The organism is Kitasatospora misakiensis (genome assembly GCF_042656005.1).
Taxonomy (GTDB): domain Bacteria; phylum Actinomycetota; class Actinomycetes; order Streptomycetales; family Streptomycetaceae; genus Kitasatospora; species Kitasatospora misakiensis.
The window spans coordinates 1-57,671 of sequence record NZ_JBHSOF010000029.1 but is presented as its reverse complement, the minus strand read 5'-3'; the positions used below and the strand labels follow the sequence as shown (position 1 = coordinate 57,671).

General features: G+C 74.2%; 41 protein-coding genes and 1 rRNA gene (1 of these 42 running past the window's edge). 11 read left to right on the top strand and 31 right to left on the bottom strand.

The features are described 5' to 3' along the window. The 4 genes in view from ACFP3U_RS21705 to ACFP3U_RS21690 are tightly spaced (at most 15 nt apart) and all read right to left on the bottom strand, a layout consistent with a single transcriptional unit that may run on beyond the window. Positions 1-1,011, bottom strand: the 5' portion of a protein-coding gene (locus tag ACFP3U_RS21705) for an IucA/IucC family protein (protein ID WP_380227248.1). It extends 816 nt beyond the left edge of the window; 1,011 of the gene's 1,827 nt are visible here — the first part of the coding sequence; the start codon lies at positions 1,009-1,011; its stop codon lies beyond the left edge, outside the window. Further along, entirely contained in the window at positions 989-2,437 is a 1,449-nt protein-coding gene (locus tag ACFP3U_RS21700) for a lysine N(6)-hydroxylase/L-ornithine N(5)-oxygenase family protein (RefSeq protein WP_380227247.1), read from the bottom strand. The genes ACFP3U_RS21705 and ACFP3U_RS21700 overlap by 23 nt, the downstream gene beginning before the upstream one ends. Before the next feature lie 15 nt (positions 2,438-2,452). After that, complete coding sequence (locus ACFP3U_RS21695; RefSeq protein WP_380227278.1) at positions 2,453-3,250, bottom strand: GNAT family N-acetyltransferase; 798 nt, start codon at positions 3,248-3,250, stop codon at positions 2,453-2,455. Further along, positions 3,142-4,980: an IucA/IucC family protein gene (locus ACFP3U_RS21690; RefSeq protein WP_380227246.1), complete on the bottom strand. Its 1,839-nt coding sequence runs from the start codon at positions 4,978-4,980 to the stop codon at positions 3,142-3,144. The genes ACFP3U_RS21695 and ACFP3U_RS21690 overlap by 109 nt, the downstream gene beginning before the upstream one ends. A 330-nt stretch (positions 4,981-5,310) precedes the next feature. Between ACFP3U_RS21690 and ACFP3U_RS21685 the strand changes: the two genes are divergently transcribed. Then, complete coding sequence (locus tag ACFP3U_RS21685; RefSeq protein ID WP_380227245.1) at positions 5,311-6,507, top strand: trypsin-like serine peptidase; 1,197 nt, start codon at positions 5,311-5,313, stop codon at positions 6,505-6,507. Positions 6,508-6,605: 98 nt separating this feature from the next. Here ACFP3U_RS21685 and hflX read toward each other — a convergent pair whose 3' ends face one another. The 5 genes from hflX to miaA all read right to left on the bottom strand — a co-directional run bounded on the left by hflX (position 6,606) and on the right by miaA (position 13,650). Next, complete coding sequence (gene hflX, locus ACFP3U_RS21680; RefSeq protein ID WP_380227244.1) at positions 6,606-8,114, bottom strand: GTPase HflX; 1,509 nt, start codon at positions 8,112-8,114, stop codon at positions 6,606-6,608. A gap of 210 nt (positions 8,115-8,324) precedes the next feature. Next, positions 8,325-10,664 (bottom strand): RelA/SpoT family protein, encoded by a 2,340-nt coding sequence (locus ACFP3U_RS21675; protein ID WP_380227243.1) that lies wholly within the window; start codon positions 10,662-10,664, stop codon positions 8,325-8,327. A 218-nt stretch (positions 10,665-10,882) separates the two neighbouring features. After that, a complete protein-coding gene (gene dapF, locus ACFP3U_RS21670; protein ID WP_380227242.1) occupies positions 10,883-11,794 on the bottom strand; it encodes a diaminopimelate epimerase in 912 nt (303 codons plus the stop codon). Positions 11,795-11,905: 111 nt separating this feature from the next. Then, the gene (locus ACFP3U_RS21665; RefSeq protein WP_380227240.1) at positions 11,906-12,448 is read right to left on the bottom strand and encodes a hypothetical protein; all 543 of its coding nucleotides are present in this window, start codon (positions 12,446-12,448) and stop codon (positions 11,906-11,908) included. A gap of 257 nt (positions 12,449-12,705) precedes the next feature. Continuing rightward, positions 12,706-13,650, bottom strand: a complete 945-nt coding sequence (gene miaA, locus ACFP3U_RS21660; RefSeq protein ID WP_380227239.1) for a tRNA (adenosine(37)-N6)-dimethylallyltransferase MiaA — start codon at positions 13,648-13,650, stop codon at positions 12,706-12,708. 137 nt (positions 13,651-13,787) lie between these two features. On the opposite strand from miaA, the gene ACFP3U_RS21655 reads away from it, so the two are divergent. Next, positions 13,788-14,147, top strand: coding sequence for an antitoxin (locus tag ACFP3U_RS21655; protein ID WP_380227238.1), 360 nt, complete (start codon positions 13,788-13,790; stop codon positions 14,145-14,147). Between the two features lie 20 nt (positions 14,148-14,167). Here ACFP3U_RS21655 and ACFP3U_RS21650 read toward each other — a convergent pair whose 3' ends face one another. Continuing rightward, a complete protein-coding gene (locus tag ACFP3U_RS21650; RefSeq protein ID WP_380227237.1) occupies positions 14,168-14,866 on the bottom strand; it encodes a class III extradiol dioxygenase subunit B-like domain-containing protein in 699 nt (232 codons plus the stop codon). Positions 14,867-14,956: 90 nt separating this feature from the next. Next, the gene (miaB, locus tag ACFP3U_RS21645; RefSeq protein ID WP_380227236.1) at positions 14,957-16,495 is read right to left on the bottom strand and encodes a tRNA (N6-isopentenyl adenosine(37)-C2)-methylthiotransferase MiaB; all 1,539 of its coding nucleotides are present in this window, start codon (positions 16,493-16,495) and stop codon (positions 14,957-14,959) included. Positions 16,496-16,636: 141 nt separating this feature from the next. On the opposite strand from miaB, the gene ACFP3U_RS21640 reads away from it, so the two are divergent. Then, entirely contained in the window at positions 16,637-17,644 is a 1,008-nt protein-coding gene (locus ACFP3U_RS21640) for a TAXI family TRAP transporter solute-binding subunit (protein WP_380227235.1), read from the top strand. Here the strand turns inward: ACFP3U_RS21640 and ACFP3U_RS21635 are convergent. Both ACFP3U_RS21635 and ACFP3U_RS21630 read right to left on the bottom strand, forming a co-directional pair. Then, complete coding sequence (locus tag ACFP3U_RS21635) at positions 17,623-19,110, bottom strand: sensor histidine kinase (RefSeq protein ID WP_380227234.1); 1,488 nt, start codon at positions 19,108-19,110, stop codon at positions 17,623-17,625. The two genes, ACFP3U_RS21640 and ACFP3U_RS21635, sit on opposite strands and share 22 nt — an antisense overlap. Before the next feature lie 6 nt (positions 19,111-19,116). Next, the gene (locus ACFP3U_RS21630; protein WP_380227233.1) at positions 19,117-19,872 is read right to left on the bottom strand and encodes a response regulator transcription factor; all 756 of its coding nucleotides are present in this window, start codon (positions 19,870-19,872) and stop codon (positions 19,117-19,119) included. Positions 19,873-20,287: 415 nt separating this feature from the next. Here ACFP3U_RS21630 and ACFP3U_RS21625 point away from each other — a divergent pair, with 415 nt between their 5' ends. The 5 genes from ACFP3U_RS21625 (at position 20,288) to ACFP3U_RS21605 (ending at position 25,750) form a co-directional block, all read left to right on the top strand. Continuing rightward, on the top strand, positions 20,288-21,061 hold the full coding sequence (locus tag ACFP3U_RS21625) for an amino acid ABC transporter ATP-binding protein (RefSeq protein ID WP_380227232.1): 774 nt from the start codon (positions 20,288-20,290) through the stop codon (positions 21,059-21,061). Between the two features lie 204 nt (positions 21,062-21,265). After that, complete coding sequence (locus tag ACFP3U_RS21620; RefSeq protein WP_380227231.1) at positions 21,266-22,174, top strand: glutamate ABC transporter substrate-binding protein; 909 nt, start codon at positions 21,266-21,268, stop codon at positions 22,172-22,174. A gap of 71 nt (positions 22,175-22,245) precedes the next feature. Beyond that, positions 22,246-22,899: an amino acid ABC transporter permease gene (locus tag ACFP3U_RS21615; protein ID WP_380227230.1), complete on the top strand. Its 654-nt coding sequence runs from the start codon at positions 22,246-22,248 to the stop codon at positions 22,897-22,899. Further along, positions 22,896-23,747: an amino acid ABC transporter permease gene (locus ACFP3U_RS21610; RefSeq protein WP_380227229.1), complete on the top strand. Its 852-nt coding sequence runs from the start codon at positions 22,896-22,898 to the stop codon at positions 23,745-23,747. The genes ACFP3U_RS21615 and ACFP3U_RS21610 overlap by 4 nt, the downstream gene beginning before the upstream one ends. A 134-nt stretch (positions 23,748-23,881) precedes the next feature. Next, complete coding sequence (locus tag ACFP3U_RS21605; protein ID WP_380227227.1) at positions 23,882-25,750, top strand: FAD-dependent monooxygenase; 1,869 nt, start codon at positions 23,882-23,884, stop codon at positions 25,748-25,750. On the opposite strand, the gene rny is transcribed toward ACFP3U_RS21605, so the two are convergent. From rny to ACFP3U_RS21570, 7 genes are all read right to left on the bottom strand, one after another. Next, positions 25,707-27,158 carry a ribonuclease Y gene (gene rny, locus ACFP3U_RS21600; RefSeq protein ID WP_380227226.1) on the bottom strand — a complete coding sequence of 484 codons (1,452 nt, stop codon included), beginning with the start codon at positions 27,156-27,158 and terminating at the stop codon, positions 25,707-25,709. The two genes, ACFP3U_RS21605 and rny, sit on opposite strands and share 44 nt — an antisense overlap. Positions 27,159-27,411: 253 nt before the next feature. Beyond that, a complete protein-coding gene (locus ACFP3U_RS21595) occupies positions 27,412-28,455 on the bottom strand; it encodes a regulatory protein RecX (protein ID WP_380227225.1) in 1,044 nt (347 codons plus the stop codon). Positions 28,456-28,459: 4 nt separating this feature from the next. Further along, positions 28,460-29,578 (bottom strand): recombinase RecA, encoded by a 1,119-nt coding sequence (gene recA, locus ACFP3U_RS21590; RefSeq protein WP_380227224.1) that lies wholly within the window; start codon positions 29,576-29,578, stop codon positions 28,460-28,462. Positions 29,579-29,755: 177 nt separating this feature from the next. Then, positions 29,756-31,066, bottom strand: coding sequence for an AI-2E family transporter (locus tag ACFP3U_RS21585; RefSeq protein ID WP_380227223.1), 1,311 nt, complete (start codon positions 31,064-31,066; stop codon positions 29,756-29,758). A 93-nt stretch (positions 31,067-31,159) separates the two neighbouring features. After that, positions 31,160-31,354, bottom strand: coding sequence for a DUF3046 domain-containing protein (locus tag ACFP3U_RS21580; protein ID WP_380227222.1), 195 nt, complete (start codon positions 31,352-31,354; stop codon positions 31,160-31,162). Positions 31,355-31,396: 42 nt separating this feature from the next. Continuing rightward, on the bottom strand, positions 31,397-31,948 hold the full coding sequence (locus tag ACFP3U_RS21575) for a GNAT family N-acetyltransferase (protein ID WP_380227221.1): 552 nt from the start codon (positions 31,946-31,948) through the stop codon (positions 31,397-31,399). Between the two features lie 88 nt (positions 31,949-32,036). Then, positions 32,037-33,662 (bottom strand): S8 family serine peptidase, encoded by a 1,626-nt coding sequence (locus ACFP3U_RS21570; RefSeq protein WP_380227220.1) that lies wholly within the window; start codon positions 33,660-33,662, stop codon positions 32,037-32,039. A 203-nt stretch (positions 33,663-33,865) separates the two neighbouring features. Here ACFP3U_RS21570 and ACFP3U_RS21565 point away from each other — a divergent pair, with 203 nt between their 5' ends. Further along, positions 33,866-38,602, top strand: coding sequence for an ATP-dependent helicase (locus ACFP3U_RS21565; RefSeq protein WP_380227219.1), 4,737 nt, complete (start codon positions 33,866-33,868; stop codon positions 38,600-38,602). Between the two features lie 159 nt (positions 38,603-38,761). On the opposite strand, the gene ACFP3U_RS21560 is transcribed toward ACFP3U_RS21565, so the two are convergent. The 9 genes from ACFP3U_RS21560 to ACFP3U_RS21520 all read right to left on the bottom strand — a co-directional run bounded on the left by ACFP3U_RS21560 (position 38,762) and on the right by ACFP3U_RS21520 (position 52,418). Beyond that, the gene (locus ACFP3U_RS21560) at positions 38,762-38,983 is read right to left on the bottom strand and encodes a hypothetical protein (RefSeq protein WP_380227217.1); all 222 of its coding nucleotides are present in this window, start codon (positions 38,981-38,983) and stop codon (positions 38,762-38,764) included. 124 nt (positions 38,984-39,107) lie between these two features. Continuing rightward, the gene (locus ACFP3U_RS21555; RefSeq protein WP_350551437.1) at positions 39,108-39,476 is read right to left on the bottom strand and encodes a helix-turn-helix domain-containing protein; all 369 of its coding nucleotides are present in this window, start codon (positions 39,474-39,476) and stop codon (positions 39,108-39,110) included. A gap of 383 nt (positions 39,477-39,859) precedes the next feature. Next, complete coding sequence (locus ACFP3U_RS21550) at positions 39,860-40,465, bottom strand: CinA family protein (RefSeq protein WP_380227216.1); 606 nt, start codon at positions 40,463-40,465, stop codon at positions 39,860-39,862. A 115-nt stretch (positions 40,466-40,580) separates the two neighbouring features. Beyond that, positions 40,581-41,219, bottom strand: coding sequence for a CDP-diacylglycerol--glycerol-3-phosphate 3-phosphatidyltransferase (gene pgsA, locus ACFP3U_RS21545; protein WP_380227215.1), 639 nt, complete (start codon positions 41,217-41,219; stop codon positions 40,581-40,583). Further along, positions 41,216-42,688, bottom strand: a complete 1,473-nt coding sequence (rimO, locus tag ACFP3U_RS21540; protein WP_380227214.1) for a 30S ribosomal protein S12 methylthiotransferase RimO — start codon at positions 42,686-42,688, stop codon at positions 41,216-41,218. Before rimO ends, pgsA begins: the two co-directional genes overlap by 4 nt. 96 nt (positions 42,689-42,784) lie before the next feature. Next, complete coding sequence (locus ACFP3U_RS21535) at positions 42,785-43,657, bottom strand: helix-turn-helix domain-containing protein (RefSeq protein WP_380227213.1); 873 nt, start codon at positions 43,655-43,657, stop codon at positions 42,785-42,787. 316 nt (positions 43,658-43,973) lie between these two features. Next, positions 43,974-46,670: a DNA translocase FtsK gene (locus ACFP3U_RS21530; RefSeq protein WP_380227212.1), complete on the bottom strand. Its 2,697-nt coding sequence runs from the start codon at positions 46,668-46,670 to the stop codon at positions 43,974-43,976. A 181-nt stretch (positions 46,671-46,851) separates the two neighbouring features. Next, positions 46,852-47,487, bottom strand: a complete 636-nt coding sequence (locus ACFP3U_RS21525) for a response regulator (protein ID WP_380227211.1) — start codon at positions 47,485-47,487, stop codon at positions 46,852-46,854. Positions 47,488-47,834: 347 nt separating this feature from the next. Continuing rightward, entirely contained in the window at positions 47,835-52,418 is a 4,584-nt protein-coding gene (locus tag ACFP3U_RS21520; protein WP_380227277.1) for a HAMP domain-containing protein, read from the bottom strand. A 574-nt stretch (positions 52,419-52,992) separates the two neighbouring features. Between ACFP3U_RS21520 and ACFP3U_RS21515 the strand changes: the two genes are divergently transcribed. Together ACFP3U_RS21515 and ACFP3U_RS21510 are read left to right on the top strand one after the other, a co-directional pair. Then, positions 52,993-55,554: a SpoIIE family protein phosphatase gene (locus tag ACFP3U_RS21515; RefSeq protein WP_380227210.1), complete on the top strand. Its 2,562-nt coding sequence runs from the start codon at positions 52,993-52,995 to the stop codon at positions 55,552-55,554. Between the two features lie 274 nt (positions 55,555-55,828). Continuing rightward, positions 55,829-56,392 carry an acetate uptake transporter gene (locus ACFP3U_RS21510; RefSeq protein WP_380227209.1) on the top strand — a complete coding sequence of 188 codons (564 nt, stop codon included), beginning with the start codon at positions 55,829-55,831 and terminating at the stop codon, positions 56,390-56,392. Positions 56,393-56,485: 93 nt separating this feature from the next. Here the strand turns inward: ACFP3U_RS21510 and ACFP3U_RS21505 are convergent, their stop codons facing one another. Together ACFP3U_RS21505 and rrf are read right to left on the bottom strand one after the other, a co-directional pair. Beyond that, complete coding sequence (locus ACFP3U_RS21505; protein ID WP_380227208.1) at positions 56,486-57,322, bottom strand: phosphatase PAP2 family protein; 837 nt, start codon at positions 57,320-57,322, stop codon at positions 56,486-56,488. Between the two features lie 94 nt (positions 57,323-57,416). Continuing rightward, positions 57,417-57,533, bottom strand: a 5S ribosomal RNA gene (rrf, locus tag ACFP3U_RS21500). Between the last annotated feature and the right edge of the window lie 138 nt (positions 57,534-57,671).

Sequence of the window (57,671 nt, the reverse complement as noted above, 5' to 3'; positions counted from 1 at the left end):
GATCTCGCCGAGCAGCACCACCCGGCACTCCTCGCGCAGGAACGGGTCGGCGTCGCGCAGCCCGTGGATCCAGGCGGTGACGGCGGGCGCGGCCAGCGTGCGCTCGGTGGGCAGGCCGCGCCAGACCAGGGTGTTGAGGATGGCCAGCGGCAGCTTGACGGTGCAGCGCTCGGGGCGGCTCTCGTTGAAGAACGAGCGGATCGACTGCTGGGGCAGCCGCAGGTCGCCGTCGGTGCCGAGCGGGACGATCTCGCCGGAGGCGATCCACGGCGCGAACAGCGGCACCACGGTCTCGTCCCACTGCCAGGGGTGGACCGGCAGCAGCAGGTAGTCCTCGGCGGCGGCGCCGAGCGGGGCGCGGAGCGCGGCCGAGTCGTCCAGCTCCCGGCGGTACAGCCCCTCGGGGTCGGCGAGGCCGGGGACGCCCCGGTACTCGGCGAGCCGGCGGTGCACGGCGATCCAGGGCAGCGGGCGCGGGGTGCGGGCCTCGGGGGCCCAGCGCGCGGCGTCGGCGGCGGAGAAGCCGATCCGGCCCTTGTTGGGGACGATCCACGGGTGGCCGCCCTGCCGGCCCTCCAGCTCGGTGTGGCCGAGGTCGGCGAGTTCGGCGGCGGTGAGGCCGGTGGCCAGCAGGTGGGCGTCGGCGGTCAGGGTGGCGGTGAGCTCGCGCAGCAGGTGGCCGGTGGTGTCGCCGCGCAGTCCGAGGGTGTGCCGGGCGTGGACGAGGAAGCGCAGCGGGTCGAGGCCCTCGGGGTCGTCGCAGGTGACGGAGTCGGGATCGACGAGCCAGCTCTCGTAGGCGCCGCGCCGCGCGGTGAAGCGGTACTCGGCCCCGGGCAGGGCGAGGAGGTGGCCGCCGGGCTCGCCGGTCTCGACGGGGGTGACGAGTTCCTCGTAGGCGAACTCGCCGAGCATCTTGGCCAGCAGTGCGCGGCCGGCCCGCTGCCAGTGGCCGGCGGTGAGCTGCGGCGGCAGGTACAGCGGCGGTTCAGCGGCCGGCGGTTGCGGCACGGGTCGACTCCTGGGGTCGGGGAAGGGCGGGAACGGGGGCGGAGGCGGGAGCGGCCCCGGACGTGGGCGCGGCGGGCGTCGCGGCGGCCGTCGGGGCGGCCGTCGGGGCGGGCGGTGCGAAGCCGGTCCAGGCGGTGCGGGCGGGCAGCCGGTGGACGGTCCGCCCGGTCACCGCGTTGAGGATCACCGCGGCCCGGTGGGCGCCGAGCCCGAGGTCGGGGGTGCCCACCCCGTGGGTGTGCAGCTCGCCGTTCTGCACGTACAGCCCGCCGGTGAGCTCCGGCCGGGTGGCCACCCGGTGGTCGAGGTCGACCCGGTACCGGCCGGCCTGGTCCCAGTCGACCAGGTGGGCGAGCGGTTCCAGGGCGGCCGGCCGGGCCGCCCGGTAGCCGGTGGCGAGCACCACGGCGTCGGTGCGCAGGACGTGCCCGGTGCCGGAGTCGGTGTGCCGGCAGTCGAGTTCGAGCCCGCCGCAGGGGCCGGGCCGGGCGTCCGTGACGGCGGTGCCGGGCGTGATCTCGACCGGCGCGCCGCCGACCGGCCGGCCGACGGTGCGCTCGTACAGGTGGTCGTGGATCTCGGCGAGGGTCTCGGCGGAGGCGGCCTTGTGCAGCTGCCACTGGGCCTCGACCAGGGTGTCGCGGACGTTTTCGGGCAGGCCGTGGAAGTACCGGGTGTAGTCGGGGGTGAAGTGCTCCAGGCCGAGCTTGGAGTACTCCATCGGCGCGAGCGCCCGGGTGCGGGTGAGCCAGCGCAGCCGGACGCCGTCGCCGTCGTGGCGGCGCAGCAGGTCGAGGAAGATCTCGGCGCCGGACTGCCCGCTGCCGACCACGGTGATGTCCCGGGCGCCGGCCAGGCCGTCGCGCCGGTCGAGGTAGTCGGCGGAGTGGAAGACCCGCGGGTGGCCGTCGAGGCCGGTGAAGGCCGCGGGCCGGACGGGCCGGGTGCCGACGCCGAGCACGATGTTGCGCGCCTCGACGGTGCGCTCCCGCCCGGTGGCGCTCTCGCGCAGCTCGGCGCGGTAGCGGTCGCCGGTCCAGTGCAGGGCGGTGACCTCGGTGCCGAAGCGGCAGTTGGCGAGCCGTTCGGCGGCCCAGCGGCAGTAGTGGTCGTACTCGCGCCGGGTGAGCTGGAAGCGCTCGGTGAAGTAGAACGGGAACAGCCGCTCCTCCTCGCGCAGGTGGTTGAGGAAGGACCAGGGGCTGGTCGGGTCGACCAGGGACACCAGGTCGGCGAGGAACGGCACCTGCATCCGCGCGCCCTCGACGAGCATCCCGGGGTGCCAGCGGAACTCCGGGCGCCGGTCGCAGAAGAGGGTGCGCAGTCCGGGGACGGGCTCGGCGAGCGCGGCGAGCGAGAGGTTGAACGGGCCGATGCCGACGCCGAGCAGGTCGTAGGGCCCGGGCGGGGGTGCTGGGGTGTCCATGAGGCGGGTGCAGTCCTAGGCGGGGTGCGGGGTGCGGTCGCGGACCATCAGGGCGGCCCGCTTGTCGGGCAGGTCGAGTTCGGCGGCGAGCCGGAACCCGGCCCGCCGGAAGGCGCGGACGGAGCGCCGGTTGCGCAGGTCGGGTTCGGCGACCACCCGCTCGCAGTGCGGGCGCTCCCGCAGCAGGCGGTCGGCCAGGGCGGCGAGCAGGGTGGCGCCGAGGCCCCGGCCGCGGCTGTCGGCGGGTCCGAGCAGCAGGTGGACGCCGGTGTCGTGGGGCCGGGCCGGGTAGTGCGCGGCGAGCGGGTCGAGGTCGGCGCGGTAGACCTCCCAGTAGCTCATCGGGGTGTCGTCGAGCAGGCCGAGGCAGGGCAGGCTGCGGCCGTCGCCGTCGAGCTGGGTGCGCAGGTGCCGCTCGGTGACGGCGGCCGGGCCGGCGAGTTCCCAGAACGCGGCGACCTCGGGGTCGTTCATCCAGCGGGTGAGCAGGCCGAGGTCGGCGGGGAGCCGGACCGGGCGGAGCCGGAACTCCCCGGCGGCGGTGGCCATGGCACCCCACCCGGCCGGGTCGTCGGACTCGTCCAGGACCACGCGACGGTCCCCGGGCTCGTCCCGGACCACGCGACGGCCCCCGGGCTCGTCCCGGACCACGCGACGGCCCCCTGGCTCGTCCCCCACCACGCCGCCGCCCCCCGTCGGCCCGTTCACGCGCCGGCCACCGGGTTGGGGAGGTCGACGTAGACGGACTGGGTGGCGACCGGGCCGACCAGCTCGTCCAGCCCCTGGATCCGGGTGAGCAGATTGGCCTTGCAGGGCAGGGTCGGGGCGTCGAGCAGCAGGCCGGGCAGCGTGGAGCCGGTGGCACTCGCGGCCGGTCCGGCCAGGAAGCGCCGGAGTGCGGCCAGCAGCACGGCCTCGTCGGCGAGCCGCTGCGAGCCGAGGGCCCCGACCAGGCCGAGCACGTGGTTGATGCCCAGGTAGTAGGCGAAGTGGTGGTCGATCACCGGGTCGTCGAGGAAGGTGTCGCTGCGCGCGCCGAGGCCGGGCAGCCGGGCGGTGAGCCGGTCGGCGGCGCTGTGCCGGTAGTAGTAGCCCTGGTTGTCGCGGTAGCGGCCGCCGTTCGGCCAGCCGTCGGCGTCGAGCAGCACGAGGCTGTTCTGCTGGTGGGCCTCCAGGGCGATGCCGGCCCGGCCGTCCAGCCAGAGGACGGGCAGCACCACGGCGTCCAGGTAGCGCAGGAACCATTCGGCCGCCACGGTGGGCAGCGGCCGGCCGGTGCGGGCGGCGAGCGCGCGCAGCAGGTCGCCGAGCCGGGACGGGACGGTGTCGGGCTCCTCGGCGCCGCCCGCCGGGTGCGGCCGTTCGGCGACCAGCCCGGCCACGCAGTAGGCGCGGTCGCCGGGGGCGAAGGGCTGGGCGCGCAGCACGGTGTCCAGGCCGCCGGGGTCGCCGAGCCCGGGGTGGTCGACGCCGATCCAGGCGGGGTCGCGGACGATGTCGAAGCCGGGGTGGGCGGCCCGCCACTCGGCGCCGAGGCCGCTCTCCAGCAGCCGGTGCATCTCCAGGCCCCGGTGGAGCTCCTTGCGGAGGTTCTCCCGGCGGGAGTTGGTGATCCGCAGGCCGAGCGAGAGCTTGAGCATCCAGGGGGTGCCGGGCCGGTAGACGGTGCGCACCGAGGAGGTCGGGTACCAGGCGGCGCCGGCCGGGCCGAGGTCGCGCAGCCGGCCGTCGGCGAGCAGGGCGGCGACGGCCGGGCGGTGGGCCAGTTCGCGGGCCTGCCAGGGGTGCAGCGGCAGGGCGGCGGTGCCGGGCGGCAGCAGGGCGGGGTCGCCGAGGAGCTGGGCGGTGATCCGGTCGGCGCTCTCGGTGAGGGCGGAGCCCGCGGCGAGCAGCTCGCGGTCTACGGCGTACCAGTGCAGTTGGAAGGAGCCGTGCAGTTCGGGCGAGTAGGCGGCGCTCTGGGCGGGGCCGAGGCCGTCGCGGCTCTTCGGGGTGGGGTGCAGCGGGTGTCCGAGCAGCAGGGACTGCTCGGCGGCGAGGAACTCGGAGCGCTCGGGCCCGCCGGGCACCGGGGCGGTGGCGGCGCGGTGGTGGGTGAGGATGTCGGCGGTGCGGACCACCGAGTCGGCGACCCGGGCGGCGAGGTCGGCGATCTGCCCGGGGTCGGGCCGGGCGGCGGCCGCGGCGGCGAGCAGGGCGGCGGCGGTGACGGCGTCCACCGGGGCGTCGCCGAGGTCCCCCGCCGTGCCGGCCGCGAGGGTGGCCGGGCCGAACCGGTGCCAGCCGGCCGGCGACCAGTGCCGGACGGGGGCGGAGAGCCGGGCGGCACCGCCGAGGACGGCGATCCGCAGCTGCCCGTCCGGGCCGGGCGCGGCGCCGGTCTCCCGGGCCCAGCAGCGCAACAGGGCCTCCAGGGCGGCCTGTTCGGCGGCGACGGCCGGGTCCGGGTGGAGCAGCCGGTCGGTCTGGACCGGGCTCGCGGCGGCGGGGCCGGGGCGGCGGGCGGGGACGGCGGGCGGGGCTCCGGTGAGGGCGGTGCTCAATGCTGCTCCTTGGTGCGCGTGGAGTGCCGACGCGCGTGGGGTGGAGATAACTGGCGGGCGCTCGCACCGTCGCGTCAGGTAAGGGTTAGCTATCCCTGACGGGTGATCACAAGGACAGCTCACTCGTCCGGGTGAAGATCGGTGAATGTTCACCGTCCGGGAGGGAACGCGGGCCCCCTGTGCCAACGATCCGGCCGCCCGCACGTCACAGATCGGTGACCGCCGCGGCCGGCCGCAACCGGGGGCCGCCCGGTGCCGTCCTGGTGGCCAGTGGCAGACTCCAGGACGGCGGTCCGCCGCCCACACCGAACTACCAGGGGGACAGCACCCATGCCAGCGATCCACCGGTCAGCCGCGGCCGCGGTCCTCGCCGCGGGGACCCTGCTCGCCGTCACCGCCTGCGGCCCCGACGGGCCTTCGGGCGGCGGGGGGACCGCCGCCCCGCCGCCCTCGCCGGGCGTCTCCGCCTCCGCCTCCGCCTCGGGGGGCGGCAGCGGCAGCGGCGCGATCGGCGGCATCACCCTGCCCACCGGCCTCCCGACCGGCCTGCTGGATGGCCTGCCGAAGAGCTGGGACGACCTGACGAAGTGGAAGTTCGAGGACTGGGACAACTGGGCGTCCAAGCACGTCTTCAACAACCCGATCGTCAAGGACTTCTGGAACCCGGACAAGATGGGCGACTCCAAGCCGGCCGACCCGGCGCCGCCCACCGCCAAGCCCGCGGACGACGCCGGGGTCACCGACCCCGAGCCGCCCGTGGTCAAGGCCGTGCCGGTGCCGCGTCCGTACACCAAGCAGCCGTCGGGGAAGGTCTTCTTCTCCGCCGAGGGCGGGCGCGGCAACTGCTCGGCCACCGTGGTCCAGGACCCGGCGCACCCGGGCAAGAGCAACCTGGTCTGGACGGCCGGCCACTGCGTCCACCCGGGCAAGGGCGGCAGCTACTTCAAGGACCTCGTGTTCGTCCCCGCCTACAACAACTCGGGCGCGTCCAGCGGCGGCAAGAAGGCGCCGCTGGCCGAGCTGGCGCCGCTCGGCACCTGGTGGGCCAAGGACGTGGTCACCTCGCCGCAGTGGCTGGTCGAGGGCGGCGAGACGGGTGACGCCGCGAACCAGTACGACTTCGCGATCATGCGGGTGAGCAACCAGAACGACACCGGCAAGTCGCTGGAGGAGACGGTCGGCGGAGCCGTCCCGGTCTGGTTCGACGCCCCGCGCGACAAGCTCTCCGTCACGGCCGTCGGCTATCCGCTGTACAAGCCGTTCGACGGCCAGGAGCTGTACAAGTGCGAGGGTGGGAAGCCGACCCGGCTCTCCTTCGACCCGAAGCGCCCCTCGATGCTCACCGTCGGGTGCAACATGACCCAGGGCTCCAGCGGCGGCGGCTGGTTCGCGCCGATGCCGGACGGCAAGCTCGCGCTGGTCTCCAACACCTCGATCGGCACCCAGGACCACACCTCGCTGAGCGGGCCGTACCTGCAGACGGTCGCCAAGCAGGCGCTGGACTGGATCGCCAACAAGAAGAAGTAGCCGACGGGAACAACCAGGGCGTGTGAACGGCCCCGGCCCCCTCTCCTCGCGGGAGGGGACCGGGGCCGTTCGCGTGCGGTGCGGCCGGGCCGGGCGGCTCAGCCGCGGGGCGTCAGCGCCACCGCGAAGTACTCCAGCTCGGCGGCCAGCTCGGCCGGCACCTTGGCGTGCAGCAGGGTGCCCTCACCGGTGTGCTCGGTGCCGAGCAGCTCGCCCTCGGCGTGCACCCGGGACACCAGCGCGCCCTGGGTGTACGGGACGAGCGCGTGCACCTCGACGGCCGGACGCGGCAGCTCGTCGTCGATGAGCTTGAGCAGCTCCTCGATGCCCGCGCCGGTGCGGGCCGACACCACGATGGCGTGCGGCTCGCGGCGCAGCAGGCGCTGCAGCACGTGCGGGTCGGCCGCGTCGGCCTTGTTGATCACCACGATCTCCGGCACGTTCTGCGCGTCGACCGAGACGACGACCTCGCGGACGGCGGCCAGCTGCGTCTCCGGCTCGGGGTGCGAACCGTCGACCACGTGCAGGATGAGGTCCGCGTCGGCGACCTCCTCCATGGTGGAGCGGAACGCCTCGACCAGGTGGTGCGGCAGGTGCCGGACGAAGCCGACGGTGTCGGCCAGGGTGTAGACCCGGCCGCTCGGGGTCTGCGCCCGGCGCACGGTCGGGTCGAGGGTGGCGAACAGCGAGTTCTCCACCAGCACGCCCGCGCCGGTGAGCCGGTTGAGCAGGGAGGACTTGCCGGCGTTGGTGTAGCCGGCGATGGCCACGGACGGCACCTGGTGGCGCTTGCGCTCCTGGCGCTTGGTGTCGCGGCCCTTCTTCATGTCGGCGATCTCCTTGCGGAGCTTCGCCATCTTCTCGCGGATCCGGCGCCGGTCGGTCTCGATCTTGGTCTCACCGGGACCACGGGTGGCCATGCCGCCGCCGGACGAGCCGGAGCCGCCACCACCCATCTGCCGGGAGAGCGACTGACCCCAGCCGCGCAGGCGCGGCAGCATGTACTGCATCTGCGCCAGCGAGACCTGCGCCTTGCCCTCGCGGGACTTGGCGTGCTGGGCGAAGATGTCCAGGATCAGGGCCGTCCGGTCGACGACCTTGACCTTGACCACGTCCTCCAGCTGGATCAGCTGGCCCGGGGTGAGCTCACCGTCGCAGACCACGGTGTCGGCGCCGGTGGCGGCGACGATGTCGCGCAGCTCCTTCGCCTTGCCGGAGCCGATGTAGGTGGCCGCGTCGGGCTTGTCACGGCGCTGGATGACGCCGTCCAGCACCTCGGAACCGGCCGTCTCGGCCAGCGCGGCGAGCTCGGCCATCGAGTTCTCCGCCTCCTCCAGCGTGCCGTCGGTCCAGACACCGACGAGCACCACGCGCTCCAGGCGGAGCTGGCGGTACTCGACCTCGGTGACGTCCTCGAGCTCGGTGGAGAGGCCGGCGACGCGGCGCAGCGCGGCGCGCTCGCTGCGGTCGTACTGGTCGCCGTCGTAGTGGTGGTCGAGGTCCTCGTCGATGGCCGCGAGGTCCTCGTCCATGAGGGCTTCCGCCCGCAGTCCGTCCAGGCGGCGCGGGGCGTCGGCGTGGTCGCGGGTGTCGAACGTGGAGGTCATTCTGTCCTTAGGCTGCTGGAACGGGTGGCCTGTGCGCGACCGTACGGACGGTCGTGCCGGGAGTCTGCCCAGCTGCCGCCCCGTCTACCGCTCGGGCGAGGTGTGAGCTACCCCTCGGGGCCGCGGGTCGGGCAGAGACTCCTCTGCCCCCTGAACGCCGCGGTCCGGCCGTGAATTCCCCATGATGTTCGCACGCCGGGCGCGTGCGGGTCATCCCCATTTCCCTCCGGCGGCGCCGGGTCGTCCGCGGGCGGGTCGGCCGGGGCCGACCGGGGCGGGCTGGGCGGCCGGAGCCCGGCCCGGGCCGCCGCCCGCCGGGGCGTGCGGGCGCTCCACGTCGTATACCCCGGAGACCCGCAGCATGGCCCGCTGCACGGCGGCCAGCACGGCCGGGTCCGGCAGCTCGACGGTGTAGGTGTGCCGGACCCGCAGCTCCTGGGGCGGCTCGACCTCCGCCGAGACGATGCCGACGCCCTCCGCCGAGATCGCCGCGGTGAGGTCGGCGAGCAGCCGGGGCCGGTTGAGCGCCTCGGCCCGCAGGGTGGCCCGGAAGCCGGTCGGCGGGGCTCCCCCGGGCCGCCAGCTGACCTCCAGCGCGCCGCGTCCGTCGGCCCGCATCCGCTCCCCCGCCGGGCAGCCGGACCGGTGCACGGCGACCGCGCCGGCGCGGATCGGGTAGCCGACGATCTCGTCCGGCGGCACCGGGGTGCAGCAGCGAGCCAGCCGGACGGGCGCGCCGGGGCGGTCGGCCGCGGTGACCGGGGCGGCGGGCCGTCCGGCGGCGACCGGGTGGGCGGGCGGCGCGGGCTGGCCGGCCGAGGGGCCGGTGCGGACGACCGGGCGGCGCGCCGGGTGGTCGGCCAGCCAGCGCTCGATGGCGAGCCGGGCGGCCGGGGTGCGGGCGTGCGCGAGCCACTCGGGGGCCGGGCCGGACGGCTCGGCCCGGCGCCGACCACCCGGCGCCGCCCCTTCGACGCCGCCGGGCCCGTCGGAACCGCCGGGCCCGTCCGAGCCGTCGGTGAGGATGGCCACCCGGTCGCCGTCCTGGAGCACGGTGGAGAGCGCCGCCAGCCGGCCGTTCACCCGCGCCCCGATACATCGGTGCCCGGTCTCCTCGCCCAGCAGGTAGGCGGCGTCCACGCAGGTCGCGCCGGCCCGGAGCTGAAGCGTTTCACCGAGCTCGGTGACCACGGTGATCTCGCGGTCCCCGGCGAGGTCGGCGGTGAGCGCGGACCAGAAGGCGTCCGGGTCCGGGGTCTCCTGCTGCCACTCCAGCAGGCGGGAGAGCCAGCCGGGCCGGGCCGGGTCGGTGCGGTCCAGCTCGTCCGCGGCCTGCTCGCCGCCGCGCGCCCCGGGCTGGCGGGGGTCGCCGAGCGCCACCACCCCGGTCTCGGCGACGGCGTGCATCCGCCGGGTGCGTACCAGCACCTCGACCACCTCGCCGCCGGCCAGCGCCACCGCGGTGTGCAGCGACTGGTAGAGGTTGAACTTGGGCGCGGCCACGAAGTCCTTGAACTCGCCCGGCAGCGGCGTCCAGCAGGTGTGCAGCTCGCCGAGCACGGCGTAGCAGTCGGCGTTCTCCTCGACCACCACCAGCAGCCGCCCGAAGTCGGCCGGCTGCGGCTCCTGCGGCCGGCCGTCCCGCCCGGGGGCGGCGTCCCGCTTGAGCAGCACCCGGTGCAGCGAGACGCAGTGCCGGGGGCGGACGGTGACCTCCGCGGCGATCCCGGCCTCGGCGAGCTGGCGGCCCAGGGCCCCGGCGAACGGCGCCAGCAGGGTGTCCGGCCCGTCCTCGTGCCGGGCCAGCAGGGCGCGGCTGCGGGCGTGCTCCTCCGGGTGCAGGGTGGCGAAGACGATGTCCTCCAGCTCCGCCTTGAGCACCTGGATGCCGAGCCGCTCGGCCAGCGGGATCAGCACGTCCCGGGTGACCTTGGCGATCCGCACCTGGCTGGCCGGCTTCATGTGCCGGATGGTGCGCATGTTGTGCAGCCGGTCGGCGAGCTTGATGACCATCACCCGGACGTCGTCCCCGGTGGCGACGAGCATCTTGCGGAAGGTCTCCGCCTCGGCCGCCGCGCCGAAGTCGACCTTCTCCAGTTTGGTCACCCCGTCGACCAGGTAGGCGACTTCGGGACCGAACCCCTCGGCCACCTGACTCAGCGTCAGGTCGGTGTCCTCCACCGTGTCGTGGAGCAGCGAGGCGACCAAGGTGGTGGTGCCGGCGCCGAGTTGGGCCAGGATCATGGTGACGGCCAGCGGGTGGGTGATGTAGGGCTCGCCGCTCTTCCGCTTCTGGCCGCGGTGGCTCTCCTCGGCCAGCCGGTAGGCCCGGCCGAGCAGGCCGAGGTCGGCCTGCGGATGGTGCCGACGGTGGGCCTGGACCAGCGGTTCGAGGGCGTCCGGCACCGGCGGACGGCCGGTGGCCAGCAGCGCGGCCCGGCCGGCGCGGCCGAGCGCGACCCGGCCCAGTCCGCCGAGCGGGCGTCTGGGCCCGGCCTGCCGTGCGGACGTCGGCTGCCCCGCCAGGGGCTGACCGGCTTCGATGGTCATCGGCACCTCCGGCAGCAGTACCGGGGGCGTGGGCCGACCCGGTGGTCCATGCTACCGAGCAGAGCACGTTCCGCGACGCCCCGCTTCCCGTCCGTCATCGCTGTCACTCGAACGGGGGGATTCGATCCCGTACGAATTGGGCAAACGCGATCGGCGACGGCCGGTCAGCACCGCACCGCGGCCCGGTACCTCACGACGGCCCAGGACAGTCCGGGCGGTCACACGCCGCGGATCAGCTCCGACCAGGCCGGGTCCAGCTCGCCGCGGGCCACGATGACGGCGGGTCCGGTCTTCTCCACCCGGCCGTCCGGGTGCTCAGTGATCGTCAGCCGGCCGCCCAGCACGTCGACCGTGTACGTCACGGCCTCGCCGGTGACCGCCGGGTCCACGCCGTCCCGCCGGGCGGCGGCCACGGCGACCGCGCAGGCGCCGGTGCCGCAGGAGCGGGTCTCGCCCGAACCGCGCTCGTGCACCCGCATCGCGACGTGCCGCGGCCCCCGGTCCACCACGAACTCCACGTTGACGCCCTCCGGGTAGGCGCCCTCGGGGCTGGTCGCCGGCGCGGTCCGCAACTCGCCGGCGTGGTCCAGGCTCTCGACGAAGGCGACCGCGTGCGGATTGCCCATGTTGACGTTCAGCGCGGGCCAGCTGCGCCCGCCGACCGTGACCTCGATGCCGTCCGGGCCGGGCAGCGCGGCGCGCCCCATGTCCACGGTGATCTCGCCGGGCGTGCCGTCCTCGGCGTCCGCCGCGACCAGCACGGTCCGCAGTCCGGCCCGGGTGGCCACCGGCAGCGCGCCCGGCCCGACCAGTCCGGCCTCGACCAGGTACCGGGCGAAGACCCGGACGCCGTTGCCGCACATCTCACCGATCGAGCCGTCGGAGTTGCGGTAGTCCATGAACCACTCGGCGCGGTCGGCCTGGTCGGCCGCCGCCGGGTCGGCGGCGGAGCGCACCACGCGCAGCAGCCCGTCCCCGCCGATGCCCGCGCGGCGGTCGCACAGCGCGGCGACGGCCTCGGGGCCGATCGTCAGCCGGCCGTCCGGGTCGGGGACGATGACGAAGTCGTTCTGGGTGCCGTGCCCCTTGAGAAAGGGGAGGCCGACGGGCTGCGCGGAGGATGCGGTCACCCTCCCGATGGTACCGACGCGCCCCGGACCCCCGTCCTCCGGTTCCGCCCCGTGGACGGACCACAGACGGGCCGGGAGCGGGCAGGCAGCGGGTCGAGGGAGCGGCCGGCGCTACCGTCCGGAGAGTCGGACGACCCGCCAGAGGGCCAGCGCGCAGGCGGCCAGCACGATCAGGGTGTAGATCACGATCGTCTTCCACCCGGCCCGCTCACCGGTACCGCGGCGCGGCAGGCCGGGCCACTCGTAGCCGGCGTGCCGGGCGGCCATCGCGCCCCAGCCGAGCGAGGCGGCGGTCAGCAGCAGACCGAGCATCCCGATCATCGCCGAGCCGGTCCCGGCCGAACCGAAGGCCAGCGGGAAGGCGAACATCAGCGACCCGGCGGTGGCCAGCAGCGCGATCGGCAGGGTCTGCCACCAGCGGAGCCGGCGGCGCGGCCGGATCTCCCGCTCGTGCACCGCGCCGGCGGGGGCGCGGGTGTCGAGCACCGGCAGCGCGACCGCGTAGGAGGTGGGCGAGTCCAGGCCGGGCAGCACCGGCAGGTCGGGCAGCGTCGAGGCGTCGAGGTCGGCGGCCTGCGCCGTGGCGCCGCCGCTGCCGGGCCCGCCGTTCAGGGGCCGTCTGGCGCTCCGGCCGGGGCCGGTACCCGTGGACACGCGGCCTCCCCTGACAGTTCGACACGAGTGCGGACTCGCGGCCTGGCACGGTCGGCCCACCCGGGCCGACCCTTATGACCTCGATGATGGCATGTTCAGGGCCGCGTTCCGGGCCTGACCGGGGTCGGCGGGTGATCCGTGGCCATCACGTGATCCGGCCGTGACCGCCGAGCTGTTCTGCACGGCCGTCTGCGCGCGCAACTGCACCGCCGGATGGCCGGAAACCGCCTGGCGGGCGCCGGATTACGGACGCCGGACTACTGACGCCCGATCAGCTCCAGCGACCGGTCGAGCAGCTCCACCGGGTCGGTCCCGGCGGGCCGGGCGAGCCAGTGGATCCGGTCGTCCCGGCGGAACCAGGACTCCTGCCGGCGGGCGAACCGCTTGGTGGCCCGCACGGTCTCGGCCCGCGCCTCGTCCTCGGTGCAGGTACCGGCGAAGTGGTCGAGCACCTGCTGGTAGCCGAGCGCCCGGGAGGCCGTCCGCCCCTCGCGCAGCCCGAGCTTCTCCAGCTCCCGCACCTCGTCCAGCAGCCCGTCCCGCCACATCCGGTCCACCCGCAGGGTGATCCGCTCGTCCAGTTCGGGACGCGGCACCGCGACCCCGATCTGCACCGCGTCGTACACGGCGGTGTTGCTCGGCAGGTTGGCGGTGAACGGCTGCCCGGTGATCTCGATGACCTCCAGCGCGCGGACGATCCGCCGGCCGTTGCTGGTGAGGATCGCCTCGGCGGCGGGCGGGTCCAGCTCGGCCAGCCGCCCGTGCAGCACGAACGGGCCGACCCGCTCCAGTTCCTCCTCCAGCCGGGCGCGGACCGCCGGGTCGGTGCCCGGGAACTCCATCTCGTCGATCGCCGCCCGGACGTACAGGCCGGAACCGCCGACCAGGACGGGGGTGCGGCCGGCCGCGAGCAGCCGGTCGATCTCGGCCCGGGCCAGCCGCTGGTACTCGGCGACGCTGGCGGCCTCGGTGACGTCCCAGATGTCCAGCAGGTGGTGCGGGATCCCGCCGCGCTCCGCGGCGGTGAGCTTGGCGGTGCCGATGTCCATGCCGCGGTAGAGCTGCATCGAGTCGGTGTTGATCACTTCGCCGCCGAGGGCGCGGGCCAGGGCCACGGCGAGGTCGGACTTGCCGGCGGCGGTCGCGCCGACGACCGAGACGACGCGGGGGCGGCTGGGCTGGACGGTAGTGGGGCTGCTCACCGGTCAAGTCTGCCAAACAACGCCGGCCCGCCGGCGGGGCACCCGGTTGCACCCGTTTTCGGCCACCGCCTCCCCTTGCGAACGGTTCGGGAGTGGCGGACGTTGTGAGAGAGACAGAAGAGGAAGGGTGAGGCGCCATGGGTCTGATGGACAACCTCAAGGTCAAGGCCGAGGAGCTCAAGGGGAAGGCCAGCGAGTTCGCCGGCAAGCACAGCGACCAGATCGGGAGCGCGGTGGAGAAGGCCGGCGGCGCGATCGACAAGGCCACCAAGGGCAAGTACAGCGAGAAGATCGAACACGGCACCAGCAAGGCCAGGACCGCGGTGGACGACTTCGCCCACAAGCCCGAGGAAGCCCCCGGCGCCCCCGGCACCACGCCGGAGAGCCCGGCGGGCGGCAGCACCCCCGGCACGCCTCCAGGCGCCACCCCCGGCACGCCTCCCGGCAGCACCCCCGGAGGCCCGACCGGCGGCACCACCCCCGGACCGACCGGCTGACCGGCTGACCGGCCCGGGGCTCAGCTCCAGGAGGCGACCAGGTACCCGACCCCGTACGGCGCGTCCTGGTACCCCAGCCGCGCGGTGAGGCCGGCGCCCTCGGCGGCGCCGGCCAGCACCTGCCAGGGCGCCCGGCCCTCGGCCTTCAGCTCGGCGGCCAGGCCCGGGTCGAGCGCGGCCAGCGCCGCCGTGTCCGCCGCGCCCAGCGCCCGCGCGAGGGCGGCGTCGTAGCCCTCCGCGCGCTCGTCCAGGTAGCCCGGCGCCTTCAGCGAGCGGCAGGCACTGCCGTCGCCCATCACCAGCAGCCCGACCCGCTCGGCCAGCCCGGCCAGGCCCTGGCCCAGCCCGAGCATCCGGTCGGCGGGCGCGTCGGCGGGCACCGCGCAGGCGTGCGTCGGCAGCGTCACTCCGGCCCGGCCGAGCAGCCAGGCGCCGACGGTCAGCGAGGGCGCCAGCTCCGGCCCCTCGGCCCGGCCACCCGGCAGCGCGGCCACCAGCGGCACGCCGTACCGGTGGAAGGAGCCGGCCCCGCCCTCGGTCCACACCTCGGCCTCCGGCCCGGTGCCGACCACTACGATCAGCTCCGGCCCGGCCGCGAGCACCGCCCCGACCGCCTCGTCGCAGGCCGCGCGCAGCGGCTCCAGCTCGGCCGCCGCCCCGGCGGCGACCTCCGGGACGAGCAACGGCGGACAGGGGCACACGGCGGCGGCAACCAGCATGTGGATCACTCTAGGGCGTGTCCGACCGAGAACGCAGAACGGCCCGGTGGGACCGTGCGGTCCCACCGGGCCGTTCCGGACGCGGTCGGGTCAGTCCCCGCAGCAGGCGCCGCCGGCCGGGGCGGCCAGGGGCAGCGCCTGCGGGGCGCCGATCGACGGCAGGCCCAGCATCACGCCGGCCAGCTTGGCGGCGGGCACGGCCCGGCGCTTCTCCCAGGCGTCACCGGCCGGGGTGCGCCGCACCGCGAGCGCCGGCCCCTCGGCCAGCAGGTGGTGCGGGGCGGCGTAGGTGATCTCCACGGTGACCATGTCGCCCGGGCGGACCGGCTCGGCGGGCCGGCTGCTGTGCTGGCCGTTCACCCCTCGCATGCTCGGGTTGAAATGCACCAGCCGGTTGTCCGGTGCGCGGCCGGAGAGCCGGTCGGTCCGGTCGTCCTTCTTGCCCTCGCCCTCGGCGACCAGGACCTCCAGGGTGCGGCCGACCTGCTTCTTGTTCTCCTCCCAGGAGATCTCCTCCTGGAGGGCGATCAGCCGGTCGTAGCGGGCCTGGACGACCGCCTTCGGGATCTGGTCGTCCATCTCGGCGGCCGGGGTGCCCGGGCGCTTGGAGTACTGGAAGGTGAAGGCGTTGGTGAAGCGGGCCTCGCGGACGACCTTCATGGTCTCCTCGAAGTCCTCCTCGGTCTCGCCGGGGAAGCCCACGATGATGTCGGTGGAGATCGCCGCGTCCGGCATCGCCTCCCGCACCTTGCGGATGATGCCGAGGAAGCGGTCCTGGCGGTAGGAGCGGCGCATCGCCTTGAGGACGCGGTCCGAGCCGGACTGCAGCGGCATGTGCAGCTGGTGCATCACGTTCGGGGTCTCGGCCATCGCGGCGATCACGTCGTCGGTGAAGTCGCGCGGGTGCGGCGAGGTGAAGCGGATCCGCTCCAGGCCCTCGACCTGGCCGGCGGCGCGCAGCAGCTTGGAGAAGGCCTCGCGGTCGCCCAGGTCGGAGCCGTAGGCGTTGACGTTCTGGCCGAGCAGGGTGACCTCGATGACGCCCTCGCCGACCAGCGCCTCGATCTCGGCGAGGACGTCGCCGGGGCGGCGGTCCTCCTCCTTGCCGCGCAGCGCGGGGACGATGCAGAAGGTGCAGGTGTTGTTGCAGCCGACCGAGATCGCGACCCACGCGGCGTAGGCGGACTCCCGGCGGGTGGGCAGCGTGGAGGGGAAGGTCTCCAGCGACTCCAGGATCTCGACCTGGGCCTTGCGCTCGACCGCGGCCCGCTCCAGCAGGGCCGGCAGGTGGCCGATGTTGTGGGTGCCGAACACCACGTCGACCCAGGGGGCCTTGGCGACGATGGTGTCGCGGTCCTTCTGCGCCAGGCAGCCGCCGACCGCGATCTGCATGCCCTTGTGACGGCTCTTGACCGGGGCCAGCTGCCCGAGGTTGCCGTACAGCTTGTTGTCGGCGTTCTCCCGCACCGCGCAGGTGTTGAACACCACCAGGTCGGGGTCGCCCTGCTGGCCCGCCTTGACGTACCCGGCGTCCTCCAGCAGCCCGGAGAGACGCTCCGAGTCGTGGACGTTCATCTGGCAGCCGTACGTGACGACCTTGTAGCTCTTCGATCCGCTGTCACCGCTCACCCGACCAGGGTACGGGCACCGGTGAAGCAACTCTTTCCCGGCGGCCGCCCGGGCGCCCACCACCGGGCCCGGGCGCCCCGCGGGGCCCGCGCTCCCCCGCTCCCCCTCCCGTTCTCCGCACGCGCCTGGCACTATCCCTCCATGGCCTCCAGCACTTCTTCGCGTCTGCGCGCCGCCGCCCGGCGGCCGCTGTGGCGGATCGTGCTGGCCCTGGTGATGCTGCTGACCGGCCTGGGCGGCTGGTGGCTGTCGGAGACCGGCTCGACCGGCTACCCGCGCGGCGAGACCCGGCTGGCCACCGGCGTCCAGCGCGGGGTGTACGACCGGTACGGGCAGCTGCTGGACGCCCATCTGGCCAAGTCCATGCCCGGGGTGCGCCTGGAGCTGGACAACTCCGAGGGCTCGCTCGACAACCTCGCCCGGGTCACCTCCGGCCGGGACGACTTCGCGATCGCCACCGCCGACGCGGTGGCCCAGTACACCGGCCCCGGCCGGGAGAAGCTGCGGGCCATCGCCCGGCTCTACGACGACTACCTGCAGCTCATCGTGCCGGCCGGCTCCCCGGTGCACCGCGCCGCCGACCTCAAGGGCCTGCGGGTCGGCGTCGGCCAGTCGCTGTCCGGGGTGAACCTGGTGACCCGGCGGCTGCTGGCCGCGGCCGGGCTGGACCCGGACCACGACATCAAGCCCGCCCCGCTGGGCATCGGCGACGCCGCCGACGGGCTGCGGCGCGGCGAGCTGGACGCCTTCTTCTGGTCGGGCGGGCTGCCCACCAGCGCGCTCACCGACCTGTCCGAGCACGTCCGGATCCGGCTCGTGCCGCTGGGCGACCTCGCCGAGGCGGTCCACATGGTCGAGGGCGGCGGGACGGACGCCTACCGGGCCGCCACCATGCCGAAGGGCACCTACCCCAACGCCGAGCCCCAGGACGCGGTCGCCACCGTCGCCGTCCCCAACCTGCTGATCACCCGCGCCGACGTGAACGACAACCTGGTCCAGGGGATGACCCGGGCGGTGATCGACAGCCGCGACCAGATCGGCGCCCAGGTGCACGCCGCCCAGCTGGTCGACCTGCGCACCGCCGTCTACACCGACCCCCTCCCGCTCCACGAGGGCGCCGCCCGCTACTACCGCTCGGTCAAGCCCTGATCCGCCCGGCCCTGCCCTGACGCCCGCGGTCCGTCCTTCCGGGTGGCGCGCGGCACGGCGAGGGTGACGGCGAGGCCGGAGGGGACCGCGGTGTCGAAGGTGAGGGAGCCGCCGGCCGCCTGGAGGAGGGTGCGGGCGATCGACAGGCCGAGGCCCGAACCATCCACGTTCTGGTGGCGGGTGCTGCGCCAGAAGCGGTCGCCGGCCCGGGAGAGCTCCTCCTCGGTGAGGCCGGGACCCTGGTCCGAGACGATCACCGCGACCTCCTCGCGCCGCACCGCGACCATCACCCGCACCCGGCTGCCCGCCGGTCCGAACTTCAGCGCGTTGTCGACCACCGCGTCCAGCGCGCTGCCGAAGCCGATCGGGTCGGCCAGGCCGAGCGCCAGCGCCGGACCCTCCCAGGCCAGCTCGATGCCGCGCTGGGCGGCCAGCGGCCGCCAGGCGTCCACCCGGGCCAGGGTGAGCGTGGCCAGGTCGGTGGGCTCCGGTTCGGGGCGGGCGTGCTCGGCGGTGGCCAGACCGAGCAGGTCGTCCAGTACCCGGGCCAGCCGGGTGCCCTCCTCGCGGACCCCGCCGAGCTCCTCCTCGTGCCCCTCCGGCAGCTCCAGGCCCAGCAGCTCGACCCGCAGCAGCAGCGCCGCCAGCGGGTTGCGCAGCTGGTGCGAGGCGTCCGCGACGAAGGCCTTCTGCTGGTCCAGGGCGAGCACCACGTGGTCGGCCATCTCGTTGAACGAGCGGGCGAGCCGCTGCAGCTCGGGCGGCCCGCCGGCGGGCGCCACCCGGGCGTTCATCCGGCCGGTGGCGATGTCGTGGGTGGCCCGGTCCAGGGTGCGGACCGGGCGCAGCACCCACTCGGTCAGCCGGGCCGCGAGCAGCACCGCGACGATCATCGCGGCGGCCTCGCCGGCCCCGATCACCAGCCACTTGCGCACCACCCGGGTGCGCAGGGCGCCGGTCGGGGACTCGCTGAGCACCACCGCGACCACGTCGCCGTCACGGACCACCGGGGTGGCGACGGTGAGCGTCCGGTCCGGGGTCCACGGCCAGACCTGCGGCGGGTTGTGGCTGCGCCGGCCGTCGAGCGCCTCCTGGAAGGCCTGGTCGCCCCAGCCGCTGGAGGGCACCCGCCAGTCGGCCGGGGCCACCGCTATCGGCATGCCGTCGCGCTGGAAGATGCCGATCCGCACCCCGTACAGCTCGTGGTAGCGCACCACCTCGGCGTCCAGGGCGTGCCGGCGGCTGAGGTCGCCGGGGGCCGGCTGCGGGTCGCCCTTGAGCGCGGACTCCAGTCCGGAGACCCCGGAGGTGGGCAGGTCCTGGGCGAACCGGGCGGCGTCGTCGAGGCGGTCGACCACCACCCGGCTCTGCTCGGCGGCGGCGAACGCGGCGGCGAGCGGCAGGCCGAGCGCGGCGAGCACACAGAGCGTCAGCGCGATCAGGATGCCCAGCAGGCGGGTGCGCACGTGCGGTCAGCGCTCCGCGCGGGCCTGGGCCGAGCTGTCGGCGGCGGCGGTCGGGCACTCCGGGATCAGCCGGTAGCCCACCCCGCGGACGGCCTCGACCAGGCCGGGCAGGGCGAGCTTGGTGCGCAGCGAGCCGATGTGCACCTCCAGGGTGCGGCCGTTGCCCTCCCAGCCGCTGCGCCAGACCTCGCTGAAGATCTGCTCGCGGCGGTAGACCACGCCGGGGCTCTGGGCGAGCAGCGCCAGCAGGTCGAACTCCTTGCGGGTGAGCGGCACGTCCCGGCCGTCGACGCTGACCCGGCGGCGCTCGCGGTCGATCACGATGCCGCGGGACTCCAGCGGGCCGCCCTGCCGCGGGAGGGTGTCCGGGGTGGGCGCGGCGACGGCGGCGGGCGCGGCGCCGCGGCGGGCGACGGCGTGGATCCGGGCGAGCAGCTCGCCCATGTCGTACGGCTTGGTGATGTAGTCGTCGGCGCCGAGGTTGAGGCCGTGGATCCGGGAGCGTATGTCGGCGCGCGCGGTCACCATGATCACCGGTACGCCGCTGCCGGCCCGGATCCGGCTGCAGACCTCGAAGCCGTCCCGGTCGGGCAGCCCGAGGTCGAGCAGAACCACCCGGTAGGGCTCGTTCCCGTCCGGGACCAGGGCGTCCAGCGCCTCGTGGCCGCTGCGGGCGTGCCGGACCTGGAAACCGTGCCGGCCCAGGACCGCGACCAGCGCGGCGGCCACCCGTTCGTCGTCCTCGACGAGCAGCAGTCGCATGAATTCTCCTCCTCTCCCGGACGGCTTCCCGGGGGCTGTCCCGCGGTCGCCGCGCGATCGGCACGGCCCCCTGCCGGGCAGGTCCCGGTTCTGCGCAGTATGGGCCAGCGAACGCGCGGACGCCAGGCTCGGCCGGGCGCCGCCCACCGGCACCGGGGCTCCGCGACCACCTCCGCCGGGGCTCGCGGACGGTGTCACTGTGCCCGCGCGGGGGCCGTGTGAACAGCGTTCGCCGAGCGTGTGTCCGGATCGTGATCCTCAAATTCCACTCAGATCGGCTGACGTGGCCTCGTCGCTGATCCTATGGTCACCCCACCGAGGGCCGCAGCTCCGCCGGCTGCGGCCCTCGGATTCCTACCACCATTGCCGCCCAAGGGAGTTCGCACCCACGGGCCGACCCGAGGGAGCAGGCCCGATGACCACGAGCCTCCACACGGACTCCCGCGCCGACGCCGCTCCCCTGGTGGTCCTGCGCAACGTGAACAAGCACTTCGGCGCCCTGCACGTGCTGCAGGACATCGACTTGGAGATCCAGCAGGGCGAGGTGGTCGTACTGATCGGCCCCTCCGGCTCCGGCAAGTCCACGCTGTGCCGGACGATCAACCGGCTGGAGACCGTCGACTCAGGAACGATCACCATCGACGGCCGACCGCTGCCCGCCGAGGGCCGGGAGCTGGCCAAGCTGCGGGCCGAGGTCGGCATGGTCTTCCAGAGCTTCAACCTCTTCGCGCACAAGACCGTGCTGGAGAACGTGGCCCTCGGCCAGGTGAAGGTCCGCGGTATCGCCCGCGACAAGGCCGTGCAGACCGCCAAGGAGCTGCTGGACCGGGTCGGTGTCGGCGCCCAGGCCGAGAAGTACCCCGCCCAGCTGTCCGGTGGCCAGCAGCAGCGCGTCGCGATCGCCCGGGCGCTGGCGATGAACCCCAAGGTGATGCTCTTCGACGAGCCCACCTCGGCGCTCGACCCGGAGATGATCAACGAGGTGCTGGAGGTCATGCGCCAGCTGGCCGCCGACGGCATGACGATGGTCGTCGTCACCCACGAGATGGGCTTCGCGCGCTCCGCCGCCAACCGGGTGCTGTTCATGGCCGACGGCCGGATCGTCGAGCAGAACACCCCCGAGGCCTTCTTCACCGCGCCGCGCTCCGAGCGCGCCAAGGACTTCCTCTCCAAGATCCTGCACCACTGATCCGATCCCCCACTGATCCGATCCCCCGGTCCGGCCCCGGCCGACGGCGGCGAGAGCGCCGCCGTGCTCCGGCCTGCCCGCCTGCCTTACCCGCCTGTCCCGCCTGTCCTGCCTGTCCCGCCTGTCCTGCCCGCCCTGCCCGAAACGCACGCCCTTCGCCAGAGCCCGGTCGACCCGTGGCCAAGCCCGAGGAGAACTACCCTCATGAGGACTCGTCGCACCTTCGCCGTCGCGCTCTGCGCCATCGCGCTCACCGCCACCGCCGCCTGCGGCAAGGACGGCACGCCCGGCAGCAGCAACACCTCGGCCGGCGGCAGCGCCGCCCCGGCGCTGCCGACCTACACCGTCAAGACCGACGTCAAGGTGGACTCCGCGGTCCTGGCCGAGGCCAAGAAGCGCGGCCAGCTGATCATCGGCGCCAAGTCCGACCAGCCGTTCCTCGGCTGGGAGGACCTCGCCAGCGGCGACCGCAGCGGCTTCGACATCGAGATCGCCAAGATGGTGGCCGCCGACCTCGGCTTCACCCCGCAGCAGATCAAGTGGCAGACCCTGGTCTCCTCGCAGCGCGAGCCGGCCATCTCCAAGGGCCAGATCGACTTCTACGTCGGCACCTACAGCATCAACGACGAGCGCAAGAAGTCCGTCTCCTTCGCCGGCCCGTACTACGTCGCCGGCCAGGACCTGCTGGTCAAGGCCGACAACACCGCGATCACCGGCCCGGACTCGGTCAACGGCAAGAACGTCTGCACCGCCACCGGCTCGACCTCGATCAAGAACATCGAGAAGTACTCGCCGAAGATCACCCAGTTCGACACCTACTCGGCCTGCGTCGAGAAGCTGATGTCGGGCGAGGTCGACGCGGTCACCACCGACGACGCCATCCTCAAGGGCTACGCCTCGAAGTACGCCGGCAAGCTCAAGGTCGTCGGCCAGCCCTTCACCAAGGAGAACTACGGCGTCGGCCTGGGCAAGGACGACAAGGCGCTGCGCGACGCGATCAGCGACGCGCTCAAGGCCCACCAGGACAACGGCGACTGGAAGAAGGCCTACGACGCCACCCTCGGCCTCTCCGGCGCCGCCGCGCCGCAGCCGCCGGCCCTGGACCGCTACTGATCCACCCGGTGCCCCGGGCGACCGGGGCACCGGCCCCTCGCATCACTGAAACCTGAGAGGAGGGCCGCCGGATGGGCTTCCTGTTCGAGGACGGCAACTTCGCGCTGTTCCGCGACGGCTTCCTGCAGACGATCGAGCTGAGCGCGCTCAGCGCGCTGCTCGCCCTGCTGCTGGGCACCCTGCTGGCGGCCTTCCGGGTCTCCCCCGTCCCGGTGCTGCGGGCCTTCGGCACCGGCTGGGTGACGATCTTCCGCAACACCCCGCTGACCGTGCTGTTCTTCGCCGTGACCTTCGGCCTGCCGCCGCTGGGCGTGCACTTCAGCCACCTGGTCTTCGCGGTGCTGGCGCTCGGCAGCTACACCGCGGCGTTCGTCTGCGAGGTACTGCGCTCCGGCATCAACACGGTGCCGCTCGGCCAGGCGGAGGCGGCCCGCAGCCTCGGCCTGACCTTCGGCCAGACCCTCACCCAGATCGTCCTGCCGCAGGCGGCCCGGACCGTACTGGCGCCGATGAGCAGCGTCTTCATCGCGCTGCCGAGGAACTCGGCGATCGCCGGCGCGTTCAGCGTCAGCGAGCTGTACAGCGTCCAGCAGGGCTTCTCCGACGGGGTCGGCTACTCGATCTTCGCGATCTTCTTCTGGGTGGCCTGCGCCTACCTGCTGATCAGTGCCGCCGTGGCCCTGCTGTTCCGTTTCCTGGAGTCCCGACTGGCGGTGGCCCGATGAGCAAGCTCTTCACCCGCTCCGCGACGGCCAGCGTCCTCTACGACGCCCCCGGCCCGAAGGCGCGCACCCACAACCGGATCTTCGGTGTGCTCGCGCTGGTCGGCATCGCCGGCCTGTTCTGGTACGCCTTCACCACGCTCGACCAGAACGGCCAGTTCGACCCCGAACTCTGGGACGCGTTCCAGTACACGACCATCCAGCAGCGGCTCGTCGACGGCCTGGTCTCCACCCTGCAGGCCTTCGGGCTGGCGGCGGTGTTCTCGCTGGTGCTGGGCGCGCTGCTGGCCGCCGGGCAGCTCTCCGACCACAAGCCGGTGCGCTGGGCCTGCGTCGCCTTCGTCCAGTTCTTCCGGGCGATGCCCCTGCTGATCCTGATCGTCGCGCTCTACTACGGCTTCTTCGCCAAGGAGCCGATGTGGGCCCTGGTGCTCGGCCTCACCCTCTACAACGGCTCGGTGCAGGCGGAGATCATCCGCAGCGGCGTCAACGCGGTGCCGCGCGGCCAGGGCGAGGCGGCGTTCGCGCTCGGCCTGCGCAAGACCCAGGTGATGACCACCATCCTGGTCCCGCAGGCGGTCCGCTCGATGCTGCCCACGATGATCGGCCAGCTGGTCGTCACCCTCAAGGACACCTCGCTGGGCGCCATCATCACCTACCACGAGCTGCTCTTCGTGGGGAAGGCCATCGCCACCCAGCCGCTGAACGCGGCGGGCTTCCCCTACATCCCCGTGGTCCTGGTGATCGGTCCCATCTACATCGCGATGTGCCTGTTGCTCACCGCGCTCGCCCGGTGGATCGAGGCACGCGGCCGACGCGGCGCGAACCGGCGCACTTCAGCTGCTGCTTGACGGACACGCAGGCGATCTGTTGCATTGCTCTTCGTGACACCATCCGGGAGCATCCACGCGGCATATGACGGCAGCCTCACGGCCGACCCATGCTCCGAGGACCACGGCGCCCGTCCGGGCGCGAAGGGACCGGCATGGACCCGGTGATCGTGGTCGGGGCCGGGCCGGTCGGCCTGGCCCTGGCCCTCGCCCTCGCCCGGCACGAGGTGCCGACCGTGGTGCTCGACGAAGGCCCCGGGCTCTGCCCCGAGAGCCCGCGCAGCCTCGTCCTCGGCGCCGACACCGCCGCCTTCCTGACCCGGATCGGCTACGCCCGGGCGGTCTCCGACGCCGCCCGCTGGGACGCCTTCGCCGTCTGGCGCCGCCGCCAGGAGGTGCTCCGGATCGACCTCGCCGACACCCCCGTCCTGCACCTGCCCCAGCACCGCCTCCAGCGCGGCCTGCGGGACGCCCTCACCGGCACCCCGCTGGTCAAGCTGGTGCCACTGCACCGGGTGACCAGGCTCGAACAGGACCGCGACGGCGTCAGCGTGCTCACCCGCAACCCGCAGGACGGCACCGAGACCTGGTGGCGCGGCAGCCACCTGGTCGGGTGCGACGGGGCCCGCTCGGCCGTCCGCAAACTGCTGAAGATCCGCTTCCCCGGCCGGCCCGCCGTCGACCGCAGCGCGATCGCCACCGTCCGGGTCGACCTGCCGTTCAGCGGCCCCCGGCTGCACCGCGAGCCGCCCTGGCGCGGCGACCGCGAGGCCACCGCCCGCCCGCTGCCGGACGGCGTCTGGCGGCTCGACTGGCGGCTGCCCCCGGGCCGGCCCGCCCCCACCGAACCGGTCGACCCGCACGCCACCTGGCCCGGCATCGTCACCGGCGACACCCTGCTCACCCGGGTCACCGCCACCCTCACCGGCTGGTGCGGCGAGCTCCCGAAGTTCGACCTGCTCGCCGCCGCCGACCACACCGCCCAGCAGCGGCTGGCCGCCCGGTTCCGGGTCGGCCGCTGCTTCCTGGCCGGCGACGCCGCCCACCTGCACGGCGCGCTCGGCATGCAGAACCTCACCGACGGCCTGCGCGACGCCGACAACCTGGCCTGGCGGCTCGCCCTCGCCTGGCACCTCCACTCCGGCGGCCCGCAGCCCGGCGGCACCCTGCTCGACGGCTACGAGGCCGAACGCCGCGGCGCGGTCGGCGCCCGGCTGCGCGCCGTCGACCAGGCCATGCCGCTGCTGCGCCCGCTGCGCGGCTGGGCGCAGACCCGGCGCTCGCTGCTCACCGGCTCCTTCCGCAAGCACGCGCCGATGCTCGCCGACGGGCACCTCGGCACCGGGCGGTTCGGCGGCGCCCCCGCCTACCCGACGGCCCCCTCCGGCGTGCCCGGGCGGGTCCCGGTCCAGCGCGGCGCCCGCGGCACCACCTCGCTCAGCGAACTGCTGCCCGCCACCGCGCCCGGGGTGCTCGTCCCGGACCTGCCGGTGCTGGCCACCGACGGCACCCCGGACCAGCTGCACGCCCGGCTCGGCGCGGGCTTCCTGCTGCTGCTGGTCGCCCCCGGTACCGCCGTCTGGTCCGCGGAGCACTGGCTGGGCGCCGGGCTGATGCCCCGGCTGGCCGAGGTCGCCGCCGCGCTGCCGGTGCCGGCCGAGGTGCTGGTCACCGAGGCCTACCCGGGCGCCGGACCGCACACCGTGCTGCTGATCCGGCCGGACGGGCACCTGGTCGGGGTCACCCAGGGCGCGGCCGCCGACGAACTCCTGGCCCTGGCCGACCGGGCCAGGGGCGGCCCGGCCTCGCTTCCCGGTGCTGATCCGGAGGGCCCGGCCGCCGAACCGGCCTCGCCGGCTGAACCGTCCGCCCAGGCCACCGCTGCCGGGCCCGTCACCACCGCCGCGCCGGTCACCGGCCCGGTCGCGGTCACCGGCCCGGTCGCCGCCCGGGCGGACGACGGGAGTCTGGCGACGGGCCCTAGCGGGCCACCTCGGTCGCCCGGCTCTCCCGGACCACGGTGACCCGGATCTGGCCCGGGTAGGTCAGCTCCTCGGCGACCTGCTTGGCGACCTCGCGGGCGATCACCTGCGCCCCGAGGTCGTCCACCACCTCCGGCCGGACCATCACCCGCACCTCCCGACCGGCCTGCATCGCGTAGACGTTGGCCACGCCGTCGTGCGCCCGGGCGATCTCCTCCAGCCGCTCCAGCCGCCGCACGTACGTCTCCAGCGACTCCTTGCGCGCGCCCGGCCGCCCGCCCGAACAGGCGTCGGCCGCCTGGGTGAGCACCGCCTCCACCGTCCGCGGCGCCACCTCGCCGTGGTGCGCGGCGATCGCGTGCACCACGTCCGCCGACTCGCCGTGCCGCCGGGCGAAGTCGGCGCCGACCGCCGCGTGGCTGCCCTCGACCTCGTGGGTCAGCGCCTTGCCGATGTCGTGCAGCAGCGCCGCGCGCCGCACCGGCTCCGGGTCCACCCCGAGTTCGGCGGCCATCATCCCGGCCAGGTGCGCCGACTCCACCAGATGGCCGAGCACGTTCTGCCCGTACGAGGCCCGGTAGCGCAGGGTGCCGAGGGTGCGGACCAGCTCCGGGTCCATGCCGGAGACCCGGACGGCGAGCAGCGCGTCCTCGCCGGCCCGCACACAGCGGCGCTCGACCTCGGCCTGGCTGCGCTCGTGGACGTGCTCGATCCGCAGCGGGTGGATCCGGCCGTCCTCGACCAGCTGCTCCAGGGTGAGCCGGGCGGTCTCCCGGCGGACCGGGTCGAAGCAGGAGAGCCGCACCACCGCGGGTGTGTCGTCGATGATCAGATTGACGCCGGTGACGGCCTCGAAGGCGCGGATGTTGCGGCCCTCGCGCCCGATCACCCGTCCCTTCATCTCCTCGTTGGGCAGCCGGAACACCGACACCGCGGTCTCGGCGGTCTGCTCGGCCGCCAGCCGCTGGATCGCCCCGGCCACGATGCCCCGGGCCCGCTGCTCGCCCTCCTCGCGGGCGGCGCGCTCGATCTCCCGGACGGTGACCGCCGCCTCCCGGCGGGCCTCCGACTCGGCCGCCCGGACGAGTTCGGCGCGGGCCTGCTCCGGGGAGAGACCGGCGGTCCGCTCCAGCGCGGCCGCCCGGCGCCGGACCAGCTCCTCGGCCTCCTCCCTGGCGCGGGCCAACGCGGCCGAGCGTTCGGCCAGTTCGGCCTCGCGGCCGCGCAGCCGGTCGAGCTCCCCGGCCAACCACTCCTCGCGCCGGTCGAGTTCGGCGCGGAGCCGGTCGGCCTGTTGCTCGGCCTGCCGCCTGGTCCGCTCGGCCTCGGCGACGGCGCGGCGCCCGGCGACCCTGAACCGCCGGGCCGACAGCCAGGCCGCCGTCAGGACCACCAACAGAACGGCCACCAGCAAGGAGGCGGCCGATCCGGCGCTCACCGCGATCCTCATGCTGCCCACTCCCCGTCCCGCTGCGGCGCACCGCCCGGAACCAGCGTGCGGCCGCCCGGAACCGCCCGGTCACAGGCATGGCCGGGCGTGCGGCCGGGGGTGGCCGAGGGATGATCGACGTGCTCCCGCACTGAGTGCGAGGCTAGGCGTGGGTTACGAAACGGTCAAGACTGGTCAGGTGGTTGACCAACCTTCGGGTCACCGCCGGGCGGCGGGGACCGGGGTGGGGCCAGGGGCGGGGCGGAACCGGGCTTCAGTCCTCGTATCCGGCGTCCTCGTATCCGGCGTCCTCGTAGCCGGCGTCCTCGTAGCCGGCGTCCTCGGACCCGTCCGCGGACTCCTCCTCGTCCAGGGCCTCGCGAACCACCCGGAAGGCCAGGCCCTCGGAGTAGCCGCGCCGGGCGAGCATCCCGACCAGTCGCCGGGTGCGGGTCTGCCGCTCCAGGCCCCGGGTGCTCCGGAGCCGGCGGTCGACCAGGCTCCGGGCCGCCTCGGTCTCGTCGTCGTGGTCGAGCTGGGCGAGGGCCTGTTCGGCGAGCTCCCCGGAGACGCCCTTGGTCCGCAGCTCCTGCGCCAGCGCACGCCGGGAGAGGCCGCGGACGCTGTGCCGGGACTCCACCCAGGCCCGGGCGAAGGCCCCGTCGTCGATCAGCCCGACCTCCTCCAGCCGGGTCAGCACCTCCTCGGCGACCTCGTCCGGGATCTCCCGCTTGCGCAGTGCGTCGGCGAGCTGTTTGCGGCTCTTGGCCGCGCCGGTGAGCAGGCGCAGGCAGATGTCCCGGGCCAGGGTCCCGGGATCGACCGACTCCTCGGCGCGGGCCCGCCGGCCGGCACCGTCCCGCTCCCTCGCGCCCCGGCCGCGAGCACCCCGGCCGGACGCGGCCCGACCGGTCTCGTCCTCGCCGGACGCATCCCGGTCCGCGTCCTCGTGGCTCGCGCCTCGTGGGGCGCCGCCCCGCCGGGTACGGCCGGACCGCCGCCCGGTCCGCTCCTCGGGGAACGCCGGAGCGGAGTCGGCCACACCCCCGTGACCGGCCGTCCCCGCTCCACGGCCCCGATCGTCTCCGGCGTCAGCACCGCCCGGTAGGCCGGGCGACTGCTCGGCCTCCAGCGCCGAACGCCGTCGGCGCCGCCCCGAGGGCAGGTCGGAGGCCGTGACGAGCCCGAGCTCGCCGACGCCCGCCGGGCGCCCCGGCTCCGGCCCGCGCGCCGGCTCCGGTGCGGCGTCGGCCGCGAACCAGTCCGGCGGCCCGTAGTCGTCGTCCTCCGGGCCGGCCGGTCCACTGTGCTGCGTCAACGGTTCAGGCCTTGGCAGCCGCCGCCGTCTTCTTCGCCGCGGCCGTCTTGGCGGCGGTCGCGGTGATCGGCTTGGCCGCACCCTCGGCGGCACCCGCCGGCGCCTCGCCCTCGGCCGGCTCCTCCAGCTTGGGGCCGATGCCCAGCTTGCTCTTGATCTTGCGCTCGATCTCGTCGGCCAGCTGCGGGTTGTCCTTCAGGAAGTTGCGGGCGTTCTCCTTGCCCTGGCCGAGCTGGTCGCCCTCGTAGGTGTACCAGGCGCCCGACTTTCGGATGAAGCCGTGCTCGACGCCCATGTCGATCAGGCCGCCCTCGCGGCTGATGCCCACGCCGTAGAGGATGTCGAACTCGGCCTGCTTGAACGGAGCGGCGACCTTGTTCTTGACGACCTTGACCCGGGTGCGGTTGCCGACCGCCTCGGTGCCGTCCTTCAGGGTCTCGATCCGGCGGATGTCCAGCCGGACCGAGGCGTAGAACTTCAGCGCCCGGCCACCGGTCGTGGTCTCCGGCGAGCCGAACATGACGCCGATCTTCTCGCGCAGCTGGTTGATGAAGATCGCGGTGGTGTTCGACTGGTTCAGCGCACCGGCGATCTTCCGCAGCGCCTGGCTCATCAGGCGCGCCTGCAGACCGACGTGCGAGTCGCCCATCTCGCCCTCGATCTCCGCGCGCGGGACCAGCGCCGCCACGGAGTCGATGATCACCAGGTCGATCGCGCCGGAGCGGATCAGCATGTCGGTGATCTCCAGGGCCTGCTCACCGGTGTCCGGCTGGCTGACCAGCAGGGCGTCGGTGTCCACGCCGAGCTTCTTGGCGTACTCCGGGTCGAGCGCGTGCTCCGCGTCGACGAAGGCGACCGTGCCGCCGGCCCGCTGGGCGTTGGCCGCCAGGTGCAGGGTCAGCGTGGTCTTGCCGGAGGACTCGGGGCCGTAGATCTCGACCACCCGGCCACGCGGGATTCCGCCGACCCCGAGCGCGACGTCCAGGGCGGTGGAACCGGTGGAGATCACCTCGATCGGCTCGTTCGCCTTCTCGCCGAGGCGCATCACCGAGCCCTTGCCGAACTGCCGCTCGATCTGGGCGAGTGCCGTCTCAAGGGCCTTTTCGCGGTCCGTACCTGCCATGGCTTCCACCCTCGGGTTCTGTGCTGTGCGCTTCATCGTCCTCGACGCTAGCGCGTCCCACTGACAATCGGCCCCGACCGGGCTCTGCCTGGGGAAAACTCTGCGCCGGAGAGTACAGAGAACACATGTTCGAATCAAGCCGGAGTCGTTCGGCCACCGCTCGGGCCACCGCTCGGGCTACTTCCGCTTCGAGTCCCCGCCCACCATCCGCCGCAGCCGGCGCGCCGCCTCCCGCCGCAGCCGGCGGCGCTGCCGGCGCTGCTCGCCGCGGTCGATCCGCGGGTCGGTGGCCACCTCGTAGCGGCGCACGTACGTCCCGACGAAGCCCTGCAGGGTGGCCGCCGCCGGGATCGCGATCAGCGCGCCGACCGCCCCGAGCAGCGCCGCGCCCGCGATCACCGAGCCGAAGGCCACCGCCGGGTGCACGTCGACCGTCCGCGCGGTGATCCGCGGGTGCAGCAGGTAGTTCTCGATCTGCTGATAGACCACCACGAACACCAACACCCAGAGCGCGTCCACCGGCTGCGGCGTGGTCAGCCCCACCAGCACCGGCAGCGCCCCGGCGAGGTAGGTGCCGATGGTGGGCACGAACTGCGACATGACGCCGACCCAGACCGCGAGCGCCGCCGCGTACGGCAGGTCCAGCAGCGCGAACATCACCCAGTGCGCGAGCGCCGAGGCGACCGCGAGCAGGGCCCGCGAGTAGAGGTAGCCGCCGGTCTTGGCCAGCGCGATCTCCCAGGCCCGCAGCACCTCGGCCTGCTTGGCGGGCGGCAGCATCGAACAGACGGTCCGTCGCACCCGGGGCCCGTCGGCGGTGAAGTAGAAGGTGAAGAGGCCGACGGTGAACACCTGGAAGAGCCCGCCGAGCAGGGTCGAGGAGACGCCCCAGACGTTGTCCGCGGCCTGCTGGGCGTAGTTCTCGATCGCCCCGGAGTCCTTGAGCAGCTTCTTCTGCAGCTCGTCCAGCGAGAGGTCCTGCTGGAAGGTGCGGTTGATCCAGCCGATCAGGTTGTCCAGCAGGTGCGGGAGGTCGCCCGCGATCTTCGCGACCTGGTCGACCAGCAGGGTGCCGAGCGCCGTCAGGAAGCCGGCCACGGCGATCACCACCGCGACGAAGACCAGGAAGGTACCGACCCCCCGGCGCACGCCCCGGGCCGCCATCCGGTCCACCGCCGGCTCCAGCGCCAGCGAGAGGAAGAAGGAGACCAGCAGCATCACGAAGAGGTCGATCAGCTGGTGGAACGCCCAGTCCGCGAGCTGGAACAGACCGACCAGGACCAGGGCGAGCACCATCGCCCGCGGCAGCCAGCGCGGCATCCCCGAGCCCCAGAGACCGTCACCCGCGGTCCGGCCCTCCGTCGGCCCGGAGGGCGGGCCGGGCGGGCCGGGCGGTGCGGTCGGCGGCGAGGCGGGCGGAGGGCCCGCGGCCTCGTCGGCGACCTGCGCCGACCCGTCCGAATTCTGCTGTTCTGCGCTGCTTGCCACCCGCACAGTTTGACCCATGCCCTACGAACGTTCGAGCATCGGTGAAGGGTTCTCCGGGCCGGGGTCGGGGCCGGTCCGGCGCCGCGCCGAGGGTCAGCGGAGCACCGCGGGGACGCCCTGGGTGGCGCAGACCACCCGCCAGACGTCCTTGGCCTCCCAGCCCGCCTCCAGCGCCTGCCGCACGGTCCGCCCGCCCAGCTCGCTCATCACGTGGTCGCTCGCGAAGGACTCCGCGTACGCCCCGCCGAAGTGCTCGTCCATTCGCCGCCAGAACTCCGTCAGCCTCATGCCCACCAGTATCCCGGACCGCCCGAGGACGGCGGCGGGCCCTCAGGGCCGCCAGTCGGCGACCGCCAGGGCGTACTCGACCTCACCGTGCTCACTGCCCGGGATCGCCTCCGGGTAGTCCTCGTGGAAGGTGCGCACGTAGGAGAGCCCGGCCTTCTCCATCACCCGCCGCGAGCCGCCGTTGACCGCCATGGTGTACGCCACCACCCGCTCGACGCCGAGTTCGGTGAAGCCGCGGCGGATCAGCGCCCGGGCCCCCTCGGTGGCGTAGCCGCGCCCCCAGGCGGGGCGGCGCAGCCGGTAGCCGAGTTCGACCTCGGCGCGGTCGCCGTCCGGCGGCCGGAACTCGAACCAGCCGAGGAAGGCCCCGCCGTCCCGCTGCTCGGCGGCCCACCAGCCGAGGTCACCGTACCGGCGGTAGTGGTCGAAGTAGAGCGGCAGCAGGCTCTCCTCGACCACCGCGCGCGGGGTGGGCCGCCCGCCGGTGAGATAGCGGGTCACCTCCGGGTCGGCGTCCAGCTCCACCAGGGCGTCCAGGTCGTCGGCGGTGAAGCGGCGCAGCACCAGCCGCTCGGTGGTGAGGAAGGCGTCCATCCCGCGATCCTCGCCCGTCCGCCCCGCCCCGTCACCCGGTTTTCCGCCGGCCCGCCAGCTGGCCCGTTCCGCAGGGGCCCGCGCCCGGTCAGCGCGGCAACACCAGCGTCCCGGCGCCGTAGTACTCCCGGTCGCCGCAGGCGTGCGGGCCGGGCGGGCAGGCGGCGGCCGCCGTGGCGGCCAGCAGCGCGGCGAGCCGGTCGGAGTCCCAGTCCGGGTGCAGCGCGGCGGCCACCGCGACCGCCCCGGTGACGTGCGCGGCCGCCATCGAGGTGCCGGCCAGCGCGGCGTACTGCCCACCCGGCCAGTCGGAGACCACCGCCCCCTGGGCACCGCCGTCCGGATCCCCGCCGGGGGCGGCGAGCGAGACCCGGCCGCGTCCGTGGTTGGTGTAGGCGGACGGGCGGCCGTCCCGGTCGACGGCGGTCACCGTGACCACCCCGGGCAGCTCGCCGGGCAGCCGGACGCACTCGGGACCGACGTAGCGGGACTGCGGCGGCCCGGTCGTACGGTCGTTGGGGCTGCGCTCGTCGGCGCGGGAGGCGCCGAGGTCCTGCGCGTCGTTGCCGGCCGAGGCGACCACCACCGCGCCCTTGCGGCGGGCGTACTCGGCGGCCCGGCCGACGGCGGCGGTGAGCGCGGCCTGGTCGGCGTCGCCGGGGCAGTTGTACTTCCACGGGTCGGCGAAGTAGCTGTTGTTGATCGCCCTGGCGCCGTGGTCGGCGGCCCAGAGCATGCCGCAGACGATGTTCTCGGTGTAGTACTGGCCGAGCGGTCCGAGCAGGCGGACGGCGGCGATCCGTACGCCGGGCGCGACCCCGCTGACGCCGCGGCCGTCCCGGGCGGCGCCGACGATCCCGGCGACGTGGGTGCCGTGGCCGCTCTCGCCGACGCCCGTGTCGGGGCGCCAGGAGCCGGTGCGGGCGTCGGGGCGGCCGTCGGCGCAGGAGGCGGAGCTCCTCGGGTCGACGGCGGCGCGCAGATCGGGGTGGGTGTCGTCGACGCCGGAGTCGAGGACGGCGACCAGCACCTTGCGCAGGGCGTCGGCGGCGGGGGCGGGGGCGGTGGGGCCGCGCAGCAGGTTGGGGGTGGCGTCCGCAGCGGCGCCGGGGGCGGCGCCGAGCAGGGCGAGGTTCCAGGCGTCCCGCTCGCCCGGGTCGGGGACCGTGACGGTGGCGTCGTCCCCACCATCCCCGCCGTCCCCGCCGCCGACCCGTGTGTCGCCCGCCCAGTCCGAAGCCACACGGTCGGCGCCGGCCCGGAAGTCGCCCGCGCCGTCCAGCGGCCGGGGCGGTCCCGGCACCGGCGAGGTGCGGGTGGCGCCGACCGCGGCCACCCCGGGCCGGCCCCGGAGCTTCTCCGCGAAGCCCCCGCCCGCGTACGCGAGCACCACCCCGATCTGGGGGTACTCCTGGACGACCTGCCCGCCGGCCGCGCGGGCCTCGGCCGCCGCACGGCCGGCCCCGTCGGCGTCGGCCCGCTCGGCCAGCACCAGGTAGCTGAGGTAGGAACGCCCCGGCCCGGCGACGTACGGCACGGCCCCGCCGACCACCAGCGCGGTCAGCAGCATCGCGAGCAGGATCCGGAACGGCCCCCGGGCCCGGCGCCGGGCGGCCCCGCGAGGACCGGCCGCCCGGACCGGTACGGGCGGCGGGGCGGGACCACGGCCGGGGACCGGGGCGGGACCGCGGCCGGACGGGTCCACCTGCGCCATGGCACGGTCTCCGCTCGTCGGTCCCGGTGGCCGCGCCGGAGCCGGCCGACCGCAGGAGGGCTGATCTTCACAGGAGCATCACGGGGGTCTGAATCATCACCATATGATCCGTTTGTCCGTCCCGCCTTCCCGGTTGCCCCGAACGGCCAGCGACCCGACGGGGCCCGGCCCCCGTTGTCAGTGCCACCGGGCACCATGGGGGCATGGCGACCGAGCACCCGACCCCGACCCCGGCCGACCCGCTGGCCGGCTTCGCCCCCGCCACCCGGGCCTGGTTCACGGGGGCCTTCGCCGCGCCCACCACCGCCCAGGCCGAGGCCTGGCGCGCCATCGCCCGGGACACCGACGTCCTCGTGGTCGCCCCCACCGGCTCCGGCAAGACCCTCGCGGCCTTCCTGTCCGCGCTGGACCGGCTCAGCAGCACGCCGCCCCCCGCCGAGCCCAGGCGCCGCTGCCGGGTCCTCTACATCTCCCCGCTCAAGGCCCTCGCGGTCGACGTCGAGCGCAACCTCCGCGCCCCGCTGGCCGGCCTGCGCCAGGCCTCCGTCCGGCTCGGCCTGCCCGAACCGGACGTCCAGGTCGGCATCCGCTCCGGCGACACCCCGGCCGCCGACCGCCGGCGCTTCGCCACCCACCCGCCGGACATCCTCATCACCACCCCCGAGTCGCTCTTCCTGCTGCTCACCTCCGCCTCCCGGGAGGCGCTGCGCGGCATCGACACGGTGATCCTGGACGAGGTGCACGCCGTCGCCGGCACCAAGCGCGGCGCCCATCTGGCGCTCTCCCTGGAGCGGCTGGACGAGCTGCTCGACCGCCCGGCCCGCCGGATCGGCCTGTCCGCCACCGTCCGCCCGGTCGAGGAGGTGGCCCGCTTCCTCAGCCCCGGGCGCGGCGCCGAGGTGGTCCAGCCGCCCGCCGCCAAGGAGTTCGACCTCTCCGTGGTCGTCCCCGTCCCGAACCTCGACGACCTGCCCGCCGCCCCCGCCGTCGGCGGCGCCGCGGGCAGCGACCCGCAGCGCCAGGCCTCCATCTGGCCGCACGTCGAGGAGCGGATCGTCGACCTCGTCCAGGCCCACCGCTCGACCATCGTCTTCGCCAACTCCCGCCGCCTCGCCGAGCGGCTCTGCAACCGGCTGAACGAGATCGCCCTGGAACGCTCCGGCCACGCCCCGCTGCCGGAGGCGCACGCCCCCGCCCAGCTGATGGGCGGCTCCGGCGCCGCCCGCGGCGCCCCGCCGGTGATCGCCCGCGCCCACCACGGCTCGGTCTCCAAGGAGCAGCGCGCCCTCGTCGAGGAGGAGCTCAAGGCCGGGCGGCTGCCCGCCGTGGTCGCCACCTCCAGCCTGGAGCTGGGCATCGACATGGGCGCCGTCGAGCTGGTGGTCCAGGTCGAGTCCCCGCCCTCGGTGGCCTCCGGCCTGCAGCGGGTCGGCCGGGCCGGCCACCAGGTCGGCGCCGTCTCCACCGGCGTCGTCTTCCCCAAGTACCGGGGCGACCTCGTCCAGTCCGCCGTGGTCACCGAGCGGATGCGGGCCGGCCGGATCGAGGCGCTGCGCGTCCCGCGCAACCCGCTGGACGTCCTCGCCCAGCAACTGGTCGCGATGACCGGGATGGACACCTGGCAGGTCGACGAGCTGCTCACCGTCGTCCGCCGGGCCGCGCCGTTCGCCACCCTGCCGCAGTCCGCCTTCGACGCGGTGCTCGACATGCTGGCCGGCCGCTACCCCTCCGACGCCTTCGCCGAGCTGCGCCCCCGCCTGGTCTGGGACCGGGTGGCCGGCACCGTCACCGGCCGCCCCGGCGCCCAGCGGCTCGCCGTCACCTCCGGCGGCACCATCCCCGACCGCGGCCTGTTCGGCGTCTTCATCGCCGGTACGGACCCGAAAGAGGGCGGCGGGCATCAAGAGGGGCAGCGCGCAGCGCTTCCCAAGAAGGGTGGCGGCGGGCGACGGGTGGGCGAGCTGGACGAGGAGATGGTCTACGAGTCCCGGGTCGGCGACGTCTTCACCCTCGGCACCTCCTCCTGGCGGATCGAGGAGATCACCCACGACAAGGTGCTGGTCACCCCCGCCCCCGGCATCCCCGGCCGGCTGCCGTTCTGGAAGGGCGACACCCTCGGCCGTCCGCTCGAACTCGGCCGTGCCCTCGGCGCCTTCACCCGCGAGCTCGGCGCCCTCGACCCGGAAGCCGCCACCGCCCGGCTCAAGCGGGCCGGACTCGACGACTGGGCCGCCGGGAACCTGCTCGACTACCTCGCCGAGCAGCGCGCCGCCTGCGGCCACCTCCCCGACGACCGCACCATCGTGGTCGAGCGCTTCCGCGACGAACTCGGCGACTGGCGGATCGTCGTGCACTCGCCCTTCGGCGCTCAGGTGCACGCCCCCTGGGCGCTCGCCCTGGCCGCCCGGCTGCGCGAGAAGCACGGCCTCGACCCGCAGGTCATGCACGCCGACGACGGCATCGTGCTCCGACTGCCCGACGCCGACCTGCTCGACCCCGGCTTCGACTTCGCCGCCCCCACCGCGAAGGCCGTCACCGACGACGCGCCGGTCGGCGCCGACGCCGCCCTCTTCGACCCGCAGGAGATCGAACAGCTGGTCACCGACCAGGTCGGCGGCTCCGCCCTGTTCGCCTCCCGCTTCCGCGAGTGCGCCGGCCGCGCCCTGCTGCTCCCCCGCCGCAGCCCCGGCAAGCGCACCCCGCTCTGGCAGCAGCGCCGGCGCGCCGCCCAGCTGCTGGAGGTCGCCGCCGAGTACGGCTCCTTCCCGATCGTGCTGGAGGCCGTCCGGGAGTGCCTCCAGGACGTCTTCGACGTCCCAGGCCTGGTCGAGCTGATGGGGGACCTCGAATCCCGCGCCGTCCGCCTGGTCGAGGTCACCACCCCCGAGCCCTCCCCGTTCGCCCGCTCGCTGCTCTTCGGCTACGTCGCCCAGTTCCTCTACGAGGGCGACTCCCCGCTCGCCGAGCGCCGGGCCGCCGCCCTCTCGCTCGACTCCCGGCTGCTGTCCGAACTTCTCGGCCAGGCCGAGCTGCGCGAACTGCTCGACCCGGAGGTGCTCGCCGAGCTGGAGGCCGAGCTCCAGCGGCTCACCCCCGAGCGCCGGATCAAGGACGCCGAGGGGGTCGCCGACGCGCTGCGCCTGCTCGGCCCGCTCAGCGAGGCCGAGCTGACCGCCCGCGGCGCCGAACCGCTCTGGGCGCTCGAACTGGAGGCCGCCCGCCGGGTGATCCAGGTCCGGATCGCCGGCGAGCGGCGCTGGTCCGCCGTCGAGGACGCCGGCCGGCTGCGCGACGCCCTCGGCACCCCGCTCCCGGTCGGCGTGCCCGAGGCCTTCACCGAACCGGTCAAGGACCCGCTCGGCGACCTCCTCGCCCGGCACGCCCGCACCCACGGCCCGTTCACCGCCGCCGAGGCCGCCGCCCGCTACGGCCTCGGCACCGCCGTGGTCACCGGCACCCTGCACCGGCTCACCGCCGGCGGCCGCCTGGTCCAGGGCGAGTTCCGGCCGGTGGACAACCACACCGCCACCGTCGAGTGGTGCGACGCCGAGGTGCTGCGCCGACTGCGCCGCCGCTCACTGGCCGCCCTGCGCCAGGAGGTCGAGCCCGTCCCGCCACGCGCCCTGGCCGCCTTCCTGCCCCAGTGGCAGCACCTCTCCGGCCACCGGCTGCGCGGCCCGGACGGCCTGCTCCGGGTGGTCGAACAGCTCCAGGGCTCCGCCCTGCCCGCCTCCGCCCTGGAGAAGCTGATCCTCCCGGCCCGGCTGAGCGACTACTCCCCCGGACTGCTGGACGAGCTGACGGCGGCCGGCGAGATCGGCTGGGCCGGCGCCGGCGCCCTGCCCGGCAACGACGGCTGGATCAGCCTGCACCTGGCCGAGAACGCCCACCTGCTGCGCCCCGAGCCCGTCCCGCCCACCGTCACCCCGGTGCACACCGCGCTGCTGGAGGCGCTGAGCGGCGGCTACGGCCTGTTCTTCCGCCAGTTGGTCGCCCACCTCCCGGAGACGCCCGAGCCGGAGATCGTCGAGGCCCTGTGGGACCTCGTCTGGGCCGGCTTCGTCAGCAACGACACCCTGGCTCCGCTGCGCGCCCTGCTCGGCTCCGGACGGACGGCCGGCTCCACCGCGCACCGCGCGCCCCGGGCCACCCCGCGCGGCCGCTACGGCGGCGCCGGGCGCGCCCACGGCCGGCTCGGCGGGGCCCTGCGCAGCGGCCCGCCGACGGTCGGCGGGCGCTGGTCGCTGCTGCCCCCGTTCGCCGCCGACCCGACCGTCCGGGCCACCGCCCAGGCCCAGAGCCTGCTGGACCGGCACGGCCTGCTCACCCGCGGCACCGTCGCGGCCGAGCGGGTGCCGGGCGGCTTCGCCGGGGTCTACCGGGTGCTCGCCGCCATGGAGGAGCGCGGCCGGGCCCGCCGGGGGTACTTCGTCGAGGGCCTGGGCGGCGCCCAGTTCGCCATGGAGGGCGCCGCCGACCGGCTGCGCTCGGTCAACGGCCGGCTGGAGCGGGCCCGGGGCGTGGAGTGGCCGGCCGCCCCGTCGGCCGAACCGCCGCAGGCCCTGGTGCTGGCCGCCGCCGATCCGGCCAACGCCTACGGCGCCGCGCTGCCCTGGCCCGAGCCGCCCGCCGGGGCCGCCGAGACGGCGGGCAAGGCGCACCGGCCCGGGCGCAAGGCCGGCGCCCTGGTCGTCCTGGTCGACGGCGAGCTGTGCCTGTACGTCGAGCGCGGCGGCAAGTCCCTGCTGGCCTGGCCGGAGGACGGGGCGACGCTCGCCGCGGCGGTGGCCGCGCTGGCCGGGGCGGCCCGGGCCGGGGCGCTCGGCACCGTCACCGTCGAGCGGGCCAACGGCGCGCCGGCCCTCGGCTCGGTGCTCGGCGCCGCGCTGGAGGAATCGGGTTTCCACGCCACCCCGCGCGGTCTACGGCTGCGGCCCTGAACCGCCGGCCGGTCTAGGCGGAACAACGAAGGGCCGGAAAGGGTCCTGGAAGAGACCGAAAAACAGCCCGAACCGGGTACCCGCCGCCCGCCGGACGCCGCCGGACGCACGACGAGGGCCGCGGGACCCTGAGGTCCCGCGGCCCTCGTCCGCGTTCTGTCACCCGGTCGGAGGCTCGGCCTCCGCCCGTGGGTCGGGCTCACCCGTCCGGCGTCGCGACGGGCCGGTGGACCACCGGTCGGCATGGACCGGGATCAACCCGAGGCCCCAGCCGCCGGCCGCCAGCAGGCCCAGCATCGCGCCGTCGGGCAACCGCCCGGCGCCGGTCGACAGCCACCAGCCGAACCCGACGGCCAGGACCGTCAGGAGGGCCAGGACCACCGGACGCCGCCGGGACCGCACCCACCGGAGCCGTATTCGAGCCCCGGCACGCATCGCCGCCGCACTCCGCACGACCGCCTCCTTCGCTCAACCCGGGCTGGATGCAACCCGTTCCGAGGCCAGGTCAGGCGGCGACCACGTCCATCGCGGCGGCCTTGGGCGACATGTTCGCCCGGTCGGTACCGGGGGCCGGCAGCGGTACCGGTTCGAGCACCGGCCTCAGCAGTTCACCTTCGGAGAGGGTGGCCATTGCCGCAAGTTCGGCGAGCGACAGTTCGTCGCTGACCTCGCGCATGACCTCGGACATCCGGACGTCGAGTGCGTCGCAGATGGCGGAGAGCAGCTCCGAGGAGGCCTCCTTCTGTCCCCGCTCGACCTCGGAGAGGTACCCGAGCGAAACCCTGGCGGCCGCCGACACCTCGCGGAGTGTGCGGCCCTGGCGCTGGCGCTGCCGACGCAGTACATCGCCCAGTAGGCGACGGAGCAGGATCATCGGTGCCTCCCTCCTCGGACTGCGGATCGAGATGTCACGCCCCCACCGTACCGCCTTGCCCGCTTCGCGTGCGGGGACCCTGGTCGTGTTCACTCTGGGCTGCAAGGCTGTCCCCTCCCCTGTTTCGGTGTCGCACCCGGGTCGGCGGGCACCCCGTCGTACCCTCCGGGCGGCACCCGGTCACCGCCGCGCCACTCGTTCGCCACCTGGTTTCTGCCCAACCAGGACCCCCGATATAACACGATCCTGCAGCCGTGCGATGCCCGCACGCCAGTTCGGCAGATCTCGGTTCGGTGGAGATCCGGCGAGCGGGCTCCGGCGGGCACCGGAGGCGGAGGTGGGACGAACAGCGGAACGAACGGTGAGGCGGTGCGGACGACGGCTCAGTGCGTGGGCGTACCGGACGGAAGCCGCCCGACGAGCAGCTCCAGAGCGGCTGTCACCGCCCCGTGACGGATTGTGGCACGCTCCCCCGACAACCGTGGCGAACTGACCAGACTTCCCCCCGGGCCCGCCACCGCGAGGTGTACCGTGCCGACCGGCTGCCCGTCCTGCGGCTCGGGGCCGGCCACACCGGTCGTCGCGACCCCGTAGGTGGCACCGAGCAGCTTCCGCACGCCCTCGGCCATCTGCCGGGCCACCACCGGGTGAACCGGGCCGTGGACCTCCAGCAGGCCCTCGTCGACGCCGAGCACCGAGGCCTTCAGCTCGGTCGCGTACGCGGTCACCGATCCCCGGAAGGTCGAGGACGCCCCGGGGACGTCCACCAGGGCCGCCGCCAGCAGCCCGCCGGTCAGCGACTCCGCGACGGCCACCGTGCCGCCCTCCGCCCGCAGCGCGGCGTGCGCCCGCTCGGCCAGCCCGAAGTCGACCGCTCCCAGGCCTGCGGGCCCGTTCCCCGGCCCGCACTCCACCTCGTCCCGCACCCCGTCCCGCACCCCGTCGCCCGGCCCGCCCGCGGCCCGCACCGTCCCGGCTCTACCGCTCATCCCGACGTCCCTCCCTCGCGTTCCCCCGGGCCCGCCCCGGAGTACCCGCCATTGTGGGCCCGGAGGGCCGTCGGGGGACCGCTTCGGCCCGACTTCACCCGGCCGTGCGCCGCGTTCACCCGGCCGTGCGCCGCGCGGCCAGACCCTCCCGCCGCAGGCGCAACGCCTGCCCCACGTAGTCCAGCGCGGTGCCCACCGTCAGCAGCACCGCGACCCCCATCAGCACGGCCCGGGCGGTGGCCAGCCAGCCGGTCAGCTCCAGGACGTACATGCCGACCGCGATGCCCTGGGTGAGCGTCTTGAGCTTGCCGCCCCGGCTGGCCGGGATCACGCCGAAGCGGATCACCCAGAAGCGCATCAGCGTGATGCCGAGCTCACGGGCCAGGACCACCACGGTGATCCACCACGGCAGGTCCCCCAGCACCGAGAGCCCGATCAGCGCGGCGCCCATGATCGCCTTGTCGGCGATCGGGTCGGCGATCTTGCCGAAGTCGGTGACCAGGCCCTTGCGCCGGGCGAGCTCGCCGTCGAACAGGTCGGTGATCATCGCGATGGCGAAGGAGGCCCAGGCCACCGAGCGCCACTTGGGGTCGTGGCCGCCCTCGGCGAACAGCAGGGTCACGAAGACCGGGACCAGCAGCAGCCGGGCCATGGTCAGCACGTTCGCGATGTTCCAGATCCCGGGCGCCGGAGGCACCGCGGCCGCCGGTCTGCCCGGGTGGGCCGCGGTCGGGGCGCCGGGCCCCTGGGTCATGCCCCGGCTCCCGGTGCCCGGCGGACCCGCACCTGCTCCAGCACCTCGGCGACCAGGTCGACGCCCTCACTGGCGACCACCTTGGCCCGGTAGAACTGCCCGACCTCGGGGTCCTCCAGGCCGAGCAGCGTGGTGGCGCCGTCCGTCTCGGGGGCCTGGTGGGCGGCGCGGCCCTCGACCAGGTCGCCGTCGACGAACTCGACCAGCACCTCGATCTCGGTGCCGATCCGCTCCTCGGCCCGCTGGGCGGTCATCTCCTCGGCGAGCCGGCTGAGCCGGGCCAGCCGGTCGGCGACGACCTCCTCCGGCAGCTTGTCCTCGTACGTGGCCGCCTCGGTGCCGTCCTCGTCGGAGTAGCCGAAGACGCCGATCGCGTCCAGCCCGGCGTGCGTGACGAACCGCTCCAGCTCGGCGAAGTCCTCCTCGGTCTCCCCGGGGAAGCCCACGATGAAGTTGGACCGGGCGCCGGCCTGCGGAGCCTTGCCGCGGATGGTGCCGAGCAGCTCCAGGAACTGGTCGGTGGAGCCGAACCGGCGCATCCGGCGCAGCACGGCCGGCGCGGAGTGCTGGAACGACAGGTCGAAGTAGGGCACCACGTCCGTGGTGCCGGTCATCGCGTCGATCAGCCCGGGACGCATCTCGGCGGGCTGCAGGTAGGAGACCCGGACCCGCTCGATGCCCTCGACGGCGGCGACCTCGGTGAGCAGGGTCTCCAGCAGCCGGATGTCGCCGAGGTCCTTGCCGTACGAGGTGTTGTTCTCGCTGACCAGGACGACCTCGCGGACGCCCTCCCCGGCCAGCCACTGGGCCTCGTGCAGGACGTCGGAGGGGCGGCGGGAGATGAACGAGCCGCGGAAGGCCGGGATGGCGCAGAACGAGCAGCGCCGGTCGCAGCCGGAGGCGAGCTTGACGGAGGCGACGGGGCTGTCGTCCAGGCGCTTGCGCAGGGTGCGCGGCCCGGAGGCGGGCGCGACGCCCTCCGGCAGGTCCTCGGGGGCGCCGTGGCCCGGCAGGGCCACCTCGGTGGCGGCGGCCTGGCGTTCGACGGGGCTCAGCGGAAGCAGCTTGCGGCGGTCGCGCGGGAGGTGCGGGGCGTGGTGGCCGCCGGAGAGGATGGTCTGCAGGCGGTCGGAGATGTCCGAGTAGTCGTCGAAGCCGAGCACACCGTCGGCCTCGGGCAGCGCGTCGGCCAGCTCCTTGCCGTAGCGCTCGGCCATACAGCCGACCGCGACGACCGCCTGGGTGCGGCCGTGACCCTTGAGGTCGTTGGCCTCCAGGAGGGCGTCGACGGAGTCCTTCTTGGCGGCCTCGACGAAGCCACAGGTGTTGACGACGGCGACGTCGGCTTCGGCGGCGTCGTCAACGAGCAACCAGCCGTCGGCCTCCAGTCGCCCGGCGAGTTCCTCGGAATCCACCTCGTTGCGGGCGCATCCGAGCGTGACAAGGGCGACAGTACGGCGATCAGGCATAGGGCCAAGATTAACGCGCGGTCGCCGGAGCCGTTCGCCCCGGAGGCCGCGCGGCTCGTCCGGCCGGGTCCCCGGCCGGTCCGACGCCCCTCCCGATCAGCCCGCCTGCGGGTCGCCGGGGGTGTACGTGACGTGCACCACCTGGCCGTTCTTGCCCGCCGGGCCCAGGTCCTTGCCGTTGACGTACACGTGCACGGCGCCCGCGTTGCCGATCACCAGCTTGATCTGCTTGGGGTCGGTGAAGGTCTGGTCGTGACCTTCCTCGATGTTGTTCTGGAACAGCGACTTCCCGGTGCCGTCGACCGCCGAGACCCAGCTGGTGTCCTTCTCGGCGACCAGCTTCACGGTGACCTTGTCGGCCGGGGCGGCGGCGATCGCGGCGGCGCTGGGCACCGGCGCGGGCGGCTGCACGGCCGGGGTGGGCGCCGGGGCCACCGTGGCGACCGAGCCGGTGCCGGAGCCGGAGGGCAGCGGGGCGCTGGCGGAGCCGGTGGTGCCGGTGCCGCTCTTGCCGCTCACCAGGTTGAAGCCGATCAGCCCGACGACCGCGACGATCGCGGCGACCATCGCCGCCGTCCAGTTCGGCCGGCCCCGGCCGGGGACCTTGATCGGGCCGCTCTCGATCAGCTCGGTGGGCCGCCGGGAGGCCGGGGAGCCGCCGTGCGCGGCGTCGTAGCGGGCCACCAGGGCCTCGCCGTCGACGCCGACCAGTTGGGCGATCGCGCGGATGTGGCCGCGGGCGTAGAAGTCGCCGCCGCACCGGCCGAAGTCGTCCTCCTCGATGGCGTGCACGATCGGCACCCGCACCCGGGTGGCACTGCTCACCTGATCCACCGTGAACCCGGCGTCGATCCGGGCGGCGGAGAGCACCCGGCCGATGCTCGGGGCATCGGCCGGCTGTTCCGCGGCCCCGGAGGGCACGGCGGACGACGCGGCGTTCTCGCGGTCGGGGGACTTGCCGATGGTCACGGTGCACGCCTTTCGAGCGGTTGGCCACCTGCTGGGGAACAGTCTAGGGGCGTGGGCGGATCGTTTCTCAAGCGGAACAGGCCCGAATGCGCTCGCCCGCCCCGGCTCGGGGCCGGGCGTGCACTGACCGCCCGTCACCGCGGGGGCCGCCGTCTCCGGGGCCGCCGTACCAGGGCGGCGCATCGGCCGTCGCCGGTGGGACGCCGTGCGCATCCGATCGGTTCCGCACCGGCCGCCTACCCCCGTCCGAACGGGTGAACACCCGTCAGTGCGCCCGGGTGCCCCCGGGTGGCCCCGCCTGCCCCCGGGTGCCCGCTCAGCCGCGGATGGCGACGATCACCCCGTCCAGCTCGTCCGGCTTCACCAGGACGTCGCGGGCCTTGGAGCCCTCGCTCGGCCCGACGATGCCGCGCGACTCCATCAGGTCCATCAGCCGGCCGGCCTTGGCGAAGCCGACCCGCAGCTTGCGCTGCAGCATCGAGGTGGAGCCGAACTGGGTGGAGACGACCAGCTCGGCCGCCTGGATCAGCAGCTCCAGGTCGTCGCCGATCTCCTCGTCGATCTCCTTCTTCGGCCCGCCGCCGACCGTCACGTCCTCGCGGTAACTGGCGGACAGCTGCTCCTTGCAGTGCTTCACCACCGCGGCGATCTCGGCCTCGGTGACGAACGCGCCCTGCATGCGGATCGGCTTGCTCGCGCCCATCGGCAGGAACAGCGCGTCGCCCTTGCCGATCAGCTTCTCGGCGCCGGGCTGGTCCAGGATGACCCGGGAGTCGGCCATCGCCGAGGTGGCGAAGGCCAGCCGGGACGGCACATTGGCCTTGATCAGGCCGGTGACCACGTCCACCGAGGGCCGCTGGGTGGCCAGCACCAGGTGGATGCCGGCCGCGCGGGCGAGCTGGGTGATCCGGACCACCGAGTCCTCGACGTCGCGCGGCGCGACCATCATGAGGTCGGCCAGCTCGTCGACGATCACCAGCAGGTACGGGTACGGCGTCAGCTCGCGCTCGCTGCCGAGCGGCGGGGTGACGGTGCCGGCCCGGACCGCCGCGTTGAAGTCGTCCACGTGGCGGAAGCCGAACGCGGCGAGGTCGTCGTAGCGCATGTCCATCTCGCGGACCACCCACTGGAGGGCCTCGGCGGCCTTCTTCGGGTTGGTGATGATCGGCGTGATGAGGTGCGGGATGCCCTCGTACGCGGTCAGCTCGACCCGCTTGGGGTCGACCAGCACCATCCGCACCTCGTCCGGGGTGGCCCGGGCGAGGATCGAGGTGATCAGGCAGTTGATGCAGGACGACTTGCCCGCGCCGGTCGCGCCGGCCACCAGGATGTGCGGCATCTTGGCGAGGTTGGCCATCACGGTGTGGCCCTCGACGTCCTTGCCCATGCCGACGACCATCGGGTGGGTGTCCTCGGCGGCGGTGCGCGAGCGCAGCAGGTCGCCGAGGTTGACCATCTCGCGGTCCCGGTTGGGGATCTCGACGCCGACCGCGGACTTGCCCGGGATCGGGCTGATGATCCGCACGTCCGCGCTGGCCACCGCGTACGCGATGTTCTTGGCGAGCGCGGTGATCCGCTCGACCTTGACGGCCGGGCCCAGCTCGACCTCGTAGCGGGTGACCGTCGGGCCGCGGGTGAAGCCGGTCACCCGGGCGTCCACCTTGAACTCCTTGAACGTCCCGGTGAGCTGGGCCACCACCTCGTCGTTGAGGGCGCTGCGGGCCTTGGCCGGGCCGCCGCGCTCCAGCAGGTCGAGCGGGGGCAGCGCGTAGCTGAGGCCCTCGGCGAGCTGGAGCTGCTCCATCCGGGCCGGCGCCGGGCCGTGCTCCTCGGCGGTACCGGGGCCGGCGCCGCCGGTGCGGGCGGCCGGGACGGCGTGCTCCTCCGGCGGGGCGGTGCGGTCCTGCACCTGGTGCATCATGTCCGCCACGGCCGAGGAGGCGGGCACGCCGTAGACCAGCGCGCCGTCCAGGTCGGCGGCGGCGCCGGCGGCGATGTTCCGGGTGGCGTACGGGTCCAGTGGATCCTTGGCGAACATGTCCGGCTCGGCGGCGGCGGCCTCGGCCGGCTCCGGCTTCCGCTTGCGGCGGCGCCGGCGGGCGGCCACCTCGTCCGAGAGGTCCTCGCCGGCGGTCTCCACGGTGAAGGGCAGGGCCGCGGGGTCGGCGTCCTCCGGCGGTTCGTGGGAGAACTCACGCTCCGGCGTGCGCCCCCCGTGCCCGGCGTCCTGCGGGCCGGCCTCGACCACGCCCAGCCGGACGCCGGCCGCGCGCATCCGCTCCGGGATCCGGTTGACCGGGGTGGCGGTGGTGACCAGCAGGCCGAAGAAGGCGAGCAGCAGGAGCAGCGGCACCGCGAGGGCCGGCCCGGCGGCGGCCATCATCGGGGTGGACGCGGCCCAGCCGATGATCCCGCCGGCCGTCCTTATCCGGGTCGCGCCGCTGCCCATCACGGGCGCGCCGCAGCCGATGTGGACCAGGCCGAGCACCCCGACCAGCAGGGTGCTCAGGCCGATCATGATCCGCCCGTTGGCCTCCGGCAGCTCCGGGTGGCGCATCAGCCGGACGGCCACCGCGGCCAGCAGGAAGGGCACCAGCACGTCCAGCCGGCCGAACAGGCCGGACACCACGTTGGTGGCCGCCTCGCCCAGCCAGCCCTGCGGGCTGAACCAGGTGCCGGCGGCGGTGACCAGGGCCAGTGCGAGCAGCAGCAGGCCGACGCCGTCCTTGCGGTGCGCCGGGTCGAGGTTCTTCGCGCCGTCGCCGAAGCCGCGGAGGACCGCGCCGATGCCGTGCGCCGTCCCGAGCCAGAGGGCGCGCACGGCGCGGAAGAGTATCGGCCGGGGCGCGGGCGGCGGCGGGGCGGCCGGCCTGGCCGCCGTCCGCTTCGCCGGGGCGGCCTTCTTGGCGGCCGCCTTCTTCGCGGGCGGCTTGGCCGGAGTCTTCGCCACGGCCTTCTTGGACGGTCCCGGACTCGAGTTGCGTGCCGCGCTTCCGGGCGTACGTGTGGCCATGGGTCAGCAGCCTACCGGGGCACACCAGCTGTGCCCATGTCGTCCGGCCGGGTGCCCGGACGTGTCGCCGACACACCGTCACCGCGGTCGCGTTCACCCGGACGGGCCAGCGCAAACGGCCGGCGCCGACGGCCGGTGCCGACGGCCGACGGGAGGCCGCCGGACCGCGCCCGGCGCGGGCTCAGTCGGTGCCGGGGCGCAGCGCGTCCAGCGCGCGCCGCAGGCCGGCCAGCTTGCGCTCCAGGTGCGCCGCGGTGGCCGCCACCCCGCCGTCCTCGGTGCCGTCCAGCTGCTTGGCCAGCGACTCGGCCTGCTCCTCGACGGCGGCCAGCCGGGCCGACAGCTCGCCGAGCAGCGCGCCGCCGATGGCCGGCTCGGCACCGCTCGCCTCCAGCTGCAGCCGCAGCAGCGCGGCCTGCTCCTTCAGCTGGCAGTTCTTCATGTAGAGGTCGACGAAGACCGAGACCTTGGCGCGCAGCACCCAGGGATCGAACGGCTTGGAGATGTAGTCGACCGCGCCCGCCGCGTAGCCGCGGAAGGTGTGGTGCGGGCCGTGGTTGATCGCGGTCAGGAAGATGATCGGGATGTCCCGGGTGCGCTCGCGCCGCTTGATGTGGGCGGCGGTCTCGAAACCGTCCATCCCCGGCATCTGGACGTCCAGCAGGATCACCGCGAAGTCGTCGGTGAGCAGCGCCTTGAGCGCCTCCTCACCGGAGGCCGCCCGGACCAGGGTCTGGTCCAGTGCCGAGAGGATCGCCTCCAGCGCCAGGAGGTTCTCCGGCCGGTCGTCGACCAGGAGGATCTTCGCCTTCTGCATTACGACGCGCCCTCCTGTCGCCTGCCTACCTGGGGAAGGCACCCGCGTACTGCCCACCACTACCCCGGTCATGCTAGCCGCACCCCCTCGCCCGGCACATCGCCCCGTCGCGTCCGGATCCGGAGCGGCGCGCGGTCAGTGCACCGGCGTACGCTCACCAGCGAGTCGTCACTCGGTCACTGTTCGCAACGATCGGTGACCCTACCCGGTTCCCGACCCCTGCCGCCAGCAAACCGCCCACCCCACCGGCGTGAACCCCGGAGCGTACTCCGCGATTCACGCCCCCGCCATTCGAGCAGGCCGAACTCGGCCGTGTCCGGGGCCTCCTGGGCCCCGGCGCCCGGCGGTCAGGACTTCCGGACGGTGAGCCACTCGTGCATCACCGACAGCAGGTGGTCGGTCTCCACCGGCTTGGTGATGTGGTCGGTGGCACCGGCCTCCAGGGACTTCTCCTTGTCGCCCTTCATCGCCTTGGCGGTCAGCGCGATGATCGGCAGCCCGGCGAACTGGGGCATCCGGCGGATCGCCTCGGTGGTCGCGTAGCCGTCCATCTCCGGCATCATGATGTCCATCAGGACCAGCGCGACGTTCTCGTGCTGCTCCAGCATCTCGATGCCCTCGCGGCCGTTCTCCGCGTACAGCACGGTCAGGCCGTGCTGCTCCAGCACGCTGGTGAGGGCGAACACGTTGCGCACGTCGTCGTCGACGATCAGCACCTGCTCGCCGTCGAACCGGGTGTCGCTCCGGCCGGCGGACCGGAGCCCCGACGCGGACTCCGGGGCCCGCCCGTCGGCCGTCCGGCCCTCCGCCGCCCGTCCGGCGTCCCCGCGGAGGCCGGCGGGCCGGGCCTGGGCGGTGCCGCCGTCGGCCGACGAGGCGTCCAGGGCCGCCGCGCGGCGGCGCTCGACCGCGCCCCGGCGGCGGACCTCGACCAGCTCCCGCACCTCCTGCGCCCAGTGGTCGGCCGGGCTCTCCCCCACCGGCACCGGCGTCCCGACCGGCGTCACCCCGACCGAGGCGCGCAGCACGGGCGCGCTCGGCGCCGCCTGGCCGCCGGCGTCCGGGGCCTCGGCCCGCAGCGGCAGGTAGAGGGTGAAGGTCGAGCCCTTGCCCAGCTCGCTCTCGGCGTGGATCTCACCGCCGAGCAGCCGGGCGATCTCCCGGCTGATCGACAGCCCGAGACCGGTGCCGCCGTACTTGCGGCTGGTGGTGCCGTCCGCCTGCCGGAACGGCTCGAAGATCTCCCGCAGCTTGTTGCCCGGGATCCCGATGCCGGTGTCGGACACCGTGAAGGCGATCAGCTGGTCCTCCGGGTCGTCGATCGCGCCCGCCTCCAGCAGCTGCTCGCGCACGTGCTGCGGCACGTCCCGGCCGGCCGGACTGATCGAGAAGTCCACGGCACCGGTGTCGGTGAACTTCACGGCGTTGGAGATGAGGTTGCGCAGCACCTGCTGGAGCCGCTGCTCGTCGGTGTGCAGGGTGACCGGCAGGGCCGGCGAGACCCGGACGCCGAACTCCAGGTTCTTGTCCAGCGCGACCGGCTGGAAGGTCGCCTCCACGTAGTCGACCAGCTGGACGAGGGCGATCCGGGCCGGCCGGACGTCCATCTTCCCCGCCTCGACCTTGGACAGGTCGAGGATGTCGTTGATCAGCTGGAGCAGGTCGGACCCGGCGCCGTGGATGGTGTCGGCGAACTCGACCTGCTTGGGCGAGAGGTTGCCCTCGTTGTTGTCGGAGAGCAGCTTGGCCAGGATCAGCAGCGAGTTCAGCGGGGTGCGCAGCTCGTGCGACATGTTGGCGAGGAACTCGCTCTTGTACCGGGAGGCCAGCGCGAGCTGCTCGGCGCGCTCCTCCAGGACCTGCCGGGCCTCCTCGATCTCGCTGTTCTTGATCTCGATGTCACGGTTCTGCTGGGCGAGTTGCTCGGCCTTCTCCTGCAACTCCTCGTTGGTGTGCTCCAGTTCCTCCTGGCGCGCCTCCAACTCGGCGGACCGCATCGAGAGTTCCGCGGTCAGCCGCTGGGACTCCAGCAGCAGGCCCTCGGTCTTGGTGTTGACGCTGATGGTGTTGACGGTGACGCCGATGAGGTCGGCGATCTGGTTGAGGAAGTCCAGCGCGACGGTGGTGAACGAGCTGAAGGTGGCCAGCTCGATCACGCCCAGCAGTCGGCCCTCGAACAGCACCGGCAGCACCACGATGTGGGCCGGCGAGGCCTCGCCCAGGCCGGAGGCGATCTTCAGGTAGCCGGGCGGCGCCTCCTTGAGGATGATCGCCCGCTTCTCCACCGCCGCCTGGCCGATCAGCGACTCACCGGGGCGGAAGGTCGTCGGCATGGACCGCCGCTGGTAGCCGTAGCTGCCGATCAGCCGCAGCACGGTGTCGTTCTCGTCGTCGTCCTCGGTGATCAGCTCGGCGGTGCGGCCGGCCGGCTGGGCGAGGAAGAACGCGCCGTGCTGCGCCGAGACCACCGGGGTGAGCTCGGTCATGATCAGCGAGGCCACCGCCTCGAGGTCGCGCCGCCCCTGGAGCAGGCCGGAGATCCGGGCCAGGTTGGTCTTCAGCCAGTCCTGCTCCTGGTTGGTGCGGGTGGTCTCGCGCAGGTTGGCGATCATCTGGTTGATGTTGTCCTTGAGCTCGTCGAGCTCGCCGGCGGCGTCCACGTCGATCCGCAGCGACAGGTCGCCCCGGGTCACCGCGGTGGCGACCTGCGCGATCGCGCGCACCTGCCGGGTGAGGTTGTTCGCCAGCTCGTTGACGGACTCGGTGAGGTCCTGCCACGTGCCGTCCACCCCGGGCACCCGGGCCTGGCCGCCGAGCCGCCCGTCGGTGCCCACCTCGCGGGCCACCCGGGTGACCTCGTCGGCGAACGCCGAGAGCTGGTCCACCATGGTGTTGATGCTGGTCTTGAGCTCCAGGATCTCGCCCCGGGCGTCCACGTCGATCTTCTGCGACAGGTCGCCGCGCGCCACGGCCGTGATCACCAGCGCGATGTTCCGCACCTGACCGGTCAGGTTGTTGGCCATCAGGTTGACGTTGTCGGTCAGGTCCTTCCAGATGCCGGCCACGCCCGGCACGCCCGCCTGGCCGCCCAGGATGCCGTCGGTGCCCACCTCGCGGGCCACCCGGGTCACCTCCACCGCGAAGGCGGAGAGCTGGTCGACCATGGTGTTGAGGGTCCCGGCCAGCGCCGCGACCTCGCCCTGCGCCTCGATGGTGATCTTCTTGGAGAGGTCGCCGGAGGCCACCGCGGTCGCCACCTCGGCGATGTTCCGCACCTGGCTGGTGAGGTTCGACGCCATGAAGTTGACGTTGTCGGTCAGGTCCTTCCAGATGCCCGACACCCCGCGCACCCGGGCCTGGCCGCCGAGGTTCCCCTCGGTGCCGACCTCGCGGGCCACCCGGGTGACCTCGTCGGCGAACGCCGAGAGCTGGTCCACCATGGTGTTGACGGTGGTGACCAGCTCCAGGATCTCGCCCCGGGCGTCGACGGTGATCTTCTTCGAGACGTCGCCGCGGGCCACCGCGGTGGTCACCTCGGCGATGTTGCGGACCTGGCTGGTCAGGTTGTTGGCCATCAGGTTGACGCTGTTGGTGAGGTCCTTCCAGGTGCCGGACACCCCCGGCACGCTCGCCTGGCCGCCGAGGATGCCCTCGGTGCCGACGTCCCGGGCCACCCTGGTCACCTCGTCGGCGAAGGCCGAGAGCTGGTCGACCATCGTGTTGATGGTGTTCTTCAGCTCCAGGATCTCCCCGCGGGCGTCCACCTGGATCTTCTGCGAGAGGTCGCCGCGGGCGACGGCCGTGGTCACCTGCGCGATGTTCCGCACCTGGTCGGTGAGGTTGTTCGCCATGAAGTTGACGTTGTCGGTGAGGTCCCGCCAGACGCCGGCCGCCCAGGGCACCTGCGCCTGACCGCCGAGGCGCCCCTCGGTGCCCACCTGACGGGCCACCCGGGTCACCTGCTCGGCGAAGCCGGAGAGCTGGTCGACCATCGTGTTGATGGTGTTCTTCAGCTCCAGGATCTCCCCGCGGGCGTCCACCTCGATCTTCTGCGAGAGGTCGCCGCGCGCCACCGCCGTGGTCACCTGCGCGATGCTGCGGACCTGACCCGTCAGATTGTCCGCCATGAAGTTCACCGAGTCGGTGAGGTCCCGCCAGACCCCGGCGACGCCCGGCACCTGCGCCTGGCCGCCCAGCCTGCCCTCGGTGCCCACGTCCCTGGCCACCCGGGTCACCTGCGCCGCGAAGCCGTTCAGCTGGTCCACCATCGTGTTGACGGTGTTCTTCAGCTCCAGCATCTCGCCGGCCACCTCGACCGTCACCTTGCGGGACAGGTCGCCCTTGGCGACCGCGGTGGTCACCTGCGCGATGTTCCGCACCTGCGCGGTCAGCCGGCCGGCCATGGTGTTGACCGAGTCCGCGAGGTCCTTCCAGCTGCCGGAGACGCTGCGCACCTTCGCCTGGCCGCCCAGCTTGCCCTCGGTACCGACCTCCCGGGCCACCCGGGTCACCTCGTCGGTGAACTCCGACAGCTGGTCCACCAGCCCGTTGACGGTGCGGCCGATCTTCAGGTACTCGCCGCGCAGCGGGTGGCTCACCCCGTTGCTGTGCAGCGAGCGCAACTCCATCTTCTGGTCCAGGTCGCCCTCGGCGATCGAGGTCAGCACCCGGCCCACCTCGGACATCGGCCGCGCCAGGTCGTCGATCAGCGCGTTGCAGTTGTCGACCGCCGCCATCCAGGCGCCCTCGCCGGCGCCGGTCTCCAGCCGCTCGTTCAGCCGGCCCTCGCGGCCCACCGCCCGCCGCACCCGGGCCAGCTCGCCCGTCAGGTGCTGGTTGCGCTCGGCCACCTCGTTGAACACCGCGGCGATCTCCGCCAGCGGTCCGTCCCCGGGCACCGTCAGCCGGCGCCGGAAGTTTCCGTCCCGCATCGCCGTCAGCGCGGCCAGCAGCTTGCGCAGCTCGGCCGGCTCGGCGCCGCGGTTGTGGTTGACACGCCGCCCGGCCGCGCTCCGCGGCGCGGCCCCGGGCCGTCCACCACGCTGAGCGGGCGGCGTCGTACCGGTTGCGTCCTTGGTGGCCGAACTCAACGGGCCCCTCCCAGATCGTGAACTGTCCGGCCCCCGCGGACGCGCCCCGGCCGGGGCCCGCCGCCGGACACCGTCCCGGCGTTACCGTCCCGGTGACCACTCGGGCCCACCGGAACCCGCAACGACCGTACTGCTCCGACCGGACATCGCGGACCCCCCAGTCTGGCAGCACTCGCGCCCGGTACAAGGCCGGTTGCGCTCGGTTGGTACCGGGCCGGTCCGAAACGGGTGGGCAGAATCACCCTCCGGTGCCTGTTTCGACGCCCCGCCCCCACGGGGAACCAAGCGGAAAGTAGGGTGGGGCGCTGCACCGGGCCACCGACCCGCCCCAGCGCCGCCGCCACCCCGCCGGCGCGCACCGGGCGTCGGCGCCGCACCCGGGCAGTCAGGGCCAGAGCAGAGGAGACGTGGCAACGTGGTCACCGCGCGCGCAGCCGCCACCTTCGAACCCGTGGACCGGTCGGCCGGTGCCGCCCGCTCCTTCGTCCGGGAAGCCCTGCTGGGCTGGGGCCTGCCCGAGGTCGTCGACGACGCCGTGGTCCTGGTCAGCGAGCTGGTCACCAACGCCGTCGTGCACGCCGGCACCGCCGCCGAGGTCTGCTGCCTGCGCGAGGACGGCACCGTCCGGATCGAGGTCACCGACCACCACCCCGAACGCGGCCTGCCCAGCTTCACCGACGCCCCCACCACCGCGTCCGACCACTACGCCGACGCCGACGGCGAGGGCGGCCGCGGCCTGCTGATGTGCGCCGCCCTCGCCGAACGCTGGGGCGTCGAGTACGGCTCCGGCCGCAAGACCGTCTGGTTCCGGCTCGCCCTGCCCGCGCACGCCCCCGGCACCCGCTACGCGCTGCCCGCCACCCCCGGCGGCGAACTGCCCCGCAGCAGCGGCCCGGTACGCGTCGCCGTCGTCCAGCTCGACGACGACGGCCGGGTGCTCGCCTGGAACCCCGACGCCGAGGCGCTCTTCCAGCACCCCGCCGACGCCGTGCTCGGCCGCCCCTGGGCCGACCTCGCCCACTGGCCGCAACCCGCCGACGCCGCCCCCGGCCTCGGCCTCGCCGCCACCCTGCGGCTCGCCCGCTGGGAGGGCGGCTACGCCGTGCGCCGCGCCGACGGCGACACCGTGGACGTCTACGGCGTCCAGGTCCGCCTGCGCGACACCGACGGCACCCCGTCCACGCTCTGCCTGCTGGTCCTCGACGACGACCGCGCCGTCCTGCGCTCCCCCGCCCGCGCCCTGCCCGGAGACCGCGCCGAACCCGCCACCCGGCTCGACCTGCTGGCCGGCCTCGGCAGCGGCGAGGACCTCGACACCCTGCTCCAGCACACCGTCGAACGCGCCCGCGACCTGCTCGACGCCGACGCCGCCTACCTGCTGCTCACCACCGAGGACGAGACCGCGTTCGAGGTCCGCGCCGCCACCGGACTGCCCGCCGCACGGCCGCACACCCGCTTCCCCGTCGACACCGGCAACCGCTACGACTCGCCCCGCCTGCCCTCCGTCCACGAGGACCTCGCCACCCGGCCCGCCGGCCTGCCCGTGCTCGACGACAGCGGACTGCGCTCCCTGCTCACCGTCCCGCTCAAGGTCGAGGGCCGGCTGATCGGCTCGCTCGGCATCGCCACCGCCGGCCCCGGCCGCTACGACAACGAGGACGCGCTGCGCCTGCAGTCCGCCGCCGACCGGCTCGCGCTCGCCGTCGAGTCCACCCGGCTCACCGAACTCGAACGGCTGCGCCGCGGCTCGCTCTCCTTCCTCGTCGAAGCCTCCGACCTGCTCGCCGGCACCCTGGAACACGAGCAGACCCTGGCCCTGATGGCGCAGATGGCCGTCCCCACCCTCGCCTCCTGGTGCGCCGTCTACACCAACGGCGACCACGGCGCCCCCGCCTCGCTCGCCTTCGTCCTGCACGAGGACGAGGACCGCATCGACCCGCTGCGCGCGCTGCTCGACAAGACCCCCGCCCCGGACACCGGCCCCACCCACGGCGCCCGCTTCTGGACCGGCCCCACCGAGACCGCCGACGGCAACGGCTTCACCCACGAACCCGGCCTCCACGGCCTCCTCGGCGAGACCGTCGTGCTGCCGCTGAAGGCACGCAACCGGGTGATCGGCCTGCTCGCGCTCGGCACCCCGGCCGGCGTCCGGTTCCGCCAGGAGGTCCTCGAACTCGCCGAGGACCTCTCCCGCCGGGCCGCCCTCGCCCTCGACAACTCGCGCCTCTACTCCGAGCGCACCGCCACCAGCCAGGCCCTGCAGCGCAGCCTGCTGCCGCCGGACCTGCCCGACATCCCCGGCGTCGAGGTCGACGTCTACTACCAGGCCGCGGGCGAGGGCAACGAGGTCGGCGGCGACTTCTACGACCTCTTCCCGATCCGCGAGGGCACCTACGGCTTCGCCATCGGCGACGTCTGCGGCACCGGTCCGGAGGCCGCCTCGGTCACCGGCCTGGCCCGGCACTCGCTGCGCCTGCTCGCCCGCGAGGGCCTGGACGCCCCGCAGGTCCTCAGCCGGCTCAACACCGCGATCCTGGACGAGGGTTCGCGCAGCCGCTTCCTCACCCTGCTGTACGGCGAGCTGACGCCCCGTCCGGACGGCAGCACCGAACTCTCCCTGGTCTGCGCCGGCCACCCGCTGCCGCTGCGGCTGCGCACCGACGGCCGGGTCGACCGGGCCGCCACCCCGCAGCCGCTGCTCGGCGTCATGGACGACCTCGACCTGACCGCCGAACACCTGGTGCTCAACCCCGGTGAAGTCCTGCTCTGCGTCACCGACGGCGTCACCGAACGCCGCGAGGGCCTGCGGATGCTGGGCGACGACGGCCTCGCCGAGGTGCTCACCGGCTGCACCGGCCTCACCGCCGGGGCGGTCGCGCTGCGCGTCCAGCGGGCGGTCGAACGCTTCGCCCCGGAGCCGCCCTCCGACGACATGGCCATCCTCACCCTGCGGGTGCCCACCCAGCGGACCGCCTGACCGCGCCTGACAGCGCCTGACCGATCCAGCACGGGGGCGGTCACAAAATATGCGATTCACAAGGGTACAAGCGCGCTCACCCTGGGTACACCGATCTCACCCGGGGAATCCCCCGGCGGGGACCTGACCAGCGGTTCTTCCGCTGGCCCACTTTCCGACCGCAGCCGTCGCACGCTCCAGCCGTGCGCCTCCGGCGCGGTCACGCGCCTTCATCTCGGACACTCAACCGCGTTCTCTGCGCCCTGCGCGCGCCCATGAGTGAAAGGAGCCTCCGGTGAGCAATGAAGCTACCGGGGCACTGACCGCCCGCTCCACCGGTGCCGACGCGGGTAACCTCGGTTACCTCGCACTCGGCCTGACCCTTCTCGCCTACGGTCTCCTCTCGACCGGCCTGTTCAGCGGCACATCCGCGGGGAACTCGGCCCATCTCGCCCACATCGTCGGCGGTCTCACCCTCTTCATCGCCGGCCTCTGGCAGTTCCGCGCCGGCGAGGGCTTCACCGGGACGGCCTTCACCAGCCTCGGCGCCTTCTGGGCCACCTGGTCCACGGCCTCCGGCGTCGGCAAGAACGCGGCCGGCCTGTTCCTCCTGCTCTGGGCCCTGCTCGCCCTCACCCTGACCGCGGCGAGTTGGAACGCGGGCCTGTTCAGCCGGGTGGTCTACGGCCTGCTGACGGTCTCCCTGTTCCTCTCGGCGATCGCCACCTTCAACACCTCCGGCGGCCTCGCCAAGGCGGCCGGCTGGATCGCCGCGGCCTCCGGGCTGGCGGCCTGGTACTGGGCCACCGCGTCGCTGACCAACAGCGCGTGGGGTCGGGACGCCCTGCCGGTCAAGTAACGGCGGGTGCGCCGGTGGGCCGGACCCTCCCCCCACGGGGCCCGGCCCACCGGCATGTCCGCGCCCGCCCGGCCCGCCCGGCCCGCCCTCGGCTCAGCCGCGGGCACCCACCCGTTCCCGTCCGGTCTCCGGCCGGACGTCCGTCGTGCTCCGTGCCCGCCACCGTGCGAAGCCGCGCTGGGCCACGTAGGCCAGCAGCAGGATCGCCACCGCCACCAGGCCGTCCGCCCAGAAGTGGTTGGCCGTCACCACCACGACCGCGATCGTCAGCACCGGGTGCAGCACCATCAGCCACCGCAGCGGGCTCCGCGCCACCCGCACCACCGCGACCGCCACCAGCACGCACCACGCCACATGGACCGAGGGCATCGCCGACAGCTGCGCGGCCTTGACCATCCCGCCGACCGCGCCGCCGTACACCGACTGCCCGTACTCCGCCGCGACGTCGACGAAGCCCCGCTCCGGCAGCATCCGGGGCGGCGCCACCGGGATGAACTGGACGGCCAGACAGGCCGCCGTCGTGATCACCACCGTGGTCCGCACCCACGCGTAGCGCGCCCGGTGTCTGAGGAAGACCCAGACCAGCACCGCGATCATCACGGTGAAGTGCATCGACGCGTAGTAGTAGTTCGCCAGCTTCACCACCACCGGGTACGGCGTCACCGCGGCCTGCCAGGAGGCCTCGTCGGGCAGCCCGACCGCCAGCTCCGTCCGGTGGATCCAGCGCGCCCGGTCCAGGGCGTGCTCGGTGCTCATCAGCGAGAGGCTCCCGACCAGCTGCCAGAGCGCGAACAGTGCCAGCAGGGTGCCGGCCTCCCGCAGAACCGCCGAAACGCCCGACCTCCGTACCCGGGCCGCCACGTACGAGCCCCCGTAGAGAGCGACCGCGGCGCCCCCGGCGGACTGCCAGGTAAGGGTCAGGTTCTGCAAGGGTTCGCGCCTCTCCACCGAACTCGGACGTGGTGGGGAGACGTTAACGCAAAAACCCCCGCCGGAGATCCGGCGGGGGTTCTTTGGAATGATTGTTCGGCGGCGTCCTACTCTCCCACAGGGTCCCCCCTGCAGTACCATCGGCGCTGTGAGGCTTAGCTTCCGGGTTCGGAATGTAACCGGGCGTTTCCCTCACGCTATGACCACCGAAACACTATGAAACTGTCAACCGCACCCACGACAGGCCATGCCGTGGGGGTCGTTGTTTCAGAACAACACAGTGGACGCGAGCAACTGAGGACAAGCCCTCGGCCTATTAGTACCGGTCAACTCCACCCCTCACAGGGCT

Excerpts from the sequence above, each read along its gene's own strand:
- ACFP3U_RS21700 (WP_380227247.1), bottom strand. The coding sequence starts at position 2,437 with ATGGACACCCCAGCACCCCCGCCCGGGCCCTACGACCTGCTCGGCGTC.
- ACFP3U_RS21685 (WP_380227245.1), top strand. The coding sequence starts at position 5,311 with ATGCCAGCGATCCACCGGTCAGCCGCGGCCGCGGTCCTCGCCGCGGGG.
- hflX (WP_380227244.1), bottom strand. The coding sequence starts at position 8,114 with ATGACCTCCACGTTCGACACCCGCGACCACGCCGACGCCCCGCGCCGC.
- ACFP3U_RS21675 (WP_380227243.1), bottom strand. The coding sequence starts at position 10,664 with ATGACCATCGAAGCCGGTCAGCCCCTGGCGGGGCAGCCGACGTCCGCA.
- ACFP3U_RS21655 (WP_380227238.1), top strand. The coding sequence starts at position 13,788 with ATGGGTCTGATGGACAACCTCAAGGTCAAGGCCGAGGAGCTCAAGGGG.
- ACFP3U_RS21650 (WP_380227237.1), bottom strand. The coding sequence starts at position 14,866 with ATGCTGGTTGCCGCCGCCGTGTGCCCCTGTCCGCCGTTGCTCGTCCCG.
- ACFP3U_RS21640 (WP_380227235.1), top strand. The coding sequence starts at position 16,637 with ATGGCCTCCAGCACTTCTTCGCGTCTGCGCGCCGCCGCCCGGCGGCCG.
- ACFP3U_RS21630 (WP_380227233.1), bottom strand. The coding sequence starts at position 19,872 with ATGCGACTGCTGCTCGTCGAGGACGACGAACGGGTGGCCGCCGCGCTG.
- ACFP3U_RS21625 (WP_380227232.1), top strand. The coding sequence starts at position 20,288 with ATGACCACGAGCCTCCACACGGACTCCCGCGCCGACGCCGCTCCCCTG.
- ACFP3U_RS21620 (WP_380227231.1), top strand. The coding sequence starts at position 21,266 with ATGAGGACTCGTCGCACCTTCGCCGTCGCGCTCTGCGCCATCGCGCTC.
- ACFP3U_RS21615 (WP_380227230.1), top strand. The coding sequence starts at position 22,246 with ATGGGCTTCCTGTTCGAGGACGGCAACTTCGCGCTGTTCCGCGACGGC.
- ACFP3U_RS21610 (WP_380227229.1), top strand. The coding sequence starts at position 22,896 with ATGAGCAAGCTCTTCACCCGCTCCGCGACGGCCAGCGTCCTCTACGAC.
- ACFP3U_RS21605 (WP_380227227.1), top strand. The coding sequence starts at position 23,882 with ATGGACCCGGTGATCGTGGTCGGGGCCGGGCCGGTCGGCCTGGCCCTG.
- rny (WP_380227226.1), bottom strand. The coding sequence starts at position 27,158 with ATGAGGATCGCGGTGAGCGCCGGATCGGCCGCCTCCTTGCTGGTGGCC.
- recA (WP_380227224.1), bottom strand. The coding sequence starts at position 29,578 with ATGGCAGGTACGGACCGCGAAAAGGCCCTTGAGACGGCACTCGCCCAG.
- ACFP3U_RS21580 (WP_380227222.1), bottom strand. The coding sequence starts at position 31,354 with ATGAGGCTGACGGAGTTCTGGCGGCGAATGGACGAGCACTTCGGCGGG.
- ACFP3U_RS21575 (WP_380227221.1), bottom strand. The coding sequence starts at position 31,948 with ATGGACGCCTTCCTCACCACCGAGCGGCTGGTGCTGCGCCGCTTCACC.
- ACFP3U_RS21570 (WP_380227220.1), bottom strand. The coding sequence starts at position 33,662 with ATGGCGCAGGTGGACCCGTCCGGCCGCGGTCCCGCCCCGGTCCCCGGC.
- ACFP3U_RS21565 (WP_380227219.1), top strand. The coding sequence starts at position 33,866 with ATGGCGACCGAGCACCCGACCCCGACCCCGGCCGACCCGCTGGCCGGC.
- ACFP3U_RS21555 (WP_350551437.1), bottom strand. The coding sequence starts at position 39,476 with ATGATCCTGCTCCGTCGCCTACTGGGCGATGTACTGCGTCGGCAGCGC.
- ACFP3U_RS21550 (WP_380227216.1), bottom strand. The coding sequence starts at position 40,465 with ATGAGCGGTAGAGCCGGGACGGTGCGGGCCGCGGGCGGGCCGGGCGAC.
- pgsA (WP_380227215.1), bottom strand. The coding sequence starts at position 41,219 with ATGACCCAGGGGCCCGGCGCCCCGACCGCGGCCCACCCGGGCAGACCG.
- rimO (WP_380227214.1), bottom strand. The coding sequence starts at position 42,688 with ATGCCTGATCGCCGTACTGTCGCCCTTGTCACGCTCGGATGCGCCCGC.
- ACFP3U_RS21530 (WP_380227212.1), bottom strand. The coding sequence starts at position 46,670 with ATGGCCACACGTACGCCCGGAAGCGCGGCACGCAACTCGAGTCCGGGA.
- ACFP3U_RS21525 (WP_380227211.1), bottom strand. The coding sequence starts at position 47,487 with ATGCAGAAGGCGAAGATCCTCCTGGTCGACGACCGGCCGGAGAACCTC.
- ACFP3U_RS21520 (WP_380227277.1), bottom strand. The coding sequence starts at position 52,418 with ATGCGGGACGGAAACTTCCGGCGCCGGCTGACGGTGCCCGGGGACGGA.